The organism is Pseudomonas sp. MF09156 (assembly GCF_059862305.1).
This window is the reverse complement of record NZ_JCBCUR010000015.1, coordinates 1-57,671: the sequence shown is the minus strand read 5'-3', so window position 1 is coordinate 57,671 and position 57,671 is coordinate 1. Positions and strand designations below refer to the sequence as shown.

Sequence of the window (57,671 nt, the reverse complement as noted above, 5' to 3'; positions counted from 1 at the left end):
CTGATGTTCCGCCTCAAGCGCAAAGGCTTCTCCGACCAGCGTCTGGCCAAGCTGCTGGGTGTGACCGAGAAAAACCTGCGCACCCACCGCCACAAGCTGGATATCTTCCCGGTCTACAAGCGTGTTGACACCTGCGCCGCAGAGTTCGCCACCGACACCGCGTACCTGTACTCCACTTACGAGGAAGAGTGCGAAGCCGCGCCGTCGGGTCGCGACAAGATCATCATCCTGGGTGGCGGTCCAAACCGTATCGGCCAGGGCATCGAGTTCGACTACTGCTGTGTACACGCCGCCCTCGCCCTGCGCGAAGACGGGTACGAGACCATCATGGTCAACTGCAACCCGGAAACTGTTTCCACTGACTACGACACTTCTGACCGCCTGTACTTCGAGCCGGTAACGCTGGAAGACGTGCTGGAAATCTGTCGCGTCGAGAAACCAAAAGGCGTGATCGTGCAGTACGGCGGGCAAACCCCGCTGAAACTGGCGCGGGCCCTGGAAGCGGCCGGCGTGCCGATCATCGGTACCAGCCCAGACGCCATCGACCGTGCCGAAGACCGTGAGCGCTTCCAGCAAATGGTCGAGCGCCTGAACCTGCGTCAGCCGCCAAACGCTACTGTGCGCAGCGAAGATGAAGCCATCCGCGCCGCCAGCAAGATCGGCTACCCGCTGGTGGTGCGTCCGTCCTACGTGCTGGGCGGCCGGGCGATGGAAATCGTCTACGAAGAAGACGAACTCAAGCGCTACCTGCGTGATGCGGTGAAAGTGTCCAATGACAGCCCGGTGCTGCTGGACCACTTCCTCAACTGCGCCATCGAGATGGACGTGGATGCGGTCTGCGATGGCACCGACGTAGTGATCGGCGCGATCATGCAGCACATCGAGCAGGCGGGCGTTCACTCCGGTGACTCCGCATGCTCCCTGCCACCGTACTCGCTGCCGCTGCACATTCAGGACGAGATGCGCGAGCAGGTCAAGAAAATGGCCTTGGAGCTGGGTGTGGTCGGCCTGATGAACGTACAGTTGGCGCTGCAGGGCGAAGACATCTATGTCATCGAGGTCAACCCACGTGCCTCGCGTACCGTACCGTTTGTTTCTAAGTGCATCGGCGTATCCCTGGCAATGATTGCCGCCCGTGTGATGGCCGGTAAGACCTTGAAGGAAATCGGCTTCACCAAGGAAATCATTCCGAACTTCTACAGCGTGAAAGAGGCGGTATTCCCATTCGCCAAATTCCCTGGCGTGGACCCGATCCTGGGCCCAGAGATGAAGTCCACCGGTGAAGTGATGGGTGTGGGCGATACCTTCGGCGAAGCATTCGCCAAGGCCCAGATGGGCGCCAGCGAAGTGCTGCCGACCGGCGGTACTGCGTTTATCAGCGTGCGTGATGATGACAAACCACTGGTTGCAGGCGTGGCCCGTGATCTGATCAACTTGGGCTTCGAAGTCGTGGCCACTGCCGGGACCGCCAAGCTGATTGAAGCCGCTGGCCTGAAAGTGCGTCGCGTGAACAAGGTAACGGAAGGCCGTCCGCATGTGGTCGACATGATCAAGAATGACGAAGTCACCCTGATCATCAACACCACCGAAGGTCGCCAGTCGATCGCGGACTCCTACTCCATTCGTCGTAATGCCTTGCAGCACAAGATCTACTGCACCACCACCATTGCTGCTGGCGAAGCCATCTGTGAAGCGCTCAAGTTCGGTCCGGAAAAGACCGTGCGTCGCTTGCAGGATCTACACGCAGGATTGAAGGCATGATCAAATACCCTATGACTGTCCAGGGCGCCAAGGCCCTGGAAGAGGAGCACGCCCACCTGACCAAGGTCGTACGTCCAAAGCTGAGCCAGGACATCGGTACGGCCCGTGAGTTGGGTGACTTGAAGGAAAACGCCGAATACCACGCTGCCCGTGAGCAGCAGGGGATGGTCGAGGCGCGGATCCGTGATATCGAAGGGCGCATGCAGAATGCGGTCATCATTGATGTCACGACTATTCCCAAGACCGGCAAGGTGATTTTTGGCACGACTGTGGAAATCGCCAACGTCGAGACGGATGAAAGCGTGACTTACCATATCGTGGGTGAGGACGAGGCTGACTTCAAACTCGGCAAGATCTCCGTCGGTTCGCCGCTGGCCCGTGCCTTGATCGCCAAGGAAGAGGGTGACGTGGTCGCCGTCAAGACGCCTGGTGGCGTGATCGAGTACGAGATTGTCGAAGTTCGTCACATCTGAAAGACGGCGCCCGCTTCCAGCGGGCGCCATGCTTTGGCAGTTGGCCCAGATGCTTTGGGTTGGCGGCCTGTGGCTGTTACACCTGGGTGTATTGCCGGTACTGGGCATGATTGGCCTGGCGCCGTTGCTGATCGATGAGATCGGCGGATTATTGAGTGCGCTGCTGGTGGGATTTGCGGCGGCGTGCGTGACTCTCCAGGCATTGGTGCTGGTCAAGGCCGAGGGCTTGGGGAGTTTGTGGCGGGATATGCGCGGGCAACTGCTGTTGATGGCGCTGTATGCGTGCGCAATGTATTGCGTGGTGCGCATATTGCTGCCGGAAGCGTTGCGCTGGCAGCTGTTCAGCTATCTTGTGCTAGGGTTTTCTGGCTTGGTGCTGGTGGTACAGCCGGTGCCGGGATGGAGTGGCAGGGCGCGCGAAGCACGCCCGTGACCCTTGTATCATTTGAAGCGGTGAACGTTCGACAATTGCTTGTTGGCGCTGAAATTCTTGCGATACAGCAGCGCCATCTTGCCGATGACCTGAACCAGGTCCGCCTTGCCCACCTTGCACAGTTCTGCAATGGCGGCCAGGCGCGCTTCGCGATCGAGGATATTGACCTTGATCTTGATCAGCTCGTGATCGCCTAATGCGCGTTCAAGTTCGGCTAACACACCTTCAGTCAAACCGTTGTCAGCCACGATCAAAACTGGTTTCAGATGGTGGCCAATGGATTTGTACTGTTTCTTCTGCTCTTGAGTGAGCGGCATAATCTGACCCCTGCGTCTGATCTTGTAAAAAGCGGCGGCCAGTTTACCCGAGCGAGTCCGGGACCGCCCAGTTAATCACGACCCGTTTTATTTTCGAGGTGGCCCGTGGCCCGTTCCAAAACTAGCCTTAACTGGCTTAAAGAGCATTTCAACGATCCTTACGTCAAAAAGGCGCAAAAGGATGGCTACCGTTCCCGGGCCAGCTACAAGCTGCTGGAGATCCAGGAAAAGGACCGGTTGATCCGTCCAGGCATGAGCGTAATCGATCTTGGCGCAGCCCCAGGTGGCTGGTCCCAGGTGACCAGTCGTCTGATTGGTGGGCAAGGCCGGTTGATCGCTTCCGATATCCTGGAGATGGACAGCATCCCTGATGTGACCTTCGTCCATGGCGACTTTACCCGTGATGACGTGTTGGCACAGATCCTCGAGGCTGTCGGAAATTCGCAGGTAGACCTTGTGATTTCGGATATGGCCCCCAATATGAGTGGATTACCAGCCGTGGATATGCCACGCGCCATGTTCCTGTGCGAATTGGCACTGGATCTGGCAGGAAGGGTTCTGCGTCCGGGTGGTGATTTTCTGGTCAAGGTCTTCCTTGGGGAAGGTTTTGACGAGTACCACAAGAACATGCGCAAGCTGTTCGACAAGGTGCAGACCCGCAAGCCTGACTCGTCGAGGGACAGGTCTCGCGAGCAGTATTTGCTGGGCCGCGGTTACCGCGGTGTCGAAGGCGCTGCCAGTGATGAGCGTCTTTAAAGGTTTTAAGGGAGTCGATAGGTTTTTTTATATCGCTTTCGTCACGAAGCTTTACGAATATTGTGTAGTCAAAGTTTCACAAAGGGTTACAGACGGCGCCTGCCAGAGTTGTAGGTAATGTAGTAAGTTAGGCCGGTGAATATCATGCGAAGCGCGCGCCAGTAGCGGAGCTTGCTTCAGAGGGTAGTTAATTGAACGATATGGCAAAGAATCTGATCCTGTGGTTGATCATCGCGGCTGTCCTGGTGACGGTGATGAACAACTTCTCCAGCCCTAACGAGCCGCAGACCCTCAACTATTCCGACTTCATCCAGCAAGTTAAGGATGGCAAGGTCGAGCGCGTAGCGGTTGATGGCTACGTGATCACCGGCAAGCGCAACGATGGCGACAGCTTCAAGACCATCCGTCCGGCGATCCAGGACAATGGCCTGATCGGTGACCTGGTGGACAACAAGGTGGTCGTCGAGGGCAAGCAGCCTGAGCAGCAGAGCATCTGGACCCAGTTGCTGGTAGCCAGCTTCCCGATCCTGGTGATTATTGCCGTGTTCATGTTCTTCATGCGCCAGATGCAAGGTGGTGCAGGGGGCAAGGGCGGGCCGATGAGCTTCGGCAAGAGCAAGGCGCGCCTGCTTTCCGAAGACCAGGTAAAAACCACCCTGGCTGACGTTGCCGGTTGCGACGAAGCCAAGGAAGAAGTCGGCGAGTTGGTCGAGTTCCTGCGCGACCCAGGCAAGTTTCAGCGCTTGGGTGGCCGTATTCCTCGCGGCGTACTGATGGTTGGTCCTCCGGGTACCGGTAAAACCCTGCTCGCCAAGGCGATTGCAGGTGAAGCCAAGGTGCCGTTCTTCACCATTTCCGGTTCCGACTTCGTCGAGATGTTCGTCGGTGTAGGCGCCAGCCGTGTGCGTGACATGTTCGAGCAGGCCAAGAAGCACGCGCCATGCATTATCTTCATCGATGAAATCGACGCTGTCGGTCGCCATCGTGGTGCGGGCATGGGCGGTGGTCATGATGAGCGTGAGCAGACCCTCAACCAGTTGCTGGTGGAGATGGACGGCTTTGAAATGAACGACGGCATCATCGTGATTGCCGCCACCAACCGTCCTGACGTACTTGACCCGGCGCTGCTGCGTCCGGGCCGTTTCGACCGCCAGGTGGTGGTTGGCTTGCCGGATATCCGTGGCCGCGAGCAGATTCTCAAGGTCCATATGCGCAAAGTGCCAATGGGCGATGACGTGGCGCCGGGCGTGATTGCCCGTGGTACTCCTGGTTTCTCCGGTGCCGACCTGGCCAACCTGGTGAACGAGGCCTCGCTGTTCGCTGCCCGTACCGGCAAGCGCATCGTCGAGATGAAAGAGTTCGAGCTGGCCAAGGACAAGATCATGATGGGCGCTGAGCGCAAATCCATGGTCATGTCCGAGAAAGAGAAACAGAACACCGCTTATCACGAAGCCGGTCACGCCATTGTAGGTCGCGTTGTGCCTGAGCATGACCCGGTCTACAAGGTGTCGATCATTCCTCGTGGTCGGGCGTTGGGTGTCACCATGTTCCTGCCGGAAGAGGATCGTTACAGCCTCTCCAAGCGTGCCCTGATCAGCCAGATCTGCTCGCTGTACGGCGGCCGTATCGCTGAAGAGATGACCTTGGGCTTTGACGGTGTAACCACCGGCGCGTCCAACGACATCATGCGTGCCAGCCAGATTGCGCGGAACATGGTCACCAAGTGGGGTCTTTCGGAAAAACTTGGCCCGCTGATGTATGCCGAGGAAGAAGGCGAAGTATTCCTGGGTCGTGGGGGCGGCGGTCAAAGTGCCAGCTTCTCCGGCGAGACTGCCAAGCTGATCGACTCTGAAGTGCGCAGCATCATTGACCAGTGCTACGGCACGGCCAAGCAGATCCTTACCGATAACCGTGACAAGCTCGACGCCATGGCTGATGCCCTGATGAAGTACGAGACTATTGATGCCGAGCAGATCGACGACATCATGGCTGGCCGTACTCCTCGCGAGCCTCGTGATTGGGAAGGTGGTTCGGGTACTTCTGGAACACCGCCAGTGGTACAGAATGAGCGCCCGGAAAACCCAATCGGCGGCCCGGCTGCCGACCTTTAAGGCTTGAAATGACTTCTGTGTTGTCCTCCACCCGGTTGCCTTGCGGCAACCGGGTTCTTGATTTGGCCCGTACCCACGTTATGGGCATTCTCAACGTAACCCCTGATTCCTTTTCCGACGGTGGTCGCTTCAGCCAGCTGGACGCGGCTTTGCGTCATGCAGAGGCAATGGTGGCTGCGGGTGCGACCATTATCGATGTCGGTGGTGAATCGACTCGGCCTGGAGCACGTGCTGTTTCCCCGCTGGAGGAGATGGAGCGTGTTGCGCCGATTGTCGAGCGAATCCATCGTGAGCTGGATGTCATCATCTCGGTAGATACCTCGACGCCCGCCGTCATGCGTGAGACCGCGCGACTCGGCGCGGGGCTGATCAACGATGTGCGCTCATTGCAGCGCGATGGTGCGCTGGATGCTGCTGCTGCCACCGGGTTGCCTGTGTGCCTGATGCATATGCTTAGCGAGCCCGGGACGATGCAGGACGCCCCGCACTACGACAACCTGGTTGAAGAAGTGACGGAATTTCTGGTGAGTCGCATTGCCCACTGCGCCGTTGCAGGAATTGCACCTGAGCGGATCATTCTCGACCCGGGGTTTGGTTTTGCCAAAACCCTGCAGCACAACTTGAGCTTGTTCAAGCATATGGAGTCGCTGCATGCCCTTGGTCGCCCTCTGTTGGTTGGGGTGTCACGCAAGAGCATGATAGGCATGGCCTTGAATCGTCCCGTGGGCGAGCGCCTGTACGGCGGCCTGGCCCTCGCGGCACTGGCCGTGGCCAAGGGCGCGCGCATTCTGCGGGTGCATGATGTGGCCGAGACAGTTGACGTAGTGCGGATGATCGAAGCGGTAGAATCAGCCGAATAAGAATGATGGAGCACTTATGACAAAGAAATATTTTGGCACCGACGGTATTCGTGGTCGGGTCGGCGAATTCCCGATCACTCCGGATTTCATGCTCAAGCTGGGCTGGGCGGCCGGGATGGCCTTTCGCAGCATGGGCGCATGCCGCATCCTGGTCGGCAAGGACACGCGGATCTCCGGTTACATGTTCGAGTCTGCGCTGGAGGCGGGCCTGTCCGCTGCCGGGGCTGATGTGATGTTGCTGGGGCCAATGCCTACGCCGGCGATCGCTTATCTGACGCGTACCTTCCACGCTGAAGCCGGGATTGTGATCAGCGCTTCGCACAATCCCCATGACGACAATGGCATCAAGTTTTTCTCGGGCCAGGGCACCAAGCTGCCGGACGAGATCGAACACATGATTGAAGAACTGCTGGATGCGCCGATGACCGTCGTCGAGTCGAGCAAGCTGGGCAAGGTATCGCGGATCAACGACGCGTCGGGTCGTTATATCGAATTTTGCAAAAGCAGCGTGCCTACCAGCACCAATTTTGCCGGGCTCAAGGTGGTCATCGACTGTGCCCACGGTGCCACCTACAAGGTCGCTCCCAGCGTATTCAAGGAATTGGGCGCCGAGGTCACCGTGCTGTCGGCTCAGCCTAACGGCCTGAACATCAACGACAACTGCGGTTCGACCCACATGGGGCAATTGCAGGCAGCGGTATTGGCCGAGCACGCGGACCTGGGTATCGCCTTCGATGGTGACGGTGATCGCGTGCTGATGGTCGATCATACCGGCGCCATCGTCGACGGTGACGACCTGCTGTTCATCATTGCCCGCGACCTGCATGAGCGTAACAAGCTCCAAGGCGGCGTCGTCGGTACCTTGATGAGTAACCTGGGGCTGGAGCTGGCCCTGGCCGACCTGGGGATCCCGTTCGTGCGCGCCAATGTTGGCGACCGCTACGTGATTGCCGAGCTGCTGGAGCGCAACTGGGTGGTGGGTGGCGAGAATTCGGGCCATGTCGTGTGCTTCCAGCACACCACCACCGGTGATGCGATTATCGCGGCGCTGCAGGTACTATTGGCCCTGCGTCGCCGCGAAGAAAGCCTGGCCCAGGCGCGCCAGGCGCTACGCAAGTGCCCTCAAGTATTGCTCAATGTGCGTTTCTCGGGTGGTGAAAACCCTATCGAGCACCCGGCGATCAAGGAAGCCTGTGAGCGCGTTACCGTCGCCATGGCGGGGCGTGGCCGGGTCTTGTTGCGCAAGTCGGGGACCGAGCCTTTGGTGCGTGTGATGGTTGAAGGCGATGACGAAACACAGGTTCGTGGCTACGCCGAAGAGCTGGCAAAACTGGTAACTGAAGTTTGCGCCTGAATTCGGCTTGCCAGTGATGATGTGGTTGGGTAACATCTGCGCCCACTTTGACCGACGAGGTACAGCATGCGTCGCACTATGGTAGCTGGTAACTGGAAGATGCACGGTACCCGCGCCAGTGTCGCTGAGCTGGTCAATGGCCTTCGTCACCTGGCTTTGCCAAGCGGTGTCGATATTGCGGTATTCCCGCCTTGCTTGCATATCAACCAAGTGGTTGATGGCTTGAAAGGCAAGTCGATCCAGGTCGGCGCGCAGAATTCCGCAGTAGAAGCCATGCAGGGTGCGTTGACCGGTGAGATTGCACCGAGTCAGTTGGTTGATGCGGGTTGTTCCTATGTGCTTGTTGGGCACTCCGAGCGCCGTCAGATGATGGGCGAGCGGGATGGGACGCTCAACCGCAAGTTCGCAGCGGCACAGGCTTGTGGCTTGATTCCAGTGTTGTGCATAGGGGAAACCCTGGAGCAGCGTGAATCGGGCAAGACTCTTGAAGTTGTCTCGCGTCAGCTGGGCAGCATCATCGAGGAGCTGGGTGTTGGTGCATTTGCAAAGGCAGTGATTGCTTACGAGCCGGTCTGGGCCATTGGCACCGGGCTGACTGCTACACCGCAACAGGCGCAGGATGTGCATGCAGCCATCCGCGCGCAGTTGGCGGCAGAGAATTCTGAGGTCGCACAAGGTGTGCGGCTTCTATACGGCGGCAGCGTGAAGGCGGCCAATGCGGTCGAACTGTTCGGCATGCCGGATATCGATGGGGGGCTCATTGGTGGAGCTTCCCTGAATGCAGATGAGTTCGGTGCGATTTGTCGCGCCGCGGGAAACTGAGAAAATGCTGGAAACAGTCGTAGTCGTTTTTCATCTGTTGGGTGCGCTGGGCGTTGTTGCCCTGGTATTGCTGCAACAGGGTAAAGGTGCGGACGCTGGTGCGTCTTTCGGGGCAGGTGCTTCAAATACTGTGTTCGGAAGCCAAGGTTCCTCTACCTTTCTTAGTAAGTTTACTGCTATACTTGCCGCCGGTTTCTTCATAACCAGCCTGGGGTTAGGTTACTTTGCTAAAGAGAAAGCTCATGTGCTGACTCAAGCAGGTTTGCCAGATCCAGCAGTGTTGGAAGTACCAAAAGCAAAACCGGCTTCTGATGATGTCCCGGTGCTTCAAGAGCAAAAGTCGGCTACTCCAGCGACTGACGTGCCTCCAGCTCAAGAGCAGAAGTAAGAAGGTTGTAAACGCTGTATTGCCGAGGTGGTGGAATTGGTAGACACGCAACCTTGAGGTGGTTGTGCCCATAGGGTGTAGGGGTTCGAGTCCCCTTCTCGGTACCAATTATCAGGAGAGCCCGCTGTTGCGGGCTTTCTTGTAGGTGGAAGGTTACATTGACCCTGTAAGGGATCGGTCGTATACTTCCGCCCCAGCTTTGTCGCGGGGTGGAGCAGTCTGGTAGCTCGTCGGGCTCATAACCCGAAGGTCGTCGGTTCAAATCCGGCCCCCGCAACCAGTTTTAGCGGAGCCCCTTTTAAGGGGCTTTTTGTTAGCTGGACACTTTCAACGCCGCTGTTCGACGGCGTTTCAAGGATGGGCGTTTCGCCCATTTTTTTATTTTGCACAGCATGCACATACATGCACGAGGGGGTTCAGGTGTCGAGCAAGCTAGAAGAGTTGCAGGCCTTGCTGGCCCCGGTGGTCGTGGCCCTAGGCTATGAATGCTGGGGTATTGAGTTTTCGGCTCAAGGTCGCCACTCAATGTTGCGCGTTTATATCGATAAAGAGGGCGGCGTGCTGGTGGACGATTGTGCCATCGTCAGCCGTCAGATCAGTGGTGTCCTGGATGTTGAAGATCCGATCGCCGTTGAATACACCCTCGAAGTTTCCTCGCCAGGCATGGAGCGCCCACTGTTCACTATTGAGCAGTTTGCTAAATATGCCGGTGAACAAGTGAAGATCAAGCTGCGATCTCCTTTTGAAGGGCGACGCAACTTTCAGGGCCTTCTGCGCGGTGTAGAAGAACAGGATGTAGTGGTGCAGGTAGAAGACCACGAGTTCCTGTTGCCGATCGATATGATCGACAAGGCCAACATTATTCCCAGTTTTGACTGAGACGTGCCAGAAACTGCGGATCCCGCGGATCCAATGGCTTGCGAAAGGCGAGGCGTACGATGAGCAAAGAAGTACTGCTGGTTGTTGAGTCGGTATCCAATGAAAAGGGCGTACCGGCTAACGTGATTTTTGAAGCGCTGGAGTTGGCCCTGGCCACTGCTACCAAAAAGCGTTTTGAAGACGAAGTTGATCTGCGTGTGGAAATCAACCGCCACACCGGAGCCTATGAGACTTTCCGTCGCTGGACAGTCGTCGAAGAAGCCGATCTTGATGATCCGGCCATCGAAACCTGGCCAAGCAAGGTTGCGCAAACGCATCCTGGTGCCCAGGTGGGTGACGTCGTCGAGGAAAAGATCGAGTCCATCGAGTTCGGCCGCATCGCTGCACAGACTGCCAAGCAAGTCATCGTGCAAAAGGTCCGCGAAGCCGAGCGCGCTCAAGTCGTTGACGCCTATCGCGAGCGCCTGGGGGAAATCATCTCCGGCACCGTGAAGAAAGTGACCCGCGACAACGTGATCGTCGACCTGGGTAACAACGCTGAAGCGTTGCTGGCCCGTGAAGATATCATTTCTCGCGAAACCTTCCGTGTTGGCGTGCGCTTGCGTGCGCTGCTCAAGGAAATCCGCACCGAGAACCGTGGCCCTCAACTGATCCTGTCGCGTACTGCGCCGGAAATGTTGATCGAGCTGTTCCGTATCGAAGTGCCGGAAATTGCCGAAGGCCTGATCGAAGTGATGGCTGCGTCCCGCGACCCGGGTTCGCGCGCCAAGATCGCGGTCCGCTCCAAGGACAAACGCATCGACCCGCAGGGCGCTTGCATTGGTATGCGCGGTTCGCGCGTCCAGGCGGTGTCGGGCGAATTGGGCGGTGAGCGTGTGGATATCGTGCTGTGGGACGATAACCCGGCGCAGTTCGTGATCAACGCCATGTCCCCGGCCGAAGTCGCGGCAATTATTGTTGACGAAGATGCCCATGCAATGGATATCGCCGTTGGCGCAGACAATCTGGCCCAGGCCATCGGTCGCGGTGGTCAGAACGTGCGTCTGGCCAGCCAGTTGACTGGCTGGACCCTGAACGTCATGACCGAATCGGACATCCAGGCTAAGCAGCAAGCAGAAACCGGCGACATCCTGCGCAACTTCATCGACGAGCTGGAAGTCGACGAAGACCTGGCACAGGTGCTGGTAGATGAAGGCTTTACCAGCCTGGAAGAGATTGCCTACGTACCGGTGGAGGAAATGCTCAACATCGACGGCTTTGACGAAGACACCGTCAACGAGCTTCGCGCTCGGGCCAAGGATCGCTTGTTGACTAAAGCCATCGCTACTGAGGAAAAGCTGGCAGACGCCCATCCGGCCGAAGACCTGCTCTCGCTTGAGGGTATGGACAAGGATTTGGCGATGGAACTGGCGGTGCGCGGCGTAATTACCCGCGAAGACCTGGCCGAGCAGTCTATTGACGACCTGCTCGACATCGACGGCATTGACGATGATCGTGCCGGCAAGTTGATCATGGCCGCCCGAGCCCATTGGTTCGAGTAATTAGGCGCGGCCTGAGGAGAGAAGTGCATGACGCAAGTCACGGTGAAACAACTGGCCGATGAGGTCAAAACACCGGTAGAGCGCCTGTTGCAGCAGATGCGTGAGGCAGGTCTGCCGCACACCGCCGCCGAGGAACATGTGAGCGACAGTGAGAAGCAATCGTTGCTGACTCACTTGAAAAGCAGCCACAAGGCGAAAGTGGAAGAACCGCGCAAGATTACATTGCAGCGCAAAACAACCAGCACCCTGCGGGTGGCTGGTAGCAAAAGCATCAGCGTTGAAGTGCGTAAGAAGAAAGTCTTCGTACAGCGCAGCCCGGAAGAAATCGAAGCCGAGCGCAAACGCGAGATGGACGAACGTCGCGCAGTAGAAAATGCTGCACGTCAGAAGGCTGAAGAAGAAGCCAAGCGTCGCGCCGAAGAAGAAGCGCGTCGCCAGCCTGCTGCTGCGCAATCCGCTACTGATGCAGTCGCCGCTCCTGCCGCGCCTGTTGAAGCTGTGCGTGAGGCCGCTCCTGTTGCCGCCGCACCTGCTCCTGCAGCCGACGCTCGCAAGCGCGACGAACCTCGTCGTCCGGACAAGCCACGCGCAGACGATAACAATCGTCGCGGCAGTGGTGATGGTGAGCGCAAAAACGCTCCACATCGTGCTTCGGTCAAAGAGAAAGCGCCTGCTCCACGCGTTGCGCCACGTACTACCGACGAAGAAAGCGATGGCTTCCGTCGTGGTGGTCGCGGCAAGGCCAAGCTGAAGAAACGCAACGCCCACGGTTTCCAGAGCCCAACCGGCCCTGTCGTGCGTGAAGTGAAGATCGGCGAGACCATCACTGTGGGCGATCTGGCCCAGCAGATGTCGGTCAAGGCTGCTGAAATCATCAAGTTCATGTTCAAGCTGGGTACTCCGGCCACCATCAACCAGGTACTGGACCAGGAAACTGCCCAACTGGTTGCTGAGGAGCTCGGCCACAAAGTGACCCTGGTCAGCGACACCGCCCTGGAAGATTCCCTGGCCGAGTCCCTGAAGTTTGAAGGTGAGGCAGTTTCCCGTGCGCCAGTCGTGACCGTAATGGGCCACGTTGACCATGGTAAGACTTCCCTGCTCGACTACATCCGTCGTGCCAAGGTTGCAGCGGGCGAAGCCGGCGGCATCACCCAGCACATCGGTGCCTACCACGTTGAAACCGACCGTGGCATGGTGACGTTCCTCGATACCCCAGGTCACGCCGCGTTTACCGCAATGCGTGCCCGTGGTGCCAAGGCGACCGACATCGTGATCCTGGTGGTTGCAGCGGACGACGGCGTAATGCCACAAACCATCGAAGCCGTTCAGCATGCCAAGGCTGCTGGTGTGCCGCTGGTGGTTGCAGTGAACAAAATCGACAAGCCGGGCGCCGATCTCGATCGCATCCGTAGCGAACTTTCGGTTCACGGCGTGACGTCCGAAGAGTGGGGTGGCGACACTCCATTCGTACCGGTCTCGGCGAAGATGGGTACCGGCGTTGACGAACTGCTCGAAGCAGTCCTGTTGCAAGCCGAAGTCCTGGAACTGACCGCTACGCCATCGGCTCCTGGCCGTGGTGTCGTGGTTGAATCGCGCCTCGACAAGGGTCGTGGCCCGGTTGCGACCGTGCTGGTTCAAGACGGTACCCTGCGCCAAGGCGACATGGTCCTGGTCGGTTCGAACTACGGCCGTGTACGTGCCATGCTCGACGAGAACGGCAAGCCAATCAAGGAAGCAGGTCCTGCTATCCCGGTCGAGATTCTCGGCCTGGACGGTACCCCGGACGCTGGCGACGAGATGAGCGTAGTTGCCGACGAGAAGAAAGCCCGTGAAGTGGCTCTGTTCCGTCAAGGCAAGTTCCGCGAAGTCAAGCTGGCCCGTGCTCACGCCGGCAAGCTGGAAAACATCTTCGAGAACATGGGCCAGGAAGAGAAGAAGACGCTTAACATCGTCCTCAAATCTGACGTCCGTGGTTCCCTCGAAGCGTTGAACGGCGCCTTGAACGGCCTGGGTAACGACGAAGTGCAAGTGCGTGTTGTCGGTGGCGGTGTCGGTGGTATCACCGAATCCGATGCCAACCTGGCACTGGCCTCCAACGCTGTACTGTTCGGCTTCAACGTGCGTGCCGATGCTGGCGCACGGAAGATCGTCGAGCAGGAAGGCCTGGACATGCGTTACTACAACGTCATCTACGACATCATCGAAGACGTCAAGAAAGCCCTTACCGGCATGCTTGGCAGTGACGTGCGGGAAAATATCCTGGGTGTTGCCGAAGTGCGTGACGTGTTCCGTTCGCCGAAGTTCGGCGCGATCGCCGGTTGCATGGTTATCGAAGGTACTGTGCACCGTAACCGTCCAATCCGTGTACTGCGTGAAGACATCGTTATCTTCGAAGGCGAGCTGGAATCCCTGCGCCGCTTCAAGGATGACGCTTCCGAAGTACGTGCCGGCATGGAATGCGGTATCGGCGTCAAGAGCTACAACGACGTCAAGCCTGGCGACAAGATCGAAGTCTACGAGAAGGTCCAGGTTGCTCGCAGCCTCTAACTCGCGCACTTCAGGAGCTACGCCGCGTGTGGGCATGCAAATGTCCCGCGCAGTGTCCGGACTCTAAACGCAACGCCCGGTCTGGCTTTTGTCAGGCCGGGCGTTTGCCGCTTTCAGACCCCACGGGTTTCACCGTGTGGCAGTAACAGGTAACAAGACATGGCAAAAGAATACAGCCGTACCCAACGTATCGGCGATCAGATGCAGCGCGAGCTGGCCCAACTGATCCGTCGCGAAGTCAAAGACCCGCGCGTTGGCCTGGTCACCATTACCGCTGTTGAAGTGAGCCGTGACGTTGGTCACGCGAAGATCTTCATCACCGTGATGGGCCAGGACAACAGCGAAGAGATCGCGCAAAGCATCAAGGTGCTCAACTCTGCCGCAGGCTTCCTGCGCATGCAGTTGGCCCGTGAGATGAAGCTGCGCAGCGTGCCCCAGTTGCACTTCCACTACGACGAAAGCGTCGTGCGTGGTGCGCACCTGTCGGCTCTGATCGAGCGTGCCGTGGCTGAAGACAATCAGCATCCGTCCACACCTGAAGACGCCAAGGAGTAAGCGGTGGCTCAGGTCAAGCGTATCCGTCGTAACGTCAGTGGCATCATCCTGCTCGACAAGCCCATTGGCTTTACCTCCAATGCCGCTTTGCAGAAGGTCCGCTGGCTGCTCAATGCCGAGAAGGCCGGGCACACCGGCAGCCTCGACCCCTTGGCTACTGGCGTATTGCCATTGTGCTTTGGCGAGGCCACCAAGTTCTCGCAATACCTGCTCGATTCAGACAAGGGTTACGAAACCCTGATGCAACTGGGCAAGACCACCACCACGGCTGACGCCGAAGGTGATGTTCTGCAGGTTCGTGACGTGACCGTTGGTCGTGCAGATATCGAGGCCGCTTTACCCGCTTTTCGTGGGCAAATCAGTCAGATACCGCCGATGTACTCGGCTCTCAAGCGTGATGGCCAGCCTCTTTACAAGCTGGCACGTGCGGGCGAAGTAGTGGAGCGCGAACCGCGTTCTGTTACTATTGCGCGCTTGGAATTGCTTGCCTGTGAAGGCGAGACTGCCCGCTTGGCCGTGGACTGCAGCAAAGGCACCTATATCCGTACCCTGGTGGAAGATATCGGTGAAAAGCTCGGTTGCGGCGCGTACGTTGCAGAACTGCGACGTACCCAGGCTGGCCCTTTTACCCTGGCCCAGACGGTCACGCTGGAAGAGTTGGAAGCCGTGCATGCCGAAGGCGGCAATGAAGCAGTTGATCGCTTCCTGATGCCATCGGACAGCGGCTTGCTGGACTGGCCATTGCTGCATTTTTCGGAGCACAGCGCGTTCTACTGGCTCAATGGCCAGCCAGTACGTGCACCGGATGCCCCGAAGTTCGGCATGGTGCGGGTACAAGATCACAACGGTCGCTTTATCGGTATCGGTGAAGTGAGCGAAGACGGGCGCATCGCGCCGCGTCGACTGATTCGGTCAGAATGACCGGAACCAGCTTGTGGTAAAAGCGCAGTAGTTTTTACGCAAACTGGAACGAGGGTGGCTGTTAACAGGCACGGTCACTACTCATTTTTAGATACAGGGATTTGTCCCTGGCCTGTTGAAACTGCCCTTTGGGTGGTTTCCTGAAAAAAGGATTGCCTCATGGCTCTCGACGTTCAAGAAAAAGCACAAATCGTAGCTGACTATCAGCAAGCTGTTGGTGACACTGGTTCGCCAGAAGTGCAAGTTGCACTGCTGACCCACAACATCAACAAGCTGCAAGGTCACTTCAAGGCTAACGGTAAAGATCACCACTCCCGTCGTGGTCTGATCCGCATGGTAAACCAGCGTCGTAAGCTGCTGGACTACCTGAAAGGCAAGGATCTGGGTCGTTATCAGACTCTGATCGGTCGCCTGGGTCTGCGTCGCTAATCAGCGATTGCGCTAGAGGTTGGTTGGCTGTCGTGTGTCAGTGGGTTTCCCGCTGGCCCATGGCAGGCTTCCAGCCTCAAGTTTTATCTGGATACACGTTTTACCCTGGACAGGCGTTGGGCCGATTCCCGACATTGCCCAAGAATTTCGCAAGAAGACAAGTTCCCCAAGAGCCACAAAGAAGGTAGGACACCGTGAACCCGGTTATCAAAAAATTCCAGTTCGGTCAGTCGACCGTTACCCTCGAGACAGGCCGTATTGCCCGTCAAGCCTCCGGCGCAGTGCTGGTCACCGTTGACGACGACGTTACCGTACTGGTGACCGTTGTAGGCGCAAAGACCGCTGACCCAAGCAAAGGCTTCTTCCCTCTTTCCGTTCACTACCAGGAAAAGACTTACGCTGCCGGTAAGATCCCTGGTGGTTTCTTCAAGCGTGAAGGCCGTCCTTCCGAGAAAGAAACCCTGACTTCCCGACTGATCGACCGTCCGATCCGTCCGCTGTTCCCAGAAGGCTTCATGAACGAAGTGCAGGTTGTCTGCACCGTCGTTTCCACCAGCAAGAAGACCGATCCGGACATCGCTGCGATGATCGGCACCTCGGCTGCCCTGGCCATCTCCGGTATTCCTTTCGATGGCCCGATCGGCGCAGCCCGTGTTGCGTTCCACGAAAGCACCGGCTACCTGCTGAACCCGACTTACGAACAACAGAAAGCTTCGAGCCTGGACATGGTCGTTGCCGGTACTTCGGAAGCCGTGTTGATGGTTGAATCGGAAGCCAAAGAGCTGACCGAAGACCAGATGCTGGGCGCTGTACTGTTTGCTCACGACGAGTTCCAGGTTGTGATCAACGCTGTTAAAGAACTGGCTGCTGAAGCTGCCAAGCCAACCTGGACCTGGGCTCCTGCGCCTGAAGCCACCGCACTGCTGGGCACTATTCGCTCCGAGTTCGGTGCTGCGATCTCTGACGCCTACACCATCACCATCAAGGCCGACCGTTACGCTCGCCTGGGTGAATTGAAGGACCAGGTTGTTGCCAAGCTGTCCGGTGAAGAAGGCCAGCCTTCTTCCAGCGAAGTCAAAGCAGCCTTCGGCGAAATCGAATACCGCACCGTTCGCGAAAATATCGTTAACGGCAAGCCACGTATTGACGGTCGCGACACCCGCACCGTACGTCCGCTGAACATCGAAGTCGGCGTTCTGCCGAAGACCCACGGTTCGGCCCTGTTCACCCGTGGTGAAACCCAGGCCCTGGTAGTCGCGACTCTGGGTACTGCCCGTGACGCACAGCTGCTGGACACCCTGGAAGGCGAGAAAAAAGACCCGTTCATGCTGCACTACAACTTCCCTCCGTTCTCGGTAGGTGAGTGTGGTCGCATGGGTGGTGCTGGTCGCCGCGAAATCGGTCACGGCCGCCTGGCCCGTCGTTCGATTGCAGCCATGCTGCCTGCCGCCGACGTGTTCCCGTACACCATTCGTGTTGTGTCGGAAATCACCGAGTCCAACGGTTCCAGCTCCATGGCTTCGGTCTGCGGTGCTTCCCTGGCTCTGATGGACGCCGGCGTTCCGATGAAGGCACCGGTTGCCGGTATCGCCATGGGCCTGGTTAAAGAAGGCGAGAAGTTCGCCATCCTGACCGACATCCTGGGTGACGAAGACCACCTGGGCGACATGGACTTCAAAGTAGCCGGTACCGCCAAAGGTGTTACCGCGCTGCAGATGGACATCAAGATCAAGGGCATCACCGAAGAAATCATGGAGATCGCTCTGGGCCAAGCCCTGGAAGCGCGCCTGAACATCCTCGGCCAGATGAACCAGATCATTGGTCAGTCCCGCACCGAACTGTCGGAAAATGCTCCGACCATGATCGCGATGAAAATCGACACCGACAAAATCCGTGATGTCATCGGTAAAGGCGGCGCGACTATCCGTGCGATCTGTGAAGAAACCAAGGCCTCGATCGATATCGAAGACGACGGTTCGATCAAGATCTTCGGCGAAACCAAGGAAGCGGCTGAAGCTGCACGTCAGCGCGTCCTGGGTATCACCGCAGAAGCCGAGATCGGCAAGATCTACGTCGGTAAGGTTGAGCGCATCGTCGACTTCGGCGCATTCGTCAACATCCTGCCTGGCAAGGACGGTCTGGTTCACATCTCCATGCTGAGCGATGCTCGCGTTGAGAAAGTGACCGACATCCTCAAAGAAGGCCAGGAAGTGGAAGTGCTGGTACTGGACGTGGACAACCGCGGCCGTATCAAACTATCCATCAAGGACGTAGCCGCAGCCAAGGCTTCGGGCGTTTAATCACTCCCAGGCTTCACGCTGAAAAAGAGGACTCTTCGGAGTCCTTTTTTTTGGACTGCGGGAAAGTGAAGGTAAATCAGCCGTTTAGCCCAGGACAAAAGCCGCAACTTGCATGCAGGCACGACGGGCTTCATGCAAGTTGCACGATTTCGAAAAAACAGCATTTATATAAGCTATTGTTTTATAAGGATTTGTTTTAATTTTTGGACTTGGCACACTGTCTGCACTATTCCTGTTAACGCTGCAGTATGAAGGTTCACACACTGCAGACTTTCAATAAAACAGGAGTTACTCGTATGAAGAAGTTCGCTCTCGCTACTGCTACCGCTCTGACCCTGGCCATGGGTGCTAACGTGGCCTTTGCCCAAACTTCCCAAGCTCCAATGACTCTGGCGGCTGGTGAAGCCACCAAAGCGAAAGAAAGCGTTTCGGATACTTGGATCACCACCAAAGTTAAATCTGATCTGCTGACTGAAAAAGGTATTCCTGGTTCGGACATCAAGGTTGAAACCAACAAAGGTGTGGTTTCCCTGTCGTCGACTGTAGCCATTTCGGATTCGCAGAAAGCAACCGCTGTAGCGATCACCAAGAAAATCAAAGGTGTAACCGCGGTTTCTGCTGACGGCCTGCTGGCTGGCGGCGCCACCAAGGCAGACAACATCGACAAAACCAAAAGCGCAGCAGCAGGCGCCAAAGAGTCCACTTCGGATACCTGGATCACTACCAAAGTGAAAGCTGACCTGGTAACCGAGAAAGGCATTCCTGGTACCGACATTAAAGTCGAAACCAACAAGGGCGTGGTTTCCCTGTCCTCTTCGGTCGCTGTGACTGAAGCGCAGAAAACTACTGCGGTGAATATCACCAAGAAAATCAAAGGCGTTAAAGCTGTATCGGCCGACGGCCTGAAAGCAGAGTAACGCGTAACCATTCGACTGGACCCAGGCGGCCACGAGCGAGGCAGATATCCGCTCAATGCACCTTACAGGTTCATGCGACCGACCACAGGGATGTGGTCACTACGGGCCCCGGCACTTGTGTCGGGGCCCGTTTTATTGTGGCGGGGAATACATATTTGCCGATTTTGGAGATCAAATGTGGGAGCTGGCTTGCCTGCGATGACGGCGTATCAGTAGTAAGCAGGCTGGCTGACCCACCGCCATCGCAGGCAAGCCAGCCCCCACACTTTGCACTTATGGTGCCCGGTAGTTACTCGGCATCCAGGTGCATTGGCGTAACAACCCGGCCATCTTTCTCTGCCTGCCCAAGGTTGGCATCAATGAAGTACACCCGGTCATCTTCCAGCTGGCCCTTGTCGACCAGATAGTCTTTGATCGTGCTGGCGCGGTCCTGGCCCAGTTGGCGTAGCAGCACGTCACTGGCGCTCCAGAACTTGATCACGCCGTCACGCAGCTTCGCCGAGCGCTCATCGCTACCCAGGTTTTTCCACTCGGCCGGTGGCTGTTGCTTCAAGCGAGTGCGGTAGATGCCTTCGAGCAGCGGGGCTTTTTCCTTTTCCGGTACTTCGAGCAACGATGCCTGGGCCGGGACTTTATCGCCACGGCGCTGGAGTATCTTGTAGTAGTTGTACTGATACTCGCGCTCAAGCCGCTCGGCAGCCAAGAACGGGCCGTCGCTGCTGGCTGCCGCGGTGCCTTCGATCTCCAGGCGCAGGGCAGGGCGCTCCTTGAGGGCCTTGGCGAGGCTGTTGAGGGCCGACTCGGCGTCTTTGCTCAGGGCGCTGGAGCCTGCGGCGAACGACACATTGCCCAGGTCTTGCGAACCGCCACCCGTCACCAGCCCGCCAATGAACTTGAACGGCGCCGTCGCCGCGCGTACCACCAGGTTGCGCAGGGTTTGCCAGACAATCGGCATCACGCTGAATTGTGGGTTGTTCAAGTCGCCGGTCACCGGCAATTCGATGGAAATCTTGCCGTCGGTGTCCTTGAGTAGGGCAATCGCCAGGCGAATCGGCAGGTCCACCGCGTCCGCACTGTCGACTTTCTCGCCCAGTTGCAGTTGCTCCACCACTACCTTGTTCTCGGCCTTCAACTGGCCTTTGGTGATCACGTAGTGCAGGTCCAGGTTGAGCCGGCCCTTGCGGATACGGAACCCGGCAAACTTGCCCGAGTAAGGTGTCAGGGTGGTCAGTTCGACGCGTTTGAAGCTGGTGGCGATATCCAGTGCGGCCATCGGGTCAAACGGGTTCACGCTGCCCTTGATGGTTACCGGCGCATAGCGATCGACCTTGCCCTTGATATCGACGCTGGCCGGCTTGGCCTGGCGGCTGTCGATGGTGCCGATTTGGCCATTGAGTTGCTGGATCGCCGTGGCGAAGTTCGGTGTCAGGCTGAAGTCGGCAAAGTTGGCCGAGCCATCATTGATCGCGATCTGGCCGATACGGATGCCCAGGGGCTTCTCGTTGCTCGCGCTGGACTTGGCCGTCGATTTGGCACCGCTGTCGGCCGGCTGTGGGATCAGCAGGTCATCGACGTTGGTGGTGCGGTCATCGTTGATCATAAAACGCGCATAGGGTTGCAGCAGGTTGATCTTGTCGATCGACAGGCTGTTGCCGTGCTGGTAGTTCAAGCCCTCGACCACCAGGCGCTGCCACTTGAGGAAGTCACGGGTCTTGAGAGTATCGAGGGTGTGCAGTTGGTCCACTTGCGCGCGGCCGGTGATCTGCAGCGCAAGGGGCTCGGTACTCTTGAGGTTCACGTCCAGGTTGCTGCCGAGCATGCCGCTACGCAGTTCCAGGCGGATAAAGGGGCTGATATAGGACTGGGCAACCCGCAGGTCGATATCCTTGGTGTCGACCTTCAGCTTGGCGCTGACCGGGTTCAGGTTGACCTGGCCGCTCGCCTGGATCTTGCCCTGCTTGCCCAGGCCACTGTCGATCTTCAGCGTGAAGGGGCTTTGATTGAGGCTGTCGAAATCTTGTACATCGACATTCAGCGGGCCCAGCTCCAGTGCTACCGCAGGTTTTACCTGGCGATCAGCCAGATGCACCTGGTAGTTGCGCAGTTGCACATCCTTGAGCAGCACTTGCCAAGGCTTGCTCGGTGCTGTCGGTTCGGGTTTTGGCGAGTCGGCCGTGGCGGGAGCGCTTGCTGGCTCAGGCTGGGTGGCCGGCTTGCTCGGCTGGCTGGCGAACAGTTTCTGCCAGTCCAGTTGGCCGTCGGCTTCGCGGGCGGCCCAGGTTTCGAGCTTGTTACTGCGGATCTTGCCCACGATCACTTGCTGCTTGGCCAGGTCGATCGAGGTTTCGCTGACATCCAGGCGCTCCAGGCGCGCCAGTGGCCGGCCATCCGGGGCCTTGATCGCAAAGGGTGCGATGCTCGCGGAGACGTTGGTCAGGTTCAGTTCGGTTTCTTTGGCCAGGTTCAGCTTGTAGTCGGTGCTGAAGTTGAGGATGCCGTCTTCCAGGACCAGAGGCACGGCGTCCCGTACATAGGGCCACCAGACTTTCATCTTGCCATCCGTGACCTTGAGCTTACCCTCGGAGGCGATCGGCACCAGGCTGAAATTACCGGTCCAGTCGATCTGCCCACCCTCGGGGCCGGCGGCGACCAGGGTCATGTCGGCGTTGTCTTCGGGCAGGGTGCTGAGGTTTTTCAGTTCGAAGTCGAGTTTGTCGTAGAGAAACTCGATAGGTTCGCTGGGGCGCACATCTTCGAAGTGCACGTAGCCGCCCGCCAGCTTGATGCGCTCGATGCGCAGCGGGAACGGTTTGCTCTCGGGGTCATCGGGCGTCGGTTCGCTCGGCGGCAACTTGAACAATTGCGCCAGGTTGAGCGCACCGGCTTTGTCGAAGAGGATTTCGGTCTTCGGCTTGTCCAATTGCACATCGGCCAAGTGCAGGGCGCGAGTCCAGAGGCTGTCGATCTGCAGGTTGGCGTAGAGGCGATCAAAGCCCACCTGTTCCTTGCCCGGCTCACCGATTTTTAGGCCCCAGAGGGTTAGCTCCAGGCTGAACGGGTTGAGTTCGATACGCTCGATACGGGCCGGCACGGTGGCGTAGTTGGCCAACTGTTGGTTGGCCACGCGAAGCGCAATACCGGGCAAAATCAAAAAGCCCAGCAAGCTGTAGAGTGCAAGGGCGGTCAGCAAGGCGCCTGCGGCGCGAATCAATCCTTTGGGCATGGGTGACGCCATCTATGTCGATCAAGAGTGCCTTGGAGTATGGCACGGGTTTACGGTTCCGAAGAACCGAGCCTTTATTACGCCAGTCCAGGCCTTTCAGGGCAATCCTACAGCTGCAGGATCAGGGTCTTCAGAGGAGGCTGCTGGTCTTGTGAGGGAAAGTCAGCGCCGGGCGTCATCACTTTCCAGTCGCGTACCGGCCTGCCGGCCTTTTCAGCGCAACGCAAGACCTGCTCGCGCCAACCATCCATGCTGACTTTTGCCAGGTTGTTGCAGCAGATCAGCACGCCATTGTCTGCGGTGGCCAGCAGTGCGGGCTTGAGCAGGCTTTGGTAGTCGCGCAGCAGGTCCACGGTGCCAAAGGCGCTCTTGGCCCACGCCGGTGGGTCGAGCAGCACCAGGTCATATTGCCGTTGCTCCAGGCGTGGGTAGCTTGGCAGTTTTTGCCCGCGACGCTGGGTGATCGGCAGCCCGGCCAACTGGCGGATTGCCGGGAAGTAATCGGACTGTACAAACGTCATGGCTGGCAGTTGCGGGTTCAACTCGCCGTTTTCGCGACCGACCGCCAGGTTGCCCTCGGCAAAGTCCAGGTTGCACACCTCGCGGGCCCCACCGGCCGCTGCGCTGAGGCCGACGCCGCAGGTGTAGGCAAATAGGTTCAGCACGCTTTTGCCGGCACTGTGCGCCTTGACCCAGCCGCGGGTGTTGCGCAGGTCCAGGAACAGCAGCGGATCCTGCCCGGAGTGGCGACCGCGCACGCGATAGTTCAGGCCCCATTCATGGCCGACCAGGTCTTCCAGGGCTGCGGGTTCGGCGCGGTACACCGTGTCTTGGCGGTCGATACGCGAGTTGCCTCGGGAGCGGTCGTTATAGACCAGCAGCAGTTCCAGCCCCAGGTACTGTTTGATCATCAGGTGCAACTGCAGCAGCGCATCGCTATCTAGCGATTGGTGAAAGCTCTGCACCATCAATTGCGGGCCGTAGCGGTCGATGGTCAAGCCACCGGCACCTTCCTGGCTGCCATGGAACAACCGATAGCAATCGGTGCCTTGGGCATGCAGCTCGGCGAGCAGGTCTTGGCGGTGATCGAGGGCGGCGCGCAGCGCCTGATTCAGGGACGACATGGAGCGCGCCTTGCTGGGGAATTGAAGCGCGCAAGTTTAACAGCTCCTATGGGCGCCGGCTTGCCAGCGATGGCGGTGGAGCAGGAATCGCTATCGCTGGCAAGCCAGCTCCCACAGGGTGTGTCGTTACAGCAGGCCCATCCGCCTGTGGGCGCGTTGCACCGAGCCATTGCGCATCGCCCAGCGTAGCAGCGGCGCGCTACGCCTGACCCCGGCGCGGATCAACTGGCGTTGCAGCGGGCTTTGCTGCTGCCCCAGCATGTCACCCGCCCAGTCCGGCAGCAGGTCGATGCCGGCTTGCATCATCAGCGCCCCGAACGGCTTGGCCAACGCGCTGGGAGCCGGGGCATCGAGCAACAGGCGCAGTACTTCACGGCTGCGCTCGTCACACAGCAGTTGTGGGCGAATACGTTGCAGATAATCAGATATTTCCTGCCTTGAACGCGGCACATGCCGAGCCCCCAGTTGTTCGGCGACCAGGGCTATCTCGCTGTAGTAGCGGTCCTGGTCCCGAAGTGATAACTCCGGGTTTTTGTAGCGCAGGTGCGCCGCCAGAAAGCTGCTGACTTCGGCGACGTGGACCCAGGTCAGCAATTGCGGATCACTGGCGGCATAGGGACGCCCATCCGGCGCGTGCCCGACCACCTGCAGGTGGATGGTGCGCACTTTTTCGATCAGCCACTCGGCATCGCGGCGCGAGCCAAAGGTGGTGCCGGAAATAAACTGCGACGTACGGCGCAAGCGCCCGAGCATGTCCTGGCGAAAGTTGGAATGGTCCCACACGCCGGCCAGCGCCAAGGGATGCAGCGCTTGCAGCATCAAGGCGCTGATGCCGCCGATCAGCATGCTGCTGAAATCACCATGGACCTTCCAGCTCACCGAGTCCGGCCCGAACAGCCCCGGATCGCCCTTGGGGCTTTCCAGGTCCAGGTTGCCCAGGGACAGGCCCGTGAGGCTCATCAGCTGGGATTCGATACGGTTGCGCAGAAATTCCATGGTGGCTTGAGGGTTCCTATCGGTTCAGGCGCTTGTCGATCAAGCCGTCGACCACGCTCGGATCGGCCAGGGTCGAGGTATCGCCCAGGCTGTCGAGCTCGTTGCAGGCGATCTTGCGCAGGATACGCCGCATGATCTTGCCTGAGCGGGTTTTGGGCAAGGCTGGCGCCCATTGGATCAGCTCGGGCTTGGCGAAACTCCCGATTTCCTTGCTGACCAGGTCCAGCAGGTGTTTTTTCAGTTCGTCGCTGGGCTCGACGCCATTCATCGGCGTGACAAACGCATAGATGCCCTGGCCCTTGAGGTCATGGGGATAACCGACGACGGCGGCTTCGGCCACTTTGTCGTGCAGCACCAGCGCGCTTTCCACCTCGGCGGTGCCGATGCGATGGCCGGAGACGTTGATCACGTCATCGATGCGCCCGGTGATCCAGTAGTCGCCATCCTCATCGCGCCGCGCGCCGTCGCCGGTAAAGTAGTAGCCGGGGTAAGGCTTGAAATAGGTGTCGATCATCCGCTGCGGGTCGCCATACACACTGCGGATCTGCCCCGGCCAGCTGGCTTTGATCGCCAGGACGCCACTGCCGGCGCCGCTGATTTCCTTGCCCTGCTCGTCGAGCAAGACCGGCTGCACCCCAAACATCGGCTGAGTCGCGCAGCCAGGCTTGATGCGCTGGGCGCTGACCAGCGGGCTGAGCATGATGGCGCCGGTCTCGGTCTGCCACCACGTATCGACAATCGGGCAGCGCTGCTCGCCGACGGCATTGAAATACCATTCCCAGGCTTCCGGGTTGATCGGCTCGCCGACACTGCCGAGCAATCTCAGGCTGGCCCTGGACGTGTTCTCCAGCGGGCCATGGCCCTCACGCATCAAGGCCCGCAGGGCGGTGGGCGCGGTGTAGAAAATATTCACCTGATGTTTGTCGATCACTTGCCAGAAGCGCGAGCTGTCCGGGTAACTCGGCACGCCCTCGAACATCAGGGAGGTGGCACCGTTGGCCAGTGGCCCGTACACGATATAGCTATGGCCCGTGACCCAGCCGACGTCGGCGGTGCACCAGAACACTTCGCCCTCGCGGTAGTCGAGCACGTACTTGAAGGTCATTGCCGCTTGCAGCAGATAGCCGCCGGTGGTGTGCAGCACGCCCTTGGGCTTGCCGGTACTGCCGGAGGTATAAAGAATAAACAGCGGGTCTTCGGCGCCCATCGGCTCGGGCGGGCATTCGCCGCTGGCCGCGTCCACCGCCTGTTGATACTTGAGGTCGCGCCCCTCGGTCCAGGCCACTGCGGCGCCGGTACGCGCTACCACCAGCACCGTCGTGACATTCGGACAACTGGCCAGGGCTTTATCGACATTCTGTTTCAGTGCCACCGGCTTGCCGCCGCGTACACCTTCGTCGGCAGTGATTACCGTGCGGCAGTCGGCATCCAGAATGCGATCGCGCAGGGCATCCGGTGAGAACCCGCCAAACACCACCGAGTGCACCGCGCCAATTCGCGTGCAGGCCAGCATTGCGTAGGCGGCCTGCGGAATCATCGGCATGTAGATACACACCCGGTCGCCTTTCTTCACGCCACGGCTTTTCAGCACATTGGCCAGGCGGCTGACGTTTTGATGAAGTTGGCGGTAGGTGATTTTGGACGATTTTGCAGGATCGTCGCCTTCCCAGATAAAGGCCGGCTGGTCGGCGCGCTGCGCCAGGTGCCGGTCAATGCAGTTGTAGCTGACGTTCAACTGGCCGCCGGCAAACCACTGTGCGGCGCCGGTGTGGATATCGCAGTGTTGGACGGTTTGCCAGGGCGTGATCCAGTCGAGCAGCGCCTTGGCCTGTTCGGCCCAGAAAATATCGGGGTGTTCGATGGATTGCCGATAGAGACGCTGGTAGTCCTCTTGACTGAGTTGCGCAGCCCGGCGCACGGCATCGGCATGGGGAAACTGGCTGATATCGAACATTAGGGATCCCTCTTCTTGTTATAGATACAAGAGTTCAAGGCTGGTCCCTGTGGGGGCTGGCAAGCCAGCTCCCACAGGGGGCGCTTGTGCAGGTTCAATCCCTGATTGTAGTGCCGATCACATCAACCGCGGTGACGACCACGGAAGTAGTTGATCAAGCCCTGGGTCGAGGCATCGTCGGCCAAGGTTTCCTCGGCGCCCGTCAGGCGGTTGTAGACGCCCTTGCCCAGTTCCTTGCCCAGCTCCACGCCCCATTGGTCAAAGGCGTTGATGCCCCAGATAACGCTCTGCACGAACACCTTGTGTTCATACATTGCCACCAGTGCGCCCAGGCGACGCGGGCTGATCCGCTCGACCACCAGGGTGTTGCTCGGGCGATTGCCCGGGATCACTTTGTGTGGGGCCAGTTTCTGCACTTCGTCTTCGGCCATGCCTTTGTCACGCAGCTCGGCTTCGGCTTCGCTGCGGGTCTTGCCGAGCATCAAAGCCTGGCTCTGGGACAGGCAGTTGGCATACAGCCACTGGTGATGGTCGGAGACCGGGTTGAAGCTGACGATCGGCACAATGAAGTCGGCCGGGATCAATTGGGTGCCCTGGTGCAGCAACTGGTGGTACGCGTGCTGGCCGTTGCAGCCCACGCCGCCCCAGATAACCGGGCCGGTATCGGTGGAAACCGGCGTGCCGTCCTGGCGTACGCTCTTGCCGTTGGATTCCATGTCCAACTGTTGCAAGTGCTTGGTGATGTTACGCAGGTAGTGGTCGTACGGCAGGATCGCATGGCTCTGTGCGCCCCAGAAGTTGCCGTACCACACACCCAGCAGGCCCAGCAGCACCGGCATGTTTGCCTCGAACGGCGCGGTCTGGAAGTGCTGGTCCATGGTGTAGGCACCCGACAGCAGTTCCTTGAAGTTGGACATGCCAATGGCCAGGGCGATCGGCAAGCCGATGGCCGACCACAGCGAGTAACGGCCGCCGACCCAGTCCCACATCGGGAAGATGTTCTCTTCACGGATACCGAAGGCCACGGCTGCCGCGTTGTTGCTCGACACGGCGATGAAGTGGCGATACAGCTCAGCTTCGGAGCCACCCTGGGCCAGGTACCAGGCGCGGGCGGCCTGGGCGTTTTTCAGGGTTTCCAGGGTGTTGAAGGACTTCGACGAGACAATAAACAGCGTGGTCTCGGCGCGCAGCTTCTGGGTCAGTTCGTGGAACTCACTGCCGTCGATATTCGCCAGGTAGTGGCAGCGCACGCCTTTATGGGCGTAGGACAACAGTGCTTCAGAGACCAGCTCCGGGCCGAGGAACGAACCACCGATGCCGATGTTGACCACGTCAGTGATCGGCTTCTCGGTGTAGCCGCGCCACAGGCCGTCGTGGATGCGGCCTACCAGGTCGGTGATCTGGTTCAGCACCTTGTGCACGTCGGGCATGATATTGGTGCCGTTGACCGACAGCTTGTCGCCCACCGGACGGCGCAATGCGGTATGCAGCGCCGGGCGCCCTTCCGAAGAGTTGACCGGCTCGCCGTCGAACAGCGCCTTGATTGCGCCCTTGAGGTCGACTTCGTTGGCCAGGCCCACCAGCAGGTCGCGGGTTTCAGACGTAATCAGGTTTTTCGAGTAGTCGAGGAACAGTCCGCAGCTGCTCAAGGTGAACTGGCCAAAGCGCTGGGGATCGGCATTGAACGCTTCGCGCATGCTGAAATCCTGCATGGCTTGGCGGTGTTGATTGAGCGCTTGCCAGGCGGGCAGAGCGGTAACGTCATGAGGAGTGCGGTAATACGCCATCGCTGCGGGTTTCCTTTTTATTACTGGGACTACTTTTGGGACACTTGAATGTCCGGAACGTCCGACTTTTATCAAGCAGGCACTGAGAAGCGGCGGGTTCCGGTCGAATGCGTCAACGCCAACACTAGCGTCGGGCGATTACATTAAACCTAGCGTGTCGATATGTCTTGGCTTTGTCTGCGCACAGGCCGGTACTTTTTTATACCGGGGCCTGGGAGGCGCTACAAACCGAATGTGGGAGCGGGCTTGCTCGCGATGGTGGTGGGTCAGCGACAACTACATCGACTGACAGTCCGCCATCGCGGCGATGCGGCGACCCGACAAGCCCGCCCCCACATGAGGATATTGCCAGGCTTAAACGCTGAGGTTGAGGTGCAGGTTGTCGATCAACCGGGTCGCGCCTAGGTACGCGGCGACCAGGATCACCACATCACGATCCTCGGCGGTTGCCGGGCGCAGATGCTGGCCCTGGCGAACTTCCAGGTAATCCATGCGCAGGCCGGCGGCCTCGATGTGTTGGACCTGCTCGGCACGCAGCTTGGCGAAGTCGCGGTCGCCATTCTCAATGGCAGTGGCGATATGACTAAGGCTGCGGAACAGCACCGGGGCGATGGCGCGCTGTTCTTCCGTCAGGTAACCGTTGCGCGAGGACAGCGCCAGGCCGTCCTCTGCGCGCACGGTGGGTTCGCCAATGATCTGGATCGGCATGTTCAGGTCGCGCACCATGGCGCGGATCACCGCCAGTTGCTGGTAGTCCTTTTGCCCGAACACCGCCAGGTCAGGCTGGACCATGTTGAACAACTTGCTCACCACCGTCGCCACACCCTCGAAGTGCCCCGGACGGCTAGCGCCGCACAGGCCTTCAGACAGTTGCGGCACGCTGACCCGGGTCTGCACGGTCATGCCGCCTGGGTACATTTCGTCGACCGTGGGTGCGAACAGCAGGTTGCAGCCCGCCACCAGCAGCTTTTCCTGGTCGGCGGCGAGGGTGCGCGGGTACTTGTCCAGGTCTTCGCCGGCGCCAAACTGCAGCGGGTTGACGAAAATGCTCGCCACCACGAAGTCGGCTTGCTCGGCGGCGCGGGTCACCAACGTGGCGTGGCCCGCATGCAGGTTGCCCATGGTTGGCACGAAGCCGATGCGCTTACCGGCGCTGCGCGCGTGAGTGACCGCGGCCCGCAGTTCGCGCAGGGTTTTTACGGTGTTCATGCAGAGAATCCGTGTTCGGTGCCTGGGAAGGTGACGGCTTTGACTTCGGCGACATAGGCACCCAGCGCGGCGTGGATGCTGTCCTGGCCCGCCATGAAGTTCTTCACGAACTTAGGTGCGCGGCCGGTGAGGTTCAGGCCGAGCATATCGTGCAACACCAGGACCTGGCCGTCGGTAGCGCTGCCGGCGCCAATACCGATGACCGGGATTTTCACCGCCTGGGTGATTTCTGCGGCCAGTTCGCTTGGCACGCATTCGAGCAGGATCATTGCCGCGCCGGCCTGCTCAAGGGCGATGGCATCGGCGCGCATCTGCCGCGCCTGGGCTTCATTGCGACCCTGGACCTTGTAGCCACCGAGGATATTCACCGACTGCGGTGTCAGGCCCATGTGCGCACACACCGGCACGCCGCGTTCGGCCAGCAGGCGGATCGACTCGGCGAGCCATACGGCACCTTCCACCTTGATCATATGTGCCCCGGCCTGCATCAGCTTGCCGGCATTCTGGAAGGTCTGCTCAAGCGTTGCGTACGCCATGAACGGCAGGTCGGCGATGATGAACGCGCCCTCGTTGCCGCGCTTGACGCTGGCGGTGTGGTAGGCGAGCTCATCGGTGGTGACCGGGAGGGTGCTGTCATTCCCTTGAAGAACCATGCCCAGGGAGTCGCCCACCAGTAACACCTCGACGCCGGCCTGGCAGCAGGCCTGGGCGAAGGTGGCGTCATAGCAGGTCAGCATGGCGATTTTTTCACCCTTGAGTTTGAGGCTCTGCAAGGTGGTCAGGGTAATGTCTGGCATGAAAAGGGTCCTCGTTCAGGCGCTTGGAAACAGCGAGTAACGCGCGTGAGTCTTCGTTTATACAGGCGCACTTTCTTCAGAGCAGTGCTTATAAGGCCTGGATTGCGCCCTTCAGCGCCGGGTTGGCGGCAGCGGGACGCCTATAGTCGTGAGGAGGACTCTGGAAGTCAATTGGATGTGTTACCGCATTGTTACGAGGTAGGTGTTACCGCTGTTACTGATGCGATTCAGCAGGCTGTAATGCTTTTTGGCTGGCGCTGAGGATCAATGTAGGAGCTGGCTTGCCTGCGATGGCATCACCGCGGAGTGTCAGGCAGACTGCGGTGATGCCATCGCAGGCAAGCCAGCTCCTACAGGGATTGAGGCAGGCGTTCCAGGCCGACGAACGGGCATCCGGCGAGCAGATCACTGAGTAGACGGCCGTCAGGCAGTTGCAAAGTGGCAGGCGCCAGTTCGGCAAGTGGATACAGCACAAACGCGCGCAGATGCATTTGATAGTGCGGCACCTTGAGGCGCGGCTCATCAATCAGGCGATCGCCAAACAGCAGGATATCCAGGTCCAGCGTGCGTGGGCCCCAGCGTTCAAGGCGTTCGCGGCCCTGGTCGTTCTCGATGGCTTGCAGCGCATCCAGCAGATCCAGTGGCGTGAGGGTGCTGTCCAGCGCCGCCACCGCGTTGGTGTAGCGCGGCTGGCCAGGAAGCAGGGAATCGCTTTGATAGAAGGCAGAAACACCGACGAGTGTGGTGTTCGGCAACTGCGCCAACGCCTCGATGGCGTTGTGCAATTGCTGCTGCGGGGCAGCGAGGTTGCTGCCCATGCCGATGTAGATCCGTTCCACCGTGCTTATTCGCCCGAGGTATCGGCGGCACTGCGCTTGCGCTTGCTGCCACTGCTGCGGCGGCGCTTTTTCGGCCCCTCGCCCGTGGCTTCGCCTTTACTGCTGAGTTCACGAATCATCTCGCGACGTTCGCTGTCATTGGCGTCCTGATAGTCGGTCCACCATTCGCCCAGGCCATCGGTCTGTTCGCCGGCGCTTTCGCGCAGCAGCAGGAAGTCGTAGCCGGCACGGAAGCGCGGGTTGTCCAGCAGCAGGTCGGCGCGTTTGCCACTGCGACGTGGCAGGCGTTCCTGCATGTCCCAGATCTCGCGGATCGGCATGGTGAAACGCTTGGGGATCGCGATGCGCTGGCACTGTTCGGCGATCAGTTCGTGCGCAGCTTCCTGCATTGCCGGAATCGGCGGCATGCCACGGTTCTGCAGGCGCAGTACCCGGGCGGGTAGCGCCGGCCAGAGCAGGGCGGCAAACAGGAACGCCGGGGTCACCGGTTTGTTCTGTTTGATCCGCAGGTCGGTGTTGATCAACGCTTCACTGATCAGCGTGTGGGTGTACGTCGGGTTGTGCTCCAGTGCATCGGCGCTGGCCGGGAACAATGGGTCGAACAACTGCAGGTCCACCAGCATTTCGAACGTGTCGGCGGCATGCCCGGAAAGGAACAGCTTGAGCACTTCCTCGAACAGGCGCGCCGAGGGAATTTCCCGCAGCATCGGTGCCAGTTCGCGAATCGGCGCGGCTGTGTGTTTCTCAATGCCGAAGTTCAGCTTGGCGGCAAAACGCACGGCCCGCAGCATGCGCACCGGGTCTTCCTGATAGCGCTGCGTGGGGTCGCCGATCAGGCGAATCAGGTGATTGCGAATATCGTGCACGCCGTTGGCGTAATCGAGGATGCGCTCGCTGACTGGATCGTAATAGAGGGCATTGATGGTGAAGTCGCGGCGCTGCGCGTCTTCTTCCAGGGTGCCGTACACATTGTCCCGTAGGATGCGTCCGCTTTCGTTGCGGGAAGACTGGTTGCTGTCTTCCTCTTCATCGTTTTGCGGGTGGCCCGCGCGGAATGTCGCGACCTCGATGATTTCGCGACCAAAGTGGATATGCACCAATTTGAAGCGCCGGCCGATGATCCGCGCGTTGCGAAACTCGGCACGCACTTGTTCAGGCGTGGCGCTGGTGGCGACGTCGAAATCCTTGGGGGTGATGTTGAGCAACATGTCGCGCACGCAACCGCCGACCAGGTAGGCCTGGTAGCCGGCGTTCTGCAGGCGTTCGACGATGTTCACCGCATAACGGCTGAACTGGGCGCGCTGCAGCGAATGTTGATTGCTGTTGAGCACTTCAGGCGTGCTGCGAATGTGTTGCGTACGACGCAAGGGGGAACGGAATGACTGGAACAACTTCTTCAGCATGGGATGCACTGTTTGAAGGAATGTTCGGCCATAACGAAGAATGACCGCATGATGGGCCGGGATTCTAGCATTTAGTCAGGGGATGGTGTAGGAACTAGCTGCAAGCGTTGAGCCAGATGCTTAAAAAAGCCGGTGTGGCGCTCAAATCGCAGAAACTACAAGGGGAGCCGAAGCTCCCCCAGAAAGTAGTTGCGTGCTCTATTTTTATTATTGATTTCGGGCTTCTTGTTTTTGTTGATCGCCCTCGCCATGAATTTTCACCTTCATGACACTCCCAATCGGGAGTCAAGAGCAAACGGATTGCTTTGGTCGCTGTGTTGCTATGATCAATGATCCAACCAGTTCAGGCTCTGCCTTAGGGCAGTTTTTGTTGTTCTCGGCCTGGTTGCGGGGCAAGCCCCAAATGCAACGCCTCTCCAAAAGAATCAGTTAGCTGCGCCTCCGCCGTGTTGTTTTTATTGTGCGTGAGTCGATTCGTCTTATTTTTATTGTGTGTTTACGGTGCTTTTTATTGTTCTTGTACTAAGCATATAGCAGGGTGCGTGCCAACTTTTGCGAGCCCCAGCAAAATCAGGGGTTTGACCGGTTCATGGGTGTTTGGCGGGCGAAAAAAAGCCGGGGCTTCGTTACCGTAAGCCCCGGCTTTTTGTTACGTGAATATCTGAGGTAACAGTTTTTTCACGTTTGGGGTGTTACCCAATGTGAGTTGATCTCAGCTTTCGCTGGCAACCCCGGTCTTGCGCCGTGGAATGCCCAGGCGCTGGCGCCGCTCCCACAGGCACTTGCGGCTGACGCCCAGTTTGCGCGCCAGCTCGGTCTCGGTCATATGGTCCTGGTGCTCCAGGACGAAGTGCTGGAAGTAGTCCTCCAGGGACAAGTCTTCTGTGGGCTCGTGGCTGGTGTTACTGCCGCCCTGTTGTGGTGCCAGGCCAATGAAGTCGTCATCGTCCAGGTCGCTTAGTTCGATATCGATGCCCAGCAGCTCAGCGGAGATCTGCGGGCTCTCCGAGAGAATCACTGCGCGTTCCACGGCGTTTTCCAGCTCGCGCACGTTACCTGGCCACGAATAGTGGCGGATGGCCTGTTCGGCGTCGGCCGCAAACGTCAGGTCGGTACGGTTGACCCGCGCGCTCTGGCGCAGCAGGAACGCATTGGCGATCTCGTTGACGTCGGCGCCGCGTTCACGCAGGGCCGGCAACTTGAGGGCAATCACGTGCAGGCGGTAATAGAGGTCTTCACGGAACTGGCCGATTTTCGCCAGGCTTTTCAGGTCACGGTGAGTCGCGGCGATCAGGCGCACGTCGACTTTTTGCGACTGTACCGAGCCAACCCGGCGAATCTCGCCTTCCTGCAGCACACGCAGCAGGCGGGCCTGGGCTTCCAGGGGCAGTTCGCCGATTTCGTCGAGGAACAGCGTGCCGCCGTCCGCCGCTTCTACCAAGCCTGCGCGTCCGGCGCTGGCGCCGGTAAAGGCCCCTTTTTCGTGGCCGAACAGTTCGGATTCGATCAAGGATTCGGGGATCGCTGCACAGTTCACCGAGATCATCGGGGCCTTGGCGCGCTTGGACAGGTTGTGCAGGGCGCGGGCCACCAGTTCCTTGCCGGTACCGGACTCGCCCTGGATCAGGACATTGGAGTCAGTGGGCGCCACCTTGCGGATCTTGACGTACAGGTCCTGCATGGGTGGGCAGGAGCCGATGATGCCAATTTCGCCATTGCTGTTGTCGACGCCGGGTTTGTCGCTGGCGGCCTTGCCGGCCGGCCGTTCCGCCGGGGCGCTGCTGGCCGACTGGCGGTCACGCAGGATACGCGCCACCGCTTGGAGCATCTCGTCGTGGTCGAAAGGCTTGGCGATGTAGTCCACCGCGCCCATCTTCATCGAGTCGACGGCCGAGCGCAGGCTGGCATAGCTGGTCATGATCAGCACCGGCGTGCCCTGGCCCAGCTTGATCAGTTCGGTGCCCGGTGCGCCGGGCAGGCGCAGGTCACTGACGATCAGGTCGAATGTGGGAATGCTGAAACGCTCCTGGGCTTCCTGCACCGAGCCGGCTTCGCTGACCTGGTACTGATTACGTTCAAGCAGGCGACGCAAGGCAGAGCGGATAATGGTTTCGTCTTCGACGATCAAAATGTGCGGCATTGATTCAATTCTCTCGACGGTCTCAGTTCACAGCGGACGTCGCTTCGACATGACGCGGCAAGGTCACCCGAATACGGGTGCCGCGTTGGCTTTCGGTGTCAGCCGGGCTGTCGATGGTGATTTGTCCATAATGCTCTTCAACGATGGAATAGACCAGTGCAAGGCCCAGACCGGTACCTTCACCCGGATCCTTGGTGGTGAAGAAGGGTTCGAACAATCGGTCCATGATGTTCTGTGGAATACCGCTGCCTTCGTCTTCGACGATCAGATCGACCGTGTGCTCGAAAGCCTCGCTCTTGACCCTTACCGCACTGCCGGCGGGGGTCGCGTCGCGGGCGTTGGACAGCAGGTTGATCAGCACCTGGGCCAGGCGTTGTGAGTCGCCCACCACCCAGTGTTCCGGATCGCACAAGTTATAGAACTGTACTTCGAAATTGCGCCGGTTCAAGGCCAGCAGCCCAATGGCATCCTGGGCGACTTCGGCCAGGCACACCGCTTCGTCATGATTCTGGTGGCCGCCGGCGTGGGCAAAGCTCATCAGCGATTGCACGATGCGTGAGACACGCTTGGTCTGCTCGAGGATCTGCCCGCTGATCTCGGTGATTTCGTCGTCTTCCTCACGCTCCTCGCGCAGGTTCTGCGCCAGGCACGCGATACCGGTAATCGGATTGCCGATCTCGTGGGCCACGCCGGCCGCCAGGCGGCCGATACTGGCCAGGCGCTCGGAGTGCACCAGCTTGTCTTCGAGCATCTGGGTTTCGGTCAGGTCTTCGACCAGCAACACCAGGCCGCTGTTACCGGGGGCCAGGGGCTCGTCGATCGCTGCCTTGTGCAGGTTCAGCCAGCGGGTCTGGCCGTCGAGGGCCAGGTGCTGTTTGTGCAAGTGCTCGTCTGGCAGGTTGATAAAACCCTGCAACAATTCTTTCCACGGATCGGCGATGGTGGTCAGGCGCGAGCCCACCACGCGCTGGGCGGCGATGCCGGTCAGCTCCTCCATGGCCTTGTTCCACATCAGGATCTCTTGGTCCTTGGCCAGGGAGCACACGCCCATGGGCAGTTCCTGCAAGGTCTGGCGGTGGTAGCGGCGTAGGGCGTCGAGTTCGGCGGCAAGGCCGGTGAGGCGCGAGTGGTAGTCCTCCAGCCGGCTCTCGATAAAGTGGATGTCTTCGGTGACATAGTTCTCGCCGCCGGCCTTGTACGGCAGGAAGGTCTCGACCATGTCCTGGGACACGCTGGGGCCCATCAGCCCGGAAAGGTTGGCCTCGATGCGGTCACGCAGGCGGCGCAGGGCGTATGGACGGCGCTCGTCGAACGGCAGGTACAGATCGCGCAGCGCCTGCTCCACTTCCTTTTGCGCGGCCTTGGCACCCAGGGGCTTGGCCAGTTGCGTGGCAAACTCCTGGGGCGAGGCGGCATGCAGTTCGCGGCGTTGCGGACGGCGCACGTTATCCACCGCGCACGCCTCGGCGGCGCTGGTTTCTTCGGGGCTGGCGTTGGTGAACAGGGAAATCAGGGTGAACATCAGCACGTTGGCCGCCAGCGACGCGATCGCTGCCATGTGCCAACTGGTGTCGTCGAGCACGTAGATCATGTTCAGCAGCGGGATATAGAAACCCTGCAGATTACCGACCAGCGGCAGCAGCATGGTCACCAGCCATACCAGGATCCCCGCCAGCAACCCGGCGATAAACCCACGCCGATTGGCAGTCGGCCAGTACAGCACCGACAAAACCCCCGGCAAGAACTGCAAGGTGGCGACGAAGGCCACAATGCCCAGGTTGGCCAGGTCTTGCTCGGCCGCCATCAACAGGTAGAAACCATAGCCGGCCATGATGATCGCCACGATCAGCGCCCGGCGTGTCCATTTCAGCCAGCGGTAGATATTGCCCTCGGCGGGCGGCTGGTACAGCGGCAGCACCAGGTGGTTGAGGGCCATGCCCGACAGCGCCAGGGTGGTGACAATGATCAAGCCGCTGGCCGCCGACAAACCGCCGACATAGGCCAGCAAGGCCAGGGATTTACTGTTGGCGGCGATGCCGATACCCAGGGTGAAGTATTCCGGGTTGGTGGTGGCCCCCAGTTTCAGGCCGGCCCAGAGGATCAGCGGCACTGCCAGGCTCATCAACAACAGGAACAACGGCAGGCCCCAACTGGCGCTGACCAGCGAGCGCGGGTTGAGGTTCTCGGTAAAGGTCATGTGGTACATGTGCGGCATGACGATGGCGGAGGCAAAGAACACCAGCAACAGCGTGCGCCATGGGCCTTCTTGCAGCGGAGTGTGCAGTGCGGCGAGGGCTGTCTGGTTTTGCAGCAGCCACAGCTCCAGTTGTTGCGGACCGTCGAACACGCCGTACAGCGCATAGAGGCCGACGCCACCGATGGCGATCAGCTTGATCACCGACTCGAAGGCAATTGCAAACACCAGGCCTTCGTGCTTTTCCCGGGTGGCGATATGCCGCGAGCCGAAAAAAATCGTGAACAAAGTGATCAGCGCACAAAAGCTCAGGGCCACCCGATGCTGTACCGGCTCATGGGTGAGAATGCCGATGGAATCGGCCACGGCCTGGATTTGCAGGGCCAGTAGCGGCAGCACGCCGATCAGCATGAAAATCGTGGTCAGCGCGCCGGCCCAGGTGCTGCGAAAGCGGAAGGCAAACAGGTCGGCCAGCGACGACAGTTGGTAGGTGCGGGTGATTTTCAGGATCGGGTACAGCAGCACCGGCGCCAGCAGGAAGGCCCCGGACACCCCGAGGTAGCTGGAAAGAAACCCATAACCGTATTGGTAGGCCAGGCCCACCGTGCCATAGAACGCCCAGGCGCTGGCATAGACGCCCAGGGATAAGGTGTAGGTCAACGGGTGGCGAATGATCGCCCGCGGGATCATCCCGCGCTCACTGATCCAGGCCACCCCGAACAGCGCGGCCAGGTAGGCGGCGCTGATCAGCAGCATCTGGGTCAGGCTAAAGCTCATCGGCATCTTTTTGGCTCTGCAGGATGAAGGTCACGACGATCAGGATCAGCCACAGCAGATAGGGGCGATACCAGGCGCCCGTGGCGTCGATCCACCAGTCCATGATGGCGGGAGAAAACAGGTAGATCCCGACGACCAGCAGCAGGACCAATCGATAGATGTACATGTTGGCCTCTGATTGAAAAACTGCGGCGATGTTAACGGATGGCTGGCAGGCTGCAAGCGCCTTCAGCGCAATTGCGCTTCGGCCAGGGTCAGTGTGCGCGGGATCCGGCTGGCATCCCAGTGCTGGATGCCCCAATCGAGCAGTTCCCGTGGGCTGGCGTAGAGCAGCTCATCCCCCGGCACCTGGCCGAGGGCGCGCAGGGCCCTTAAGAGCAAAGGTGTGGCCTGGCCGGGCATCAGCGGAGGGGAGCGGTAGGATTTGCCCAGCTTGTTGCCGTCCGGCTGGATGATCAGCGGCACATGCAGATAGCGCGGCTGGCGCAGGCCCAGCAGCTCTTGCAGGTACAGCTGGCGTGGCGTGGAGTCCAGCAGGTCGGCGCCGCGCACGATATCGGTGACACCTTGCCAGGCATCGTCGAGCACCACGGCCAGCTGGTAGGCATACAGGCCGTCGCGACGGCGGATGATGAAGTCGCCGACATCGCGGCCCAGGTGTTGTCGGAACTCGCCCTGTACACGGTCAGTAAAATGGTATTCCAACTCGGGAACCCGTAGGCGAATGGCGGCATCCTGCTGGTCGTGGCCGGCGTTGCGGCAGAGGCCTGGGTAAATGCCGTTATACGGTTCCAGTTGCTTGCGTGAACAGGTGCAGGCGTAGGCCAGGCCATGGTTGAACATATCGTTCAGGACTTTGGCGTAGGCATCATGCCGCTCGCTTTGTCGGACCAGTTCGCCGTCCCATTCAAAACCATAGCTTTCCAGGGCATGCAGGATCGCCGCCTGGGCGCCGGGCTCTTCACGGGGTGGGTCGAGGTCTTCCATGCGCATCAGCCAGCGGCCTTGATTGGCGCGGGCGTCGAGATAGGAAGCGAGGGCTGCAACCAGGGAGCCGAAGTGCAAATGGCCGCTGGGCGTGGGGGCGAAACGCCCGATATAGGGAGAGGCTGTCATGGCCAGGATATTACTGGAAAACCGCCAAACTCCAGAAACAAAAATGGGGCGTTTGCACGCCCCATTCGTCCAGCCCGGCAGGGATTACTTGCCGACCTGTTTTTCCTTGATTTCGGCCAAGGTCTTGCAGTCTACGCACATGTCTGCAGTAGGACGGGCTTCCAGGCGACGAATACCAATCTCGACGCCGCAGGATTCGCACCAGCCATATTCTTCGTCTTCGATCAGTTGCAACGTCTTGTCGATTTTCTTGATCAGCTTGCGCTCGCGATCACGGGCGCGCAGTTCAAGGCTGAACTCTTCTTCCTGGCTGGCACGGTCGGCCGGGTCAGGGAAGTTGGCTGCTTCGTCCTTCATATGGTCAACGGTACGGTCGACCTCCTGCATCAAGTCCTGTTTCCATTTTTGCAGGATCTTGGTGAAGTGCTTGCGCATGGGCTCGCCCATGTACTCCTCACCCTTCGTCTCGATGTAGGGTTCGAAGCCGCTGATGCTCTGTTGCTTTGCTTGGGTGGACATGAATAGACCGCCTCTCACTCTTCTAATCCATTGCGCAGGATTGCAACATCACCGACACCTGCCGGCCCTGCGGCTGCAAGCGGGCGAACTTACCAGATAGATTCGGGGTGCGCCACTCCCGGTTGTCGAGGCCCGTCGCGCCGGGGTTGCAAACTGCTGCGACCCGCCGTGGCCGGGCATACACCGTCTGGAATGATGATTTTAGTCTTTTTGCAGGCGCTTGCCCGGCTCATCACGCCAGCCGGGCAGGCAATAGAACATGTTTTACCTCGCGGGTTCGGTAGAATCCCGATTTTGTCCTCATTGTTAAGGAAGGCTAATGGCTCAGCCCTACAGTGCTCGCAGTCGTGCTATCGAACCTTTTCATGTCATGGCGTTGCTGGCGCGGGCCAATGAGCTGCAGGCCGCTGGCCATGATGTGATTCACCTGGAGATCGGCGAGCCGGACTTCACCACCGCCGAGCCGATCATCCAGGCCGGCCAGGCCGCACTGGCCAACGGCAAGACCCGCTACACCGCCGCCCGTGGCCTGCCGGAACTGCGCGAGGCCATCAGTGGTTTCTACCAGCTGCGTTATGGCTTGAGCATCGACCCCGAACGCATCCTGATCACACCGGGCGGCTCCGGGGCCTTGCTCCTGGCCAGCAGCCTGCTGGTGGATCCCGGCAAACATTGGTTGCTCGCGGACCCAGGCTACCCCTGTAACCGGCATTTCCTACGACTGGTGGAGGGCGCGGCGCAACTGGTGCCGGTCGGCCCCGAGGTGCGTTACCAGCTGACCGCCGACCTGGTGGAGCGCTATTGGGACCAGGACAGCGTGGGGGCGTTGGTCGCCTCGCCGGCCAACCCGACCGGGACCATTCTGACCCGTGATGAACTGGCCGGCCTGTCCGGGGCGATCAAGGCCCGCAATGGCCATCTGGTGGTGGATGAGATCTATCACGGCCTGACCTATGGCACTGACGCGGCCAGCGTGCTGGAAGTGGATGACGAGGCGTTTGTCCTAAACAGTTTTTCAAAGTATTTCGGCATGACCGGTTGGCGCCTCGGCTGGCTGGTGGCGCCCCCCGCTGCGGTGGGTGAGCTGGAGAAGCTGGCGCAAAACCTGTACATCAGCGCACCGAGCATGGCCCAGCATGCGGCATTGGCCTGTTTTACCCCGCAGACCCTGGAGATCCTTGAAGAACGACGGGCCGAGTTCGGGCGCCGGCGTGACTTTTTGCTGCCGGCCCTGCGTGAGCTGGGGTTCGGTATCGCAGTCGAGCCTGAGGGGGCGTTTTACCTGTATGCCGATATCAGCGCCTTTGGTGGCGACGCCTTCGCGTTTTGCCGGCACTTTCTTGAAACCGAGCACGTGGCATTCACGCCAGGGTTGGATTTCGGTCGCTTCAAGGCGGGTCATCATGTGCGTTTTGCCTACACACAAAACCTCGATCGCCTACAGGAAGCAGTGGAACGCATTGCCCGTGGCTTGCGGAGCTGGCAAGGCTGATGCGCTTTCATCCTCCCCTCGAAGAAGGTCGGCTGATTCGCCGCTACAAGCGTTTTCTGGCCGATATCGAAACCGTTACCGGCGAGTTGCTGACCATTCACTGCCCCAACACCGGCTCAATGTTCAACTGCATGATCGAGGGCGGGCCGGTCTGGTTCAGCCGCTCCAACGACCCCAAGCGCAAGCTGCCGGGCACCTGGGAGATCGCGCAGACCCCACAGGGCCGCCTGGCGTGCGTCAACACCGCGCGAGCCAACCCGTTGGTTGAAGAGGCGCTGAATGCCGGGGTGATCACTGAGCTCAACGGCTTTACCGCGTTAAAGCGTGAAGTGCCCTACGGCCAGGAGAAAAGCCGGATCGACTTTCGCCTGGACTACCCCGACGGCGCGGCCTATGTCGAAGTCAAAAGTGTCACCCTGGGGTTTGACGGCACGCCTATCGCGGCGTTTCCCGATGCAGTGACCCAGCGTGGTGCCAAACATTTACGGGAGTTGGCGCACTTGGCCCGTAACGGTGTACGAGCCGTGCAGTTGTACTGTGTGAATGTGTCCGGCATCGATGGCGTAAGGCCGGCCGAGGAGATCGATCCCGGGTATGCCGCTGCACTGCGTGAAGCCAAGTCCGCTGGGGTGCAGGTCCTGGCCTATGGCGTGAATGTCAGTGCACAGGAAATCTGCATTGATCGCCCTTTGCCCGTGCTGCTCAACGACTAGAGTTGCACCCACAGCCCCTGTGCGTCTTCGCGGCCGGGCAGCGGCGTCAGGCTTTGGCCTGCGCAGGGCCCGGCTACGCATTCGCCGCTTTCGATCAGAAATAACGCGCCGTGGGTGGCGCATTGGATCATGCTCGCGCTGGGGTCGAGAAACCGGTCAGGTTGCCATTCCAGTGGTACGCCGCGATGGGGGCAGCGGTTGATATAGAAATACACTCGGCCTTCGCGGCGCACGGCCAATAACTTGCGGCCATCGATATCGAAGCCGCGGCTGCTGTCTGGGGCCAGTTCGTGGGAGGAGCACAGAAACTTCATAGGTGTTCTCAGGTGGCGCGGGTCAAGGGCTGTGGCGCAATCCGGGGTTTACGGGTGAGCCCGGTGCTTGACGTTCAAATGCAAACAATTATCAAATGCCGGCTTCGCCCGTCAGCTGACTGCGTGCTCAGTACGATGCCAGACGGCCTCACCCTTGGAAGGAAACCCTTTTATGCGCCTGAGTGCCAGCGCTATTGCGCTTGTTGTCGGACTGCTGGTCAACCACGTGGCGCAAGCTGCTGAGCTGCCTCAACGCTGGGTCAGCGCGGGGGGCGCGTTGTCGGAGTGGGTGACGGCCCTGGGCGGGGAGTCGAAGCTGGTGGGCGTCGATACTACCAGCCAGCATCCGCAGTCGCTCAAGGCGCTGCCCAGTATCGGTTACCAGCGCCAGCTGTCCGCCGAAGGGATCTTGAGCCTGCGCCCGCAGATCCTGGTGGGCACCGAGGAAATGGGGCCACCACCTGTGCTGGCGCAGATTCGCAATGCCGGGGTGCAAGTGGAGCTGTTCTCCGCGCAGCCGGACCTGCCGACCCTGCAAGGCAACCTGCAACACCTGGGCAAGCTGCTGGGAGCTGAAGACAAGGCCGCGGCACTGTTCAATGCTTATCAACAGCAACTAAACCTGCAAAAAGCGGCCGTGACCCAGGCGCAAACTCGGCAAAAGGCCCCTGGCGTGCTACTGGTGCTCGGGCATGCCGGTGGCAAGCCGCTGATTGCCGGCAAGGACACCGCCGCCGACTGGGTGCTGCAACAGGCCGGCGGGCACAACCTGGCGACGCACAGCGGCTATAAGCCATTTTCGGTTGAGTCGCTGGCGGGGTTGAGTCCTGAAGTGCTGGTGTTCTCTGACCGCGCCCTGAGTGGCGAGGCGGCCCGTGCGGCGTTGTTCAAGGAAAACCCGATTCTGGCGAACACCTCGGCGGCCAAGACCGGCCGGGTGTTTGAGTTGGATCCCACCTTGTTGGTCGGCGGCCTGGGCCCACGCTTGCCGGCCAGCCTGCAAATCCTGTCCGCCGGGTTCTATCCCGTTAAAGCCCAAGCCGCCCCATGACCACTCTGGTTAAACCGCGCACCCTGTTTATCGGCTTGAGCCTGTTGTGTGTGTTGGCGACCTGGCTGTCCCTGGCCCTGGGGCCGGTCAGCCTGCCGTTGCTCGACACTCTGCGCGCTGCCTTGCGCCTGCTTGGCGTGCCTATCGAGGCCCAAGGCTTGGAGCAGGCTGAGCTGATTCTGGGGCAGATCCGTTTGCCGCGCACTTTGCTGGGGCTGGCGGTTGGCGGGGTGCTGGCGCTGTCGGGGGTGGCCATGCAGGGGCTGTTTCGCAACCCGTTGGCCGACCCCGGGTTGGTCGGTGTGTCCAGTGGCGCTGCGCTGGGGGCGGCGGTGGCCATCGTCGGCGGCGCGGCCTTTGGTGGCCTGCCGGACGCCGTGGCGCCGTATCTGTTGTCGCTGTGTGCATTTCTGGGTGGCTTGGGCGTGACCGCGCTGGTCTATCGCCTGGGGCGGCGCGACGGGCAGACCAATGTCGCAACCATGTTGTTGGCCGGTATCGCCCTGACCGCGCTGGCGGCCTCGGCGGTGGGCCTGTTCACCTACCTGGCCGATGACGCTACCTTGCGCACCCTGACGTTCTGGAACCTTGGCAGCCTGAACGGCGCCAGCTACTCGCGACTGTGGCCATTGCTGCTGGTCAGTGCCGGTGTGGCGCTGTGGCTGCCGCGCCGGGCCAAGGCGCTCAATGCCTTGCTACTGGGAGAATCGGAAGCCAGTCACCTGGGGATCAATGTCGAGGGGCTCAAGCGCGAGCTGGTGTTTTGCACGGCGCTCGGGGTTGGCGCGGCGGTCGCCGCTGCGGGGCTGATCGGTTTTGTCGGGCTGGTGGTGCCACATCTGGTGCGGCTGCTGGCGGGGCCGGATCATCGTGTGCTCCTGCCGGCCTCGGTGCTGGCGGGCGCGAGCCTGTTGTTATTCGCCGACCTGGTGGCCCGCCTGGCCCTGGCGCCGGCGGAGTTGCCCATTGGTATTGTTACTGCCTTTATCGGTGCTCCGTTTTTTCTATACCTGCTGTTGCGAGGACGCGCCTGATGCTGCGAGTGGACAACCTGCAGATCCGTCGCGGTCGCAAAACCGTGTTGGCCGACGTGACCCTGGACTTGAAACCCGGTGAAGTTCTGGGTGTGCTCGGCCCCAATGGCGCCGGCAAAAGCACGTTGCTGGGCGCGTTGTGTGCGCAATTGCATCCGGATGAAGGGCAGGTTTGGCTGGACGACCGCGAGCTCAAGGATTGGCAGGGCGCGCAACGGGCGCAGCGCCTGGCGGTGCTGCCCCAGGTGTCGACCCTGGATTTCGCGTTTCGCGTCGAGGAAGTGGTGGGCATGGGGCGCTTGCCCCATCAGACCGGGCGGGTACGCGACGATGAAATCATCGAAGCCGCCTTGCAGGCCGCCGACGTGGGCCACCTGAGCGGACGCAGCTACCTGGCGTTGTCCGGCGGCGAACGCCAGCGCGTGCACCTGGCGCGGGTGCTGGCGCAACTCTGGCCGGGGGAGGCGGGGCAGACCCTATTGCTGGACGAGCCGACCTCGATGCTCGACCCATTGCACCAGCACACCACCTTGCAGGCCATCCGCAGCTTTGCCGACCGTGGCGCGGCCGTGCTGGTGATTCTTCACGACCTCAATCTGGCGGCGCGCTACTGCGATCGCATCCTGCTGCTGGAGAACGGTCGCCCCCACGCCCTGGACACACCGGTGCAGGTGTTGCGACCGGAGTTGCTCAAGGCGGTGTTCGGCCTGGATGTACTGGTGCAGCCCCATCCTGAGCTGGGTCATCCCTTGATCATCGCCCGCTGAACCCTATCTCTGTAGGAGCCGGCTTGCCGGCGATAGCGGTGTATCAAGGCCCAGCACCTTCGCCGGCAAGCCTGCTACAGGGTGATATAAAACCCAGGCAAAAAAAGACCCGGCAAGAGCCGGGTCAAATAACCGTGATTAGCCTGATGAGGAGATAATCTGAGAGTCCGAACCAATGGTCTTTCAGTTATCGGCTGATCTCGCGACCAGTTGTGATAATCATAACGATTCTCATTTGAGAGTCAACACTTGTTTTTGCACCCATGGGGATTTTTCTCAAACGTCTGTTTGGAACCCCGCAAACATTGGGTTTTCACCTGTTTCAGTTCTTGTTCCGTATCGACAGCGCTTCCAGTTGGCGATTCAAGGCTTCCTTGCGCTCGGTTGGAATATCGTTCCAATGCACATCCATCAATGCGCCTTCGATGGCATACAGCAGGACTTTGGATGCCCGGAAACCACGGGTGCGTACCGCCCGGTAGGCGTCCACCGCGCCCAGGCGACGCAGGTCCGAAGCGCTATGGATGCCCACCGCATGCAGCCATTGCGCCGAGGTCTTGCCAAGGTTTTTCAGGTGTTGCAGCTCATCATTCATCAAGCCTCCTTGCGACGGCCGAATGGTTCGGTGGGTATCGTGACCAGGCAAGCCTGAAAGGAGTGTAGCGCTCAGTAGGAAAAGCGTAGTTCTTTGCTCAGAAACGACGTAAACGCTTCTAAGGCTGGCGCTGGAATCTTGACGGTGACAGGCGCAGGCCCCCAGCTCGCGTTGCGCTCAGCTGGGGATAAAGGTGTTCGGTCAGCGGGTGCGATAGCGCAGGCGCGTGCCGAAATTGACCGACATTAGGATCTCGTCAGCGCTCAGTTCGGCTGGGAAGTAAGTGCCCGAGATCTGCGCATGGGCCAGGCTGGCGCCTTCCAGCGGGCAGCCCCGCAGGTCCAGGCCACGCAAGTCGGCCGAGCGGAAGTAGGCGTCGGTAAAGTCCACGCCCTCGGCGTCCAGGTGGCGCAGGTCCAGACCACGGAAGTCGCCGCCGCGCATATCAATCGGACCATCCTTGGGGCGTTCCTGATTGAAACCCCGGATGTCATCTTTATGCAGCAGCGCGTAGAGCGGTGTATCAAGCAGCTTCGGCTGGCCCATGGCGGCAACTCCTGTTGGACTTATAATGCCATTATAGTGCCACTATTTGCGGCCGTGAGCTGTTAACCGCATCACGGCCGTGAAATATTTCCTACAGCCCTGGCAGGCGCTGGCGGACGTGGGCAACCAGCGCGTCCAGCGTCCCGCTTTCATTGGTCTCGACCCGCTTGCTCAGTAGCAGTTCTTCGGCGCTCAGGGGATCGCGGCTGGCTTGTTGCTGCTCAATGACTGCCAGGGTAGCGTCAGACGGATCGTTTTTATCTGCCTGACGTTTCGCCAACCAACTGGCGATAACGGCCTGCGGTGCATTGCAATCGAGGATCAGGAAGGGCGCGCCGGTGGCTTCTGCGACTTTGGCGGCAGCTTCTCGTTGCTCGCGCTTGAGGTAGGTCGCGTCCAGGACTACCGGGAAGCCTGCGCGCAGTACGGTTTCGGCGAGGGTATGCAGGCGGGCGTAGGTTGCCGCGCTGGCGTCCGAGGCATAGATCCCGGCTTGGAGGGTGTTCTCGACCTGTTGCTCGCCAAACAGGCGCTTGCGTTCTACATCGGAGCGCAGGCGAATGGCGCCGAGCGCGTCCACCAGGCGCATCGCCACATGGCTTTTGCCGGTCGCCGATACGCCATGGGTAATCGCCAGGAAGCGCGAGGGGATGGTGCTGTAGCTTTCGGCCAGGTTGGCGTAGTTGCGGTACTGGCGCAGGGTGGTTGCGCGCTCGACCGGTGTTGCCTCGGGCGGCATGCTGAACAGCGCGATCTTGGCCCGCACCAGCGCGCGGTAGGCTTTATAGAAGTTCAGCAGCTCCAGGCTCTGGTAATCGCCGGTCAGCTCCAGGTATTGGCTGATAAAGCGCCTGGCCAGGGTCTTGAGGCCACGGTCTTCCAGGTCCATCGCCAGAAAGCCGGTGTCGGCGCACACGTCGGTGAAGCGGAACGGTTCGTTGAACTCGATGCAGTCGAAGATCACCACGTGATCGTCGATCATGGTTGCGTTGCCCAGGTGAATATCGCCGTGGCACTCGCGGGTAAAGCCATTGAGCTTGCGTTGCTCCAGCAGGGGCTTGAGGCGTTCGAAGCTGCTCTCGGCCCAGGCTTGCAGTGCGTCCAGTTGGGCCAGGTCGGCTTTGTCGCTAAGGAACGGACGGATCTGCTCGAAGTTCTGCCGCACCGGCGCCATCACCTCGTCGGGGGTGCCGGCGGGATGGGCCTCGGGAACCTTGGGGGCGTTGAGGTGGAAGTGCGCAATCTGGCTGGCCATCTCATCGATGTGGCCGTTGGTCAGCTCGCCATTGGCCTGCAAGGTACTCAGCAGTTGGCTTTGCGGGAACTGGCGCATTTTCAGCACATATTCGATGGCCGGGCCTTCGCCGCCCAGTTGCGGTGCTTCAGCGCTGCCGGTGATCGGCAACACTTCAAGATACAAATCTTGTGTCAGGCGTTGGTTGAGGCGCAGTTCCTCGTTGCAGAAGTGGGCGCGGGCGTCCAGTTGGGTGAAGTCGAGGAAGCCGAAGTTCACCGGTTTCTTGATCTTGTAGGCATAGGGACCGGTGAGCAGGACCCAGGAAATATGGGTTTCGATGACTTGAAACGCTTCGACCGGATGAGGAAACAGGGCCGGGTTTTGCAGGGCGGCAATCAGGGGCTGGCTCACAGGCGATCCTTCGGAGTCTGGGAAAATAATGGAGCGCATTATGGCCGCTCAGGTCGGTCATGCAAACCGCCGTCCGGTTCATGTTGATCATCAATAAAATGCGTATAATCCGCCGCCATGACTCGTACCCGATCTCCCCGTTCCCGTAAAAAACCTCCTCCCCGCAGCCTGCGCCCCTGGCTAGGCTGGGCGCTCAAGCTCGGCCTGGTGGGCCTGGTGGTGATCGCAGGCATCGCGGTATACCTCGATGCCGTGGTCCAGGAGAAGTTCTCTGGCAAGCGCTGGACCATCCCGGCGAAGGTCTACGCTCGCCCGCTGGAGCTGTTTACCGGCCAGAAACTGAGCAAGGAAGATTTCCTTACCGAACTCGATGCGCTGGGCTATCGGCGCGAAGCCGTGGCCAACGGCCCGGGTGCGGCGGCGGTCAGCGGCAATACCGTGGACCTGAATACCCGGGGCTTCCAGTTCTATGAAGGCCTGGAAAAGGCGCAACCGGTGCGCGTGCGCTTCTCCGGGGATTACGTGGCCGAGCTTTCTGCACTCAATGGCGGCAAGTTGCCAGTGGTGCGTCTTGAGCCGTTGCTGATCGGCGGGATTTACCCCAAGAACCTTGAAGATCGCATCCTGATCAAAATTGATCAGGTGCCGCCGTATCTGCTGGAAACCCTGGTTGCGGTCGAAGACCGGGATTTCTACAGCCACTGGGGCGTCTCGCCTAAGTCCATCGCTCGCGCCATCTGGGTCAACACCTCGGGTGGCCGCATGACTCAGGGCGGCAGTACGCTGACGCAACAATTGGTCAAGAATTTCTACCTGACCAGTGAGCGCAGCCTGACTCGCAAACTCACCGAAGCCATGATGGCGATGTTGCTGGAGCTGCACTACAGCAAGCCGGAGATCCTTGAGGCCTACCTCAACGAGGTGTTCGTCGGCCAGGATGGCCAGCGCGCGGTGCACGGCTTTGGCCTGGCCAGCCAGTTCTTCTTCGGCCAGCCGTTGTCCGAGCTCAAGTTGCACCAGGTGGCGTTGCTGGTAGGTATGGTCAAGGGGCCGTCCTATTACAACCCGCGCCGCAACCCGGAGCGGGCCCTGGAGCGCCGCAACCTGGTCCTCGACGTGCTGGAGCAGCAGGGCGTAGCCACGGCAGAACAGGTCGCGGCCGCGAAGAAGATGCCTTTGGGCGTCACCACCCGTGGCAAGTTGGCCGACAGTTCATTCCCCGGCTTTATCGACCTAGTCAAGCGCCAGTTGCGCGAAGACTATCGCGACGAGGACTTGACCGAAGAAGGCCTGCGGATCTTCACCAGTTTCGACCCGATCCTGCAGATGAAGGCCGAAGCCTCGGTCAGCGATACCTTCAAGCGCCTGGCCGGGCGCAAGGGCTCGGACGAAGTCGAAGCGGCCATGGTGGTGACCAACCCTGAAACCGGTGAAGTCCAGGCCATGATCGGCAGCCGCCAGGCCAGCTTCGCCGGCTTCAACCGTGCCCTGGATGCCGTGCGGCCGATTGGCTCGCTGATCAAGCCGGCGGTGTACCTCACTGCACTGGAAAAGCCGAGCAAGTACACCCTGACCAGCTGGCTCTCCGACGAAGCGTTTTCGGTCAAGGGCGCCGATGGCCAGGTGTGGAAGCCGCAGAACTATGATCGTCGCTCCCACGGCACGGTGTTCCTGTATCAGGGCCTGGCGCACTCCTACAACCTGTCCACGGCGCGGCTTGGCCTGGAGCTGGGTGTGCCGAATGTGCTCAAGACCCTTGCACGACTGGGTGTAAGCCGCGAGTTCCCGGCGTTCCCGTCGATGTTGCTGGGCGCAGGTGGCTTGAGCCCGATGGAAGTGGCGACCATGTACCAGACCCTGGCCAACGGTGGTTTCAATACGCCGATGCGCGGGATCCGCAGTGTCCTCACGGCGGAAGGCGAGCCGCTCAAGCGCTACCCGTTCCAGATCGAGCAGCGTTTTGATCCGGCCTCCATCTACCTGATCCAGAACGCCATGCAACGGGTCATGCGCGAAGGGACCGGGCGTTCGGTGTACAGCTCGCTGCCGGGCAACCTGACGCTGGCCGGCAAGACCGGTACCAGTAACGACTCCCGTGACAGTTGGTTCGCCGGTTTCAGCCAGGACCTGCTCGCGGTGGTGTGGCTGGGGCGCGATGACAACGGCAAGACACCGTTCACCGGCGCGACCGGCGCCTTGCAGGTCTGGACCAGCTTTATGCGCAAGGCCGATCCGCTGCCACTGAACATGCCGCAACCCGATAATATCGTGCAGGCCTGGATCGACCCCCATACCGGGCAGGGCTCCGATGCCAACTGTCCGGGCGCGGTGCAGATGCCGTATATTCGCAGCAGTGAACCGCCAGCCGGCGCTCCATGTGGCACAGGTGTGCCCACGGATGCGGATTCGGTGATGGATTGGGTCAAGGGCTGGATGAATTAAGCAAAGAGGATTTCAAGTGAACAAGTGGTTGATTCCGGCTATTACAACGTTAGCTTTGCTCAGCGGTTGCTCCAGCGTGCAGCGCGGCTCCATCCCGGTGGTGGATTCCGGCACGGCCGTATCCAACAATGACCGGATCTCGGCCAATGGCGGCTTTCGCCAGACCGTGACTACCCGTCCAAACCCTGCCACGACCCAGGCGGTACCGCAGGATTCCGGCGTAGTGGTGATGGTCCCGGGTGGGGGCGCCACCACATCTGCACCCATCAGCTCCGCACCATGGACGCCGGGGCCGATCACCCCTGGCCCGTCGAACTCGGCGCCGATTGATACCGCGCCGATCAACCAGGGCACCTACAACATGCCGTCGACCCCGAGCGGGATTCCCTCGGCCAATGCCGGCGGCCTGTCTGCCGACGAGCAGTTGGACGGCCCGGTCCTGGCCTTGCTCACCACTGCGCAGCAACAGCAGGCCGGTGGCGACTTGAACGGCGCATCGTCCAGCCTTGAGCGCGCCCAGCGGGTCGCGCCGCGTGAACCGCAGGTGCTCTACCGCCTGGCGCAAGTGCGTATGGCCCAGGGTGATGCGCCGCAAGCTGAGCAGTTCGCCCGTCGTGGCTTGACCATGGCCAACGGTCGTCCTGACCTGCAAGCCAGCCTGTGGGCCTTGATTGGTGATGCACGTGCTGCACAAGGTGATGCTGCCGGTGCTGCCCAGGCCCGGCAGAAGGCCAAGGTCAGTCTCTGATGGATCCTCGTTTTCCGGCGATTGCCGAACAGTTGTTACTGATTGAGCGCGAATTGCGCGTGGCGGGCTGGTGGGATGAGGTGTCTCCCGGTGCAGAGGCGCTGAGCAGCGTCGAGCCGTTTTCCGTGGATACCCTGGATTTTCATCAGTGGCTGCAGTGGATCTTCCTGGTGCGGATGAAACAGATCCTCGAACAGGACCTGCCGCTACCTAATGCGTCGGGCATCCTGGAGATGGCCGAGATGGTCTACGCCGACCGTCCCCAACAAAGCCTCGGCCTACGCTCTGCGCTGAAAAAGTTCGACCAACTGATCGTCGGCGCTCGTTAATTGCCTGACTGCCGGGTTTTCCGGCAGTCTTGCGCACATTTCTACCGCTTGACGACATTCAGGCGAGTTTTATCCCTCCTCAAAGCCCTTTCTTCTACGTTCTCATGCGCTTAGTTGGAAAAAAGCGCAATTATTGCTTGACTTGAAGGGGCTGAAACAGAAGAATCCAAAGTCCGCTGTATCGGGACTGCCAGAAGCAGGCCCGCTCAGCAGATCATGAGGCGCACATCCGCGCCGACCTGTTACACCCGCAACGCGTTACCTCGCGCTGGGTGGGAAAAGCCCGCAACACTTGGGACGATCCCAATACTTGCTCAGTCAGTGCTGACGTAGTCGGCGACCACCGTCGCTCATGCTCTGTTGAGAAGTAAACCTATTAAGACCCGTCGGTTTTCAACGGACGGTATTCTGGCGTTTTAGAGGTGAACAACGTGGAGCTTTTATCTGGCGGTGAGATGCTCGTCCGCTTTTTGCGTGACGAAGGCGTCGACTATATCTACGGGTACCCAGGTGGTGCTCTGCTGCATGTCTACGACGCACTGTTCAAGGAACCGGCTGTCAACCACATCCTGGTTCGCCACGAACAGGCCGCGACCCATATGGCTGACGGTTATGCCCGTGCCACCGGTAAAGCCGGCGTGGTGCTGGTAACGTCCGGCCCTGGCGCAACCAATGCCATTACCGGCATCGCGACTGCGTATATGGACTCTATTCCGATGGTGATCATTTCCGGCCAGGTGGCGAGCACCATGGTGGGCACTGATGCATTCCAGGAAACCGACATGATCGGTATCTCCCGGCCGATCGTGAAACACAGCTTCATGATCAAGCATGCCTCGGAAATCCCGGAAGTCATGAAGAAGGCGTTCTACCTCGCGCAATCCGGTCGCCCGGGTCCAGTGGTGGTCGATATCCCGAAAGACATGACCAACCCGGCGGAAAAGTTCGAATACATCTTCCCGAAGAAAGCCAAGCTGCGTTCCTACAGCCCGGCCGTGCGTGGGCACTCGGGGCAAATCCGCAAGGCAGCAGAAATGCTCCTGGCGGCCAAGCGCCCAGTGCTTTACTCGGGTGGCGGCGTGATCCTGGGCGGCGGTTCCGCACCGTTGACCGAATTGGCCAAGATGCTCAACCTGCCAGTGACCAACACCTTGATGGGCCTCGGTGCCTTCCCGGGTTCGGACCGTCAGTTCGTCGGCATGCTCGGCATGCACGGCAGCTACACGGCCAACCTGACCATGCACCACGCCGACGTGATCCTGGCCGTGGGCGCGCGGTTCGATGACCGGGTGATCAACGGCGCGAGCAAGTTCTGCCCGAATGCCAAGATCATCCACATCGACATCGACCCGGCGTCCATCTCCAAGACCATCAAGGCCGATGTGCCGATTGTAGGTCCCGTGGAGAGCGTGTTGACCGAAATGGTCGCTGCGCTCAAGGACATTGGCGAGACGCCGAACAAGGAGTCCGTTGCCAGTTGGTGGAAGCAGATCGACGAATGGCGCGGTGACCGTGGCCTGTTCCCTTACGACAAAGGCGACGGCAGCATCATCAAGCCACAAACCGTGATCGAAACCCTGTGCGAAGTGACCAAGGGCGACGCCTTTGTGACCTCCGACGTGGGCCAGCACCAGATGTTCGCCGCGCAGTACTACAAGTTCGACAAGCCTAACCGCTGGATCAACTCCGGTGGCCTGGGCACGATGGGCTTTGGTTTCCCTGCGGCCATGGGTGTGAAGCTGAGCTTCCCGGATGTCGACGTGGCTTGTGTCACCGGTGAAGGCAGCATCCAGATGAACATCCAGGAGCTGTCGACCTGCCTGCAATATGGCCTGCCGGTGAAGATCGTCTGCCTGAACAACGGTGTGTTGGGCATGGTTCGCCAATGGCAGGACATGAGCTACAACAGTCGTCACTCCCATTCCTACATGGAATCGTTGCCTGACTTCGTCAAGTTGGTTGAAGCCTATGGCCATGTCGGCATGCGCATCACCGATCTGAAGGATCTCAAGCCGAAGATGGAAGAGGCGTTCGCCATGAAGGATCGCCTGGTGTTCATCGACATTCAGGTCGACACCAGCGAGCACGTCTACCCGATGCAGATCAAAGACGGCTCAATGCGCGATATGTGGCTGAACAAGACGGAGCGAACCTAATCATGCGGCACATTATCTCCCTGCTTCTGGAGAACGAACCGGGCGCTCTGTCTCGTGTGGTCGGCCTGTTTTCGCAGCGCAACTACAACATCGAAAGCCTGACCGTGGCCCCGACCGAAGACCCGACCCTGTCGCGCCTGACGTTGACCACCGTAGGCCATGATGAGGTGATCGAGCAGATCACCAAGAACCTCAACAAGCTGATCGAAGTGGTCAAGCTGGTCGATTTGTCGGAAAGCGCCCACATCGAGCGTGAGCTGATGCTGGTCAAGGTCAAGGCCACGGGTGCCCAACGTGCCGAGATCAAGCGTACTACCGATATTTATCGTGGGCAGATCGTCGATGTGAGCGCCAGCGTTTATACCGTTCAACTGACCGGTACCAGCGACAAACTGGACAGCTTCATCCAGTCGATCGGGACGGCCTCGATTCTGGAAACCGTACGCAGTGGTGTCACCGGGATTGCCCGTGGCGACAAAGTACTCAGCATCTAACCCAATTAGCGAATGGCCTTAAGGCCTGGATATATAGAGGAACCTCATGAAAGTTTATTACGATAAAGATTGTGACCTGTCGATCATCCAGGGCAAGAAAGTCGCCATCATCGGCTACGGCTCCCAGGGTCACGCACAAGCTTGCAACCTGAAAGATTCCGGCGTTGACGTGACTGTTGGCCTGCGCAAAGGCTCGGCCACTGTTGCCAAGGCAGAAGCCCATGGCCTGAAAGTGACTGACGTTGCTTCCGCTGTTGCGGCTGCCGACCTGGTCATGATCCTGACCCCGGACGAGTTCCAATCCGCGCTGTACAAGAACGAAATCGAGCCGAACATCAAGAAAGGCGCCACCCTGGCGTTCTCCCACGGCTTCGCGATCCACTACAACCAGGTTGTGCCGCGCGCTGACCTCGACGTGATCATGATCGCGCCGAAAGCACCGGGCCATACCGTGCGCTCCGAGTTCGTCAAGGGCGGCGGTATTCCTGACCTGATCGCGATCTACCAGGACGCTTCGGGCAACGCCAAGAACGTTGCACTGTCCTACGCTGCTGGCGTCGGTGGTGGTCGTACCGGCATCATCGAAACCACCTTCAAGGACGAGACCGAAACCGACCTGTTCGGCGAACAAGCCGTTCTGTGCGGCGGTACCGTTGAACTGGTCAAAGCCGGTTTCGAAACCCTGGTTGAAGCTGGCTACGCGCCGGAAATGGCCTACTTCGAGTGCCTGCACGAACTGAAGCTGATCGTTGACCTCATGTACGAAGGCGGTATCGCCAACATGAACTACTCGATCTCCAACAACGCCGAGTACGGCGAGTACGTGACCGGTCCGGAAGTCATCAACGCCGAATCCCGTCAGGCCATGCGCAACGCCCTGAAACGTATTCAGGACGGCGAATACGCCAAAATGTTCATCAGCGAAGGGGCTACCGGCTACCCTTCGATGACCGCCAAGCGTCGTAACAACGCCGCTCACGGTATCGAAGTCATCGGCGAGCAACTGCGCTCCATGATGCCGTGGATCGGTGCCAACAAGATCGTCGACAAAGCCAAGAACTAAGTCGCACGTGTCTACGGAAAACGCGGCCTAGGCCGCGTTTTTTCGTTTGAGGGCTGGTTCTGGTATAAAGCTGCATCGTTTGCGGGCGAAACTCGCCGCAAGTGTCTATCGATTTTTTTCACACCGTTGCAAGGTAAAGTCCATGAGCGAACGTCCCGAAGAGCCAAACCAGGCCTCTGACGCCGAAAGCCTGCTACCGATCGATGAGCATGTCGAAGAAGGGCATGACGCGGAAGGCCGCAAGGTCCGGCATCGTGGCATCTATCTTCTGCCCAACCTGTTCACCACGGCGAACCTGTTTGCCGGTTTCTACTCCATCATCAATTCCATGAGTGCCCAGAGCGCGCTGGCAGCAGGTGATGCGGCGAGTGCCAGCAAGTACTTCGGTTTTGCTGCCATCGCGATCTTCGTGGCCATGGTCCTCGATGGCCTTGATGGGCGCGTGGCGCGCATGACCAATACCCAGAGCGCCTTCGGTGCCGAGTACGACTCGCTGTCGGACATGGTGGCCTTTGGTGTCGCACCTGCGTTGCTGGCGTTTGCCTGGGCCCTGGGTGACATGGGCAAGGTTGGCTGGATGGTGGCCTTCATCTATGTCGCGGGCGCTGCGTTGCGCCTGGCACGCTTCAATACCCAGGTGGGCACTGCCGACAAGCGTTACTTCATCGGTCTTGCCAGTCCTGCGGCGGCGGGTGTGGTGGCCGGTATTGTCTGGGCGTTCAGTGACTACGGTATCCAGGGTTCGAAGATGTCGTTCCTGGTGGCCTTGATGGTTGCGGCGGCCGGTATGCTGATGGTCAGCAACATCAAGTACAACAGCTTCAAGGAATTCGACCTGAAGGGGCGTGTGCCTTTCGTGGCGATTCTGGTGGTGGTACTGGTGTTCGCGGTGGTCTTCAGTGATCCGCCGCGGATCCTGCTGCTGGCGTTCCTGGTATATGCGGCTTCGGGTCCGGTTCAGTACCTGTTGCATCTGCGCCGGGACAAAACATTGCCTTAATGTAATTTCCCCCATACTCCGCAGTCTATTGGTGCATCAGTTCTCCAATGCTGCGGAGTTGCCATGTTAATCAAGTTGCCCAAAGCGTCCGATTGTCACGAATCGGACGTCACCCCAGAATCCCTCTATTTCTCCCGCCGCAGTCTGCTCGGTGGCGCGCTTGCCGGTATTGCTGCCAGCAGCCTGCCGCGTTGGGTGAGTGCGGCTGACACTGCGCGTTATGCCGATGTCGAGCCAGGCAAGGCTCCCGGCTGGTTCGCCGAGAAACTTCCTGGCACGCAATGGCAGGCGGTGACGGTCAAAGACGAAGCCATCACGCCGTTCAAGGATGCGACCCATTACAACAACTTCTATGAGTTCGGTACGGACAAGGGCGATCCTGCGGCGAATGCCGGCTCGCTCAAGACCGAGCCATGGAGTGTCGTGATTGATGGTGAAGTCGCAAAACCAGGGCGTTATGCGCTGGAAGACTTCATGAAGCCCTATCAGTTGGAAGAGCGGATCTACCGTCTACGCTGTGTCGAGGCGTGGTCGATGGTCATTCCATGGATCGGCTTTCCCATATCGGCCTTGCTTAAACAGGTCGAGCCCACTTCCAAGGCCAAATACATCCGCTTTGAAACCCTGCAGGATCCCAAGAGCATGCCGGGCCAGCGCTCAAGTTTTGGCCTGATCGATTGGCCTTATATAGAAGGACTGCGCCTGGATGAAGCGATGAATCCTTTGGCGATCCTGGCTGTGGGCATGTATGGGCGGGAATTGCCCAACCAGAATGGCGCGCCGCTGCGTTTGGTGGTGCCGTGGAAGTATGGCTTCAAGAGCGTGAAATCTATCGTGCGGATCAGCCTGGTGAGCGAGCAACCGAAAACTACCTGGCAGAGCATTGCGGCGGATGAGTATGGGTTTTATGCGAATGTGAACCCCACCGTCGATCACCCGCGCTGGACCCAGGCCCGGGAGCGGCGCCTGCCCAGTGGCTTGTTCAGCCCGAATGTACGCGAGACGCAGATGTTCAATGGCTACTCGGATGAGGTCGCTTCTCTTTATACCGGCCTTGATCTGCGGAAGAACTACTGATGCGCTACCCCATCTGGCGCCTTGGCGTCTTTATAGCTGCGGCGGTGTGGCCGTTGTACTGGTTGTATGAGGCGTGGAGTCTCACCTTGGGGCCTGATCCCGGAAAAGTGCTGGTTGATCGGTTGGGACTGGGAACGCTGATCCTGTTGCTGGTTACGTTGGGAATGACGCCACTGCAAAAATTGAGCGGTTGGGCAGGGTGGATCGCTGTGCGCCGGCAGTTGGGGTTGTGGTGCTTTGCGTATGTGGTTTTGCACCTCGCCGCTTATTGCGTATTTATCCTGGGGCTGGACTGGTCGCAACTGGGCGTTGAGCTGCGCAAGCGGCCCTACATTATTGTGGGGGCGTTGGGTTTTATGTGCTTGTTGGTGTTGGCGGTGACATCCAATCGCTATAGCCAGCGTCGGCTGGGCGTCCGTTGGAAGAAGCTGCATCGCCTGGTGTATGTGATTTTGGGGCTTGGTTTGCTGCATATGCTGTGGATCGTGCGTGCCGATCTGAAGGAGTGGGCTATCTATGCCTCTATAGGGGTGCTGCTTTTGCTCTTGCGGATTCCGCCTGTGATGCGCCGTATCCCTCGCCTTATTGCCAAAAAAGCACCTTCTGCAACAAAAGCGTAATTAACGCTTGACCGCAGATCCTGGAAGTCTATAATTCGCCCCACTTCCGGCGCAGTCGAAACGGAAAATTCCTTGGTAAACAAAGAGTTATGTAGTTTTCGACAGTAGGTTGCTTCAGTTAATCGAAGCCAAAAGGAAGT

50 protein-coding genes and 2 tRNA genes (1 of these 52 running past the window's edge) are annotated in these 57,671 nt (G+C 59.7%); 33 read left to right on the top strand and 19 right to left on the bottom strand.

What is annotated here, in order from left to right:
- The 3 genes in view from carB to AC19YY_RS24385 are tightly spaced (at most 28 nt apart) and all read left to right on the top strand, a layout consistent with a single transcriptional unit that may run on beyond the window.
- On the top strand, window positions 1-1,761 hold the 3' portion of the coding sequence (carB, locus tag AC19YY_RS24395) for a carbamoyl-phosphate synthase large subunit (RefSeq protein ID WP_169955084.1). The gene continues 1,461 nt to the left of window position 1, outside the view; 1,761 of the gene's 3,222 nt are visible here — the last part of the coding sequence; the start codon falls outside the window, past its left edge; it ends in the stop codon at window positions 1,759-1,761.
- Window positions 1,758-2,234: a transcription elongation factor GreA gene (gene greA / locus AC19YY_RS24390; protein WP_032862903.1), complete on the top strand. Its 477-nt coding sequence runs from the start codon at window positions 1,758-1,760 to the stop codon at window positions 2,232-2,234. Before carB ends, greA begins: the two co-directional genes overlap by 4 nt.
- 28 nt (window positions 2,235-2,262) lie before the next feature.
- Window positions 2,263-2,667: an MFS transporter gene (locus AC19YY_RS24385; protein WP_432755024.1), complete on the top strand. Its 405-nt coding sequence runs from the start codon at window positions 2,263-2,265 to the stop codon at window positions 2,665-2,667.
- Window positions 2,668-2,675: 8 nt separating this feature from the next.
- Here AC19YY_RS24385 and AC19YY_RS24380 read toward each other — a convergent pair whose 3' ends face one another.
- A complete protein-coding gene (locus AC19YY_RS24380; RefSeq protein ID WP_029298992.1) occupies window positions 2,676-2,984 on the bottom strand; it encodes a YhbY family RNA-binding protein in 309 nt (102 codons plus the stop codon).
- A 105-nt stretch (window positions 2,985-3,089) separates the two neighbouring features.
- On the opposite strand from AC19YY_RS24380, the gene rlmE reads away from it, so the two are divergent.
- The 16 genes from rlmE (at window position 3,090) to AC19YY_RS24300 (ending at window position 19,364) form a co-directional block, all read left to right on the top strand.
- Entirely contained in the window at window positions 3,090-3,740 is a 651-nt protein-coding gene (gene rlmE, locus AC19YY_RS24375; protein ID WP_038445965.1) for a 23S rRNA (uridine(2552)-2'-O)-methyltransferase RlmE, read from the top strand.
- 200 nt (window positions 3,741-3,940) lie between these two features.
- Window positions 3,941-5,851, top strand: coding sequence for an ATP-dependent zinc metalloprotease FtsH (gene ftsH, locus AC19YY_RS24370; RefSeq protein WP_029298988.1), 1,911 nt, complete (start codon window positions 3,941-3,943; stop codon window positions 5,849-5,851).
- Window positions 5,852-5,859: 8 nt separating this feature from the next.
- Window positions 5,860-6,711, top strand: coding sequence for a dihydropteroate synthase (folP, locus tag AC19YY_RS24365; protein WP_500605002.1), 852 nt, complete (start codon window positions 5,860-5,862; stop codon window positions 6,709-6,711).
- 16 nt (window positions 6,712-6,727) lie between these two features.
- A complete protein-coding gene (gene glmM / locus AC19YY_RS24360; protein ID WP_029298983.1) occupies window positions 6,728-8,065 on the top strand; it encodes a phosphoglucosamine mutase in 1,338 nt (445 codons plus the stop codon).
- 66 nt (window positions 8,066-8,131) lie between these two features.
- On the top strand, window positions 8,132-8,887 hold the full coding sequence (gene tpiA, locus AC19YY_RS24355; protein WP_070994377.1) for a triose-phosphate isomerase: 756 nt from the start codon (window positions 8,132-8,134) through the stop codon (window positions 8,885-8,887).
- A gap of 4 nt (window positions 8,888-8,891) precedes the next feature.
- Window positions 8,892-9,275: a preprotein translocase subunit SecG gene (secG, locus tag AC19YY_RS24350; protein WP_029298979.1), complete on the top strand. Its 384-nt coding sequence runs from the start codon at window positions 8,892-8,894 to the stop codon at window positions 9,273-9,275.
- A gap of 21 nt (window positions 9,276-9,296) precedes the next feature.
- Window positions 9,297-9,382, top strand: a tRNA-Leu gene (locus AC19YY_RS24345).
- 96 nt (window positions 9,383-9,478) lie between these two features.
- Window positions 9,479-9,555: transfer RNA gene (locus AC19YY_RS24340), tRNA-Met, on the top strand.
- Window positions 9,556-9,695: 140 nt separating this feature from the next.
- Window positions 9,696-10,154, top strand: a complete 459-nt coding sequence (gene rimP / locus AC19YY_RS24335) for a ribosome maturation factor RimP (protein ID WP_032867412.1) — start codon at window positions 9,696-9,698, stop codon at window positions 10,152-10,154.
- A 59-nt stretch (window positions 10,155-10,213) separates the two neighbouring features.
- On the top strand, window positions 10,214-11,695 hold the full coding sequence (gene nusA / locus AC19YY_RS24330; RefSeq protein WP_038445977.1) for a transcription termination factor NusA: 1,482 nt from the start codon (window positions 10,214-10,216) through the stop codon (window positions 11,693-11,695).
- Window positions 11,696-11,722: 27 nt separating this feature from the next.
- Entirely contained in the window at window positions 11,723-14,242 is a 2,520-nt protein-coding gene (gene infB, locus AC19YY_RS24325) for a translation initiation factor IF-2 (protein ID WP_169955079.1), read from the top strand.
- Window positions 14,243-14,401: 159 nt separating this feature from the next.
- The gene (gene rbfA / locus AC19YY_RS24320) at window positions 14,402-14,797 is read left to right on the top strand and encodes a 30S ribosome-binding factor RbfA (protein WP_029298974.1); all 396 of its coding nucleotides are present in this window, start codon (window positions 14,402-14,404) and stop codon (window positions 14,795-14,797) included.
- Window positions 14,798-14,800: 3 nt separating this feature from the next.
- On the top strand, window positions 14,801-15,718 hold the full coding sequence (gene truB / locus AC19YY_RS24315) for a tRNA pseudouridine(55) synthase TruB (RefSeq protein WP_169955078.1): 918 nt from the start codon (window positions 14,801-14,803) through the stop codon (window positions 15,716-15,718).
- Window positions 15,719-15,877: 159 nt separating this feature from the next.
- Window positions 15,878-16,147 carry a 30S ribosomal protein S15 gene (rpsO, locus tag AC19YY_RS24310; RefSeq protein WP_003177875.1) on the top strand — a complete coding sequence of 90 codons (270 nt, stop codon included), beginning with the start codon at window positions 15,878-15,880 and terminating at the stop codon, window positions 16,145-16,147.
- A gap of 194 nt (window positions 16,148-16,341) precedes the next feature.
- A complete protein-coding gene (gene pnp, locus AC19YY_RS24305) occupies window positions 16,342-18,447 on the top strand; it encodes a polyribonucleotide nucleotidyltransferase (RefSeq protein ID WP_169955077.1) in 2,106 nt (701 codons plus the stop codon).
- 296 nt (window positions 18,448-18,743) lie between these two features.
- Window positions 18,744-19,364 (top strand): BON domain-containing protein, encoded by a 621-nt coding sequence (locus tag AC19YY_RS24300; RefSeq protein WP_029298967.1) that lies wholly within the window; start codon window positions 18,744-18,746, stop codon window positions 19,362-19,364.
- A 289-nt stretch (window positions 19,365-19,653) separates the two neighbouring features.
- Here the strand turns inward: AC19YY_RS24300 and AC19YY_RS24295 are convergent, their stop codons facing one another.
- The 14 genes from AC19YY_RS24295 to dksA all read right to left on the bottom strand — a co-directional run bounded on the left by AC19YY_RS24295 (window position 19,654) and on the right by dksA (window position 39,442).
- The gene (locus AC19YY_RS24295; protein ID WP_500605001.1) at window positions 19,654-22,587 is read right to left on the bottom strand and encodes a DUF748 domain-containing protein; all 2,934 of its coding nucleotides are present in this window, start codon (window positions 22,585-22,587) and stop codon (window positions 19,654-19,656) included.
- A gap of 107 nt (window positions 22,588-22,694) precedes the next feature.
- Window positions 22,695-23,711 (bottom strand): class I SAM-dependent rRNA methyltransferase, encoded by a 1,017-nt coding sequence (locus AC19YY_RS24290; protein ID WP_500605000.1) that lies wholly within the window; start codon window positions 23,709-23,711, stop codon window positions 22,695-22,697.
- A gap of 126 nt (window positions 23,712-23,837) precedes the next feature.
- Window positions 23,838-24,707: an oxygenase MpaB family protein gene (locus tag AC19YY_RS24285; RefSeq protein ID WP_500604999.1), complete on the bottom strand. Its 870-nt coding sequence runs from the start codon at window positions 24,705-24,707 to the stop codon at window positions 23,838-23,840.
- 16 nt (window positions 24,708-24,723) lie between these two features.
- The gene (gene acs / locus AC19YY_RS24280) at window positions 24,724-26,661 is read right to left on the bottom strand and encodes an acetate--CoA ligase (RefSeq protein ID WP_500604998.1); all 1,938 of its coding nucleotides are present in this window, start codon (window positions 26,659-26,661) and stop codon (window positions 24,724-24,726) included.
- A 122-nt stretch (window positions 26,662-26,783) separates the two neighbouring features.
- Window positions 26,784-28,448: a glucose-6-phosphate isomerase gene (gene pgi / locus AC19YY_RS24275; RefSeq protein WP_169955072.1), complete on the bottom strand. Its 1,665-nt coding sequence runs from the start codon at window positions 28,446-28,448 to the stop codon at window positions 26,784-26,786.
- Between the two features lie 354 nt (window positions 28,449-28,802).
- Window positions 28,803-29,657, bottom strand: coding sequence for a pantoate--beta-alanine ligase (gene panC / locus AC19YY_RS24270; protein ID WP_169955071.1), 855 nt, complete (start codon window positions 29,655-29,657; stop codon window positions 28,803-28,805).
- On the bottom strand, window positions 29,654-30,454 hold the full coding sequence (panB, locus tag AC19YY_RS24265; RefSeq protein ID WP_169955070.1) for a 3-methyl-2-oxobutanoate hydroxymethyltransferase: 801 nt from the start codon (window positions 30,452-30,454) through the stop codon (window positions 29,654-29,656). Before panB ends, panC begins: the two co-directional genes overlap by 4 nt.
- 350 nt (window positions 30,455-30,804) lie before the next feature.
- Window positions 30,805-31,293 (bottom strand): 2-amino-4-hydroxy-6-hydroxymethyldihydropteridine diphosphokinase, encoded by a 489-nt coding sequence (gene folK / locus AC19YY_RS24260; RefSeq protein ID WP_170043564.1) that lies wholly within the window; start codon window positions 31,291-31,293, stop codon window positions 30,805-30,807.
- A gap of 5 nt (window positions 31,294-31,298) precedes the next feature.
- Complete coding sequence (locus AC19YY_RS24255) at window positions 31,299-32,696, bottom strand: polynucleotide adenylyltransferase PcnB (protein WP_170043563.1); 1,398 nt, start codon at window positions 32,694-32,696, stop codon at window positions 31,299-31,301.
- Between the two features lie 712 nt (window positions 32,697-33,408).
- Window positions 33,409-34,836 carry a sigma-54-dependent transcriptional regulator gene (locus AC19YY_RS24250; protein ID WP_029298946.1) on the bottom strand — a complete coding sequence of 476 codons (1,428 nt, stop codon included), beginning with the start codon at window positions 34,834-34,836 and terminating at the stop codon, window positions 33,409-33,411.
- Window positions 34,837-34,858: 22 nt separating this feature from the next.
- The gene (locus tag AC19YY_RS24245) at window positions 34,859-37,813 is read right to left on the bottom strand and encodes a sensor histidine kinase (protein ID WP_169955066.1); all 2,955 of its coding nucleotides are present in this window, start codon (window positions 37,811-37,813) and stop codon (window positions 34,859-34,861) included.
- Complete coding sequence (locus AC19YY_RS24240; protein WP_003176118.1) at window positions 37,797-37,973, bottom strand: hypothetical protein; 177 nt, start codon at window positions 37,971-37,973, stop codon at window positions 37,797-37,799. The genes AC19YY_RS24245 and AC19YY_RS24240 overlap by 17 nt, the downstream gene beginning before the upstream one ends.
- A 62-nt stretch (window positions 37,974-38,035) precedes the next feature.
- A complete protein-coding gene (gene gluQRS, locus AC19YY_RS24235; RefSeq protein WP_500604997.1) occupies window positions 38,036-38,923 on the bottom strand; it encodes a tRNA glutamyl-Q(34) synthetase GluQRS in 888 nt (295 codons plus the stop codon).
- Between the two features lie 84 nt (window positions 38,924-39,007).
- Window positions 39,008-39,442 (bottom strand): RNA polymerase-binding protein DksA, encoded by a 435-nt coding sequence (gene dksA / locus AC19YY_RS24230; RefSeq protein WP_029298940.1) that lies wholly within the window; start codon window positions 39,440-39,442, stop codon window positions 39,008-39,010.
- 319 nt (window positions 39,443-39,761) lie between these two features.
- On the opposite strand from dksA, the gene AC19YY_RS24225 reads away from it, so the two are divergent.
- Together AC19YY_RS24225 and sfsA are read left to right on the top strand one after the other, a co-directional pair.
- On the top strand, window positions 39,762-40,934 hold the full coding sequence (locus tag AC19YY_RS24225; RefSeq protein ID WP_170058503.1) for a pyridoxal phosphate-dependent aminotransferase: 1,173 nt from the start codon (window positions 39,762-39,764) through the stop codon (window positions 40,932-40,934).
- The gene (gene sfsA / locus AC19YY_RS24220) at window positions 40,934-41,647 is read left to right on the top strand and encodes a DNA/RNA nuclease SfsA (protein WP_170058502.1); all 714 of its coding nucleotides are present in this window, start codon (window positions 40,934-40,936) and stop codon (window positions 41,645-41,647) included. The genes AC19YY_RS24225 and sfsA overlap by 1 nt, the downstream gene beginning before the upstream one ends.
- Here the strand turns inward: sfsA and AC19YY_RS24215 are convergent.
- On the bottom strand, window positions 41,644-41,961 hold the full coding sequence (locus tag AC19YY_RS24215; protein WP_169955062.1) for a Rieske (2Fe-2S) protein: 318 nt from the start codon (window positions 41,959-41,961) through the stop codon (window positions 41,644-41,646). The two genes, sfsA and AC19YY_RS24215, sit on opposite strands and share 4 nt — an antisense overlap.
- Before the next feature lie 172 nt (window positions 41,962-42,133).
- Between AC19YY_RS24215 and AC19YY_RS24210 the strand changes: the two genes are divergently transcribed.
- The 3 genes from AC19YY_RS24210 to AC19YY_RS24200 are packed head-to-tail and all read left to right on the top strand — an operon-like array spanning window position 42,134 to window position 44,813.
- Entirely contained in the window at window positions 42,134-43,012 is an 879-nt protein-coding gene (locus AC19YY_RS24210; protein WP_500604996.1) for a heme/hemin ABC transporter substrate-binding protein, read from the top strand.
- Between the two features lie 50 nt (window positions 43,013-43,062).
- Entirely contained in the window at window positions 43,063-44,046 is a 984-nt protein-coding gene (locus tag AC19YY_RS24205; RefSeq protein WP_169955148.1) for an iron chelate uptake ABC transporter family permease subunit, read from the top strand.
- Window positions 44,046-44,813 carry a heme ABC transporter ATP-binding protein gene (locus AC19YY_RS24200; RefSeq protein WP_172314679.1) on the top strand — a complete coding sequence of 256 codons (768 nt, stop codon included), beginning with the start codon at window positions 44,046-44,048 and terminating at the stop codon, window positions 44,811-44,813. Before AC19YY_RS24205 ends, AC19YY_RS24200 begins: the two co-directional genes overlap by 1 nt.
- Window positions 44,814-45,135: 322 nt before the next feature.
- On the opposite strand, the gene AC19YY_RS24195 is transcribed toward AC19YY_RS24200, so the two are convergent.
- The 3 genes from AC19YY_RS24195 to AC19YY_RS24185 all read right to left on the bottom strand — a co-directional run bounded on the left by AC19YY_RS24195 (window position 45,136) and on the right by AC19YY_RS24185 (window position 47,602).
- A complete protein-coding gene (locus AC19YY_RS24195) occupies window positions 45,136-45,408 on the bottom strand; it encodes a TfoX/Sxy family protein (RefSeq protein WP_169955059.1) in 273 nt (90 codons plus the stop codon).
- Between the two features lie 201 nt (window positions 45,409-45,609).
- A complete protein-coding gene (locus AC19YY_RS24190) occupies window positions 45,610-45,954 on the bottom strand; it encodes a pentapeptide repeat-containing protein (RefSeq protein ID WP_169955058.1) in 345 nt (114 codons plus the stop codon).
- 91 nt (window positions 45,955-46,045) lie between these two features.
- Entirely contained in the window at window positions 46,046-47,602 is a 1,557-nt protein-coding gene (locus AC19YY_RS24185; protein ID WP_169955057.1) for an AAA family ATPase, read from the bottom strand.
- Window positions 47,603-47,719: 117 nt separating this feature from the next.
- Here AC19YY_RS24185 and mrcB point away from each other — a divergent pair, with 117 nt between their 5' ends.
- The 9 genes from mrcB to msrQ all read left to right on the top strand — a co-directional run bounded on the left by mrcB (window position 47,720) and on the right by msrQ (window position 57,531).
- Entirely contained in the window at window positions 47,720-50,044 is a 2,325-nt protein-coding gene (gene mrcB / locus AC19YY_RS24180) for a penicillin-binding protein 1B (RefSeq protein WP_500604995.1), read from the top strand.
- Between the two features lie 16 nt (window positions 50,045-50,060).
- Entirely contained in the window at window positions 50,061-50,792 is a 732-nt protein-coding gene (locus tag AC19YY_RS24175; RefSeq protein WP_057440150.1) for a tetratricopeptide repeat protein, read from the top strand.
- Window positions 50,792-51,121 carry a YqcC family protein gene (locus tag AC19YY_RS24170; RefSeq protein WP_170043554.1) on the top strand — a complete coding sequence of 110 codons (330 nt, stop codon included), beginning with the start codon at window positions 50,792-50,794 and terminating at the stop codon, window positions 51,119-51,121. Before AC19YY_RS24175 ends, AC19YY_RS24170 begins: the two co-directional genes overlap by 1 nt.
- Window positions 51,122-51,552: 431 nt before the next feature.
- Window positions 51,553-53,277, top strand: a complete 1,725-nt coding sequence (locus tag AC19YY_RS24165) for an acetolactate synthase 3 large subunit (RefSeq protein ID WP_169955054.1) — start codon at window positions 51,553-51,555, stop codon at window positions 53,275-53,277.
- A gap of 2 nt (window positions 53,278-53,279) precedes the next feature.
- On the top strand, window positions 53,280-53,771 hold the full coding sequence (gene ilvN, locus AC19YY_RS24160) for an acetolactate synthase small subunit (RefSeq protein ID WP_003176102.1): 492 nt from the start codon (window positions 53,280-53,282) through the stop codon (window positions 53,769-53,771).
- Window positions 53,772-53,817: 46 nt separating this feature from the next.
- Window positions 53,818-54,834, top strand: a complete 1,017-nt coding sequence (gene ilvC, locus AC19YY_RS24155) for a ketol-acid reductoisomerase (protein WP_003176099.1) — start codon at window positions 53,818-53,820, stop codon at window positions 54,832-54,834.
- 142 nt (window positions 54,835-54,976) lie between these two features.
- On the top strand, window positions 54,977-55,834 hold the full coding sequence (gene pssA / locus AC19YY_RS24150; RefSeq protein ID WP_029298897.1) for a CDP-diacylglycerol--serine O-phosphatidyltransferase: 858 nt from the start codon (window positions 54,977-54,979) through the stop codon (window positions 55,832-55,834).
- A 63-nt stretch (window positions 55,835-55,897) separates the two neighbouring features.
- Entirely contained in the window at window positions 55,898-56,911 is a 1,014-nt protein-coding gene (msrP, locus tag AC19YY_RS24145) for a protein-methionine-sulfoxide reductase catalytic subunit MsrP (RefSeq protein WP_170043553.1), read from the top strand.
- Window positions 56,911-57,531 carry a protein-methionine-sulfoxide reductase heme-binding subunit MsrQ gene (gene msrQ / locus AC19YY_RS24140; RefSeq protein ID WP_500604994.1) on the top strand — a complete coding sequence of 207 codons (621 nt, stop codon included), beginning with the start codon at window positions 56,911-56,913 and terminating at the stop codon, window positions 57,529-57,531. The genes msrP and msrQ overlap by 1 nt, the downstream gene beginning before the upstream one ends.
- The last annotated feature ends 140 nt before the right edge of the window (window positions 57,532-57,671 follow it).

Coding starts and splice junctions, on each gene's coding strand:
- greA (WP_032862903.1), top strand. CDS start 1,758: ATGATCAAATACCCTATGACTGTCCAGGGCGCCAAGGCCCTGGAAGAG.
- AC19YY_RS24385 (WP_432755024.1), top strand. CDS start 2,263: ATGCTTTGGCAGTTGGCCCAGATGCTTTGGGTTGGCGGCCTGTGGCTG.
- AC19YY_RS24380 (WP_029298992.1), bottom strand. CDS start 2,984: ATGCCGCTCACTCAAGAGCAGAAGAAACAGTACAAATCCATTGGCCAC.
- ftsH (WP_029298988.1), top strand. CDS start 3,941: ATGGCAAAGAATCTGATCCTGTGGTTGATCATCGCGGCTGTCCTGGTG.
- folP (WP_500605002.1), top strand. CDS start 5,860: ATGACTTCTGTGTTGTCCTCCACCCGGTTGCCTTGCGGCAACCGGGTT.
- glmM (WP_029298983.1), top strand. CDS start 6,728: ATGACAAAGAAATATTTTGGCACCGACGGTATTCGTGGTCGGGTCGGC.
- tpiA (WP_070994377.1), top strand. CDS start 8,132: ATGCGTCGCACTATGGTAGCTGGTAACTGGAAGATGCACGGTACCCGC.
- secG (WP_029298979.1), top strand. CDS start 8,892: ATGCTGGAAACAGTCGTAGTCGTTTTTCATCTGTTGGGTGCGCTGGGC.
- nusA (WP_038445977.1), top strand. CDS start 10,214: ATGAGCAAAGAAGTACTGCTGGTTGTTGAGTCGGTATCCAATGAAAAG.
- infB (WP_169955079.1), top strand. CDS start 11,723: ATGACGCAAGTCACGGTGAAACAACTGGCCGATGAGGTCAAAACACCG.
- rbfA (WP_029298974.1), top strand. CDS start 14,402: ATGGCAAAAGAATACAGCCGTACCCAACGTATCGGCGATCAGATGCAG.
- rpsO (WP_003177875.1), top strand. CDS start 15,878: ATGGCTCTCGACGTTCAAGAAAAAGCACAAATCGTAGCTGACTATCAG.
- AC19YY_RS24300 (WP_029298967.1), top strand. CDS start 18,744: ATGAAGAAGTTCGCTCTCGCTACTGCTACCGCTCTGACCCTGGCCATG.
- AC19YY_RS24295 (WP_500605001.1), bottom strand. CDS start 22,587: ATGCCCAAAGGATTGATTCGCGCCGCAGGCGCCTTGCTGACCGCCCTT.
- AC19YY_RS24290 (WP_500605000.1), bottom strand. CDS start 23,711: ATGTCGTCCCTGAATCAGGCGCTGCGCGCCGCCCTCGATCACCGCCAA.
- AC19YY_RS24285 (WP_500604999.1), bottom strand. CDS start 24,707: ATGGAATTTCTGCGCAACCGTATCGAATCCCAGCTGATGAGCCTCACG.
- acs (WP_500604998.1), bottom strand. CDS start 26,661: ATGTTCGATATCAGCCAGTTTCCCCATGCCGATGCCGTGCGCCGGGCT.
- pgi (WP_169955072.1), bottom strand. CDS start 28,448: ATGGCGTATTACCGCACTCCTCATGACGTTACCGCTCTGCCCGCCTGG.
- panC (WP_169955071.1), bottom strand. CDS start 29,657: ATGAACACCGTAAAAACCCTGCGCGAACTGCGGGCCGCGGTCACTCAC.
- panB (WP_169955070.1), bottom strand. CDS start 30,454: ATGCCAGACATTACCCTGACCACCTTGCAGAGCCTCAAACTCAAGGGT.
- AC19YY_RS24255 (WP_170043563.1), bottom strand. CDS start 32,696: ATGCTGAAGAAGTTGTTCCAGTCATTCCGTTCCCCCTTGCGTCGTACG.
- AC19YY_RS24250 (WP_029298946.1), bottom strand. CDS start 34,836: ATGCCGCACATTTTGATCGTCGAAGACGAAACCATTATCCGCTCTGCC.
- AC19YY_RS24245 (WP_169955066.1), bottom strand. CDS start 37,813: ATGCCGATGAGCTTTAGCCTGACCCAGATGCTGCTGATCAGCGCCGCC.
- AC19YY_RS24240 (WP_003176118.1), bottom strand. CDS start 37,973: ATGTACATCTATCGATTGGTCCTGCTGCTGGTCGTCGGGATCTACCTG.
- gluQRS (WP_500604997.1), bottom strand. CDS start 38,923: ATGACAGCCTCTCCCTATATCGGGCGTTTCGCCCCCACGCCCAGCGGC.
- dksA (WP_029298940.1), bottom strand. CDS start 39,442: ATGTCCACCCAAGCAAAGCAACAGAGCATCAGCGGCTTCGAACCCTAC.
- AC19YY_RS24225 (WP_170058503.1), top strand. CDS start 39,762: ATGGCTCAGCCCTACAGTGCTCGCAGTCGTGCTATCGAACCTTTTCAT.
- sfsA (WP_170058502.1), top strand. CDS start 40,934: ATGCGCTTTCATCCTCCCCTCGAAGAAGGTCGGCTGATTCGCCGCTAC.
- AC19YY_RS24215 (WP_169955062.1), bottom strand. CDS start 41,961: ATGAAGTTTCTGTGCTCCTCCCACGAACTGGCCCCAGACAGCAGCCGC.
- AC19YY_RS24210 (WP_500604996.1), top strand. CDS start 42,134: ATGCGCCTGAGTGCCAGCGCTATTGCGCTTGTTGTCGGACTGCTGGTC.
- AC19YY_RS24200 (WP_172314679.1), top strand. CDS start 44,046: ATGCTGCGAGTGGACAACCTGCAGATCCGTCGCGGTCGCAAAACCGTG.
- AC19YY_RS24195 (WP_169955059.1), bottom strand. CDS start 45,408: ATGAATGATGAGCTGCAACACCTGAAAAACCTTGGCAAGACCTCGGCG.
- AC19YY_RS24190 (WP_169955058.1), bottom strand. CDS start 45,954: ATGGGCCAGCCGAAGCTGCTTGATACACCGCTCTACGCGCTGCTGCAT.
- mrcB (WP_500604995.1), top strand. CDS start 47,720: ATGACTCGTACCCGATCTCCCCGTTCCCGTAAAAAACCTCCTCCCCGC.
- AC19YY_RS24170 (WP_170043554.1), top strand. CDS start 50,792: ATGGATCCTCGTTTTCCGGCGATTGCCGAACAGTTGTTACTGATTGAG.
- ilvN (WP_003176102.1), top strand. CDS start 53,280: ATGCGGCACATTATCTCCCTGCTTCTGGAGAACGAACCGGGCGCTCTG.
- ilvC (WP_003176099.1), top strand. CDS start 53,818: ATGAAAGTTTATTACGATAAAGATTGTGACCTGTCGATCATCCAGGGC.
- pssA (WP_029298897.1), top strand. CDS start 54,977: ATGAGCGAACGTCCCGAAGAGCCAAACCAGGCCTCTGACGCCGAAAGC.
- msrP (WP_170043553.1), top strand. CDS start 55,898: ATGTTAATCAAGTTGCCCAAAGCGTCCGATTGTCACGAATCGGACGTC.
- msrQ (WP_500604994.1), top strand. CDS start 56,911: ATGCGCTACCCCATCTGGCGCCTTGGCGTCTTTATAGCTGCGGCGGTG.